This is a genomic window from Nocardioides sp. NPDC087217, from assembly GCF_044744805.1.
Lineage (GTDB): Bacteria > Actinomycetota > Actinomycetes > Propionibacteriales > Nocardioidaceae > Nocardioides.
Window position 1 is genome coordinate 35,310 of record NZ_JBIUZB010000007.1, and the last position, 55,915, is coordinate 91,224.

Sequence of the window (55,915 nt, forward strand, 5' to 3'; positions counted from 1 at the left end):
CCCCCCCCCCCCCCCCCCCCCCCCGGGGCCCCCCCCCCCCCCCCCGGGGGGGGGGGGGGGGGGGGGGGGCCCCCCCCCCCCCCGACGTACCTGACGCCTCGGCCGACGCGGGTGACGCCTCGGCGCTGGCTAGGCTTCGCTGAATGAAGCTCCGTGTCCATCAGCAGCGTGCGCTCTCCGCACTGAGCGCGGCCTGGGGTGCGGGGCGTTCGCGGGCGTGGGTGGTGCTGCCGCCCGGCGCCGGGAAGACGCTGGTCGGGCTGGAGACGGCACGCGACGCGGTCGCGGACGGGGCGAAGGTCGTCGTACTCAGCCCCAACACCGCCATCCAGGGGCAGTGGCTGCGTCAGGCCGCGGCGCTGGGTCTCTCGGCGTCCTCGTCGCGGGATCTGGACGCGCCGCTGACCTCGCTGACCTACCAGTCGGTCGCGGTCTTCGGCGATCCCGACGACGAGGCGGAGACCGGGGAGAGCCATCTGGCCAGGCTGCACGACAACGGCCGGGCGCTGGTCTCGGCGCTGCGTACGGCCGGGCCGCTGCTGCTCGTGCTGGACGAGTGCCACCACCTGCTCGAGGTCTGGGGCGAGCTGCTCGGCGAGATCCTCCTGCTGCTGCCGGAGGCGCGGGTGCTGGGGCTGACCGCGACTCCACCCGAGGCGCTGACCAAGGAGGAGTCCGCGCTGGTCGGGCTGCTGTTCGGCGAGATCGTCTTCTCGACCTCGATCCCGGCCGTGGTGCGCGAGGGCGACCTGGCACCGTTCGCGGACCTGGTCTGGCTGACCGCGCCGACGCCGGGCGAGCGAGAATGGCTGCGAGGGAGCGCGGAGCGGTTCGAGGAGCTGCTCACTGCGCTGACCTCGGCCGATCTGGGCAGCGTGCCGTTCCTGACCTGGCTGGACCGGCGGTTCGTGTCCCGGTCGGCGGGGGCTCCGTCCTGGGCCGAGCTCGCGAAGGCGATGCCCGACGTGGCCACGGCGGCGCTGCGGGCCCACCACCGCGGGCTGCTCGCGCTGCCCGACGGGGCGAACCTGACCGAGGCGCACCGTCGCGATCCCTCGGCCGAGGACTGGGTGGCGCTGATCGGCGACTGGGTACGCGGACATCTGGCCGCCTCCGAGGCGGAGGCCGACCAGGAGGCGCTGGCCGCGATCAAGCAGGCGCTGCCGGCGGTCGGCTACTCGCTGACCCGGCGTGGCATCCGGGCCGGGCGCTCGCCCGTCGACCGGGTACTGGCGCGCTCGGAGGCGAAGACGACGGCGACCGCGGCCATCGTGGACCACGAGCGTCTGGCCCACGGTGACTCGCTGCGGCTGCTGGTCGTCACCGACCACGAGCGGGCCTCGGCCACGCTGCCGGTCGACCTGCGCGGGGTGATCGCCGAGCAGTCCGGCTCCGCGCGGGCGGTGCTCGCGACGCTGTGCGGGTCGCACGACGACGTCCTGCTGGTCACCGGTGCCACCGTCGCCGGACCCGCGGCGACCCTCGCCGCGCTGGTCGAGCACATCGCCGAGACCGACCGCGCTCTGGCCGAGGCTCTGCAGGTCGAGCCGGGGGAGGCGTACGCCACGCTCGTGGGGCGCTGGGGGAGTCGGCAGTGGGTCGGGCACGTGACCCGGTTCTTCGAGGCCGGTGGCTGCCGGGTGCTGGTCGGCACGCGCGGGCTGCTCGGGGAGGGCTGGGACGCTCGGTCGGTCACCGGGATCGTGGACCTCACCGCGGCCACGACCACGACCGCGGTCGTGCAGCTGCGCGGTCGCTCGCTGCGTACGGATCCGGAGCGGCCCGACAAGGTCGCGGTCAACTGGACGGTCGTCTGCGTCGAGGAGGAGCACCCGCGCGGCGACAACGACTGGAAGCGCCTGGTCCGCAAGCACACCGGCTTCTTCGGCGCCGACGAGGACGGCTCGGTCGTAGACGGCGTCGGCCACATCGACGAGACGTTCTCCCCGTACGCCGCCCCGCCCGAGTCCGACTTCGACACCGTCAACGCCCGCATGGTCGCCCGTTCGGAGGACCGCGCGGCGATCCGGGAGCGGTGGCGGATCGGGGAGCCGTACGCCGACGTCGCCGGCCGTACCGTCAGGATCCGACTCCGCCGGGCGGGTGCGCTGCGTGCGCCGTCGGGGGTCGTGCTCACTCCACGTCCACCTGGGTTCCGGCTGCTGGAGGGCCGGGTGCCGGAATGGCGACTGCCGGCGCCGGTCGTCCTCGCCTCCGCGGTTCTGCTGAGCTTCGGGCTGGTTCTCGCGCTCGCCTTCGGTGCCGCAGGCGGGGCCGCGGCGGCCGTCGGCGGAGCGGTCGGTGGGCTGTGGGCGCTGTGGGCCATGAACGTCTATCGGGACGGCACCCGGATCGCCTCCCAGCTGCGCCGGCGCCCGAGCGTCGGCGCGGTCGGGGCGGCGGTCGCCGACGCGCTGAAGACGACCGGACAGACCTCGGCCGGCGCCGACAGCCTCGAGATCGCCGTGGACAGCGACGGCAGCTATCGCCTCCACCTCGCCGGGGTGCCCGAGGAGGAGTCGGCACTCTTCGCCGCCTCGCTCGAGGAGGCGCTGGCGCCGATCGCCGCGCCCCGCTACCTGGTCTCGCGCCCGATCACGGGCGACCTGAATGCCCTCGAGAGGCTGCGGCTGGGCGTCTCGGGCAGGCACGCCGCGAACGCCGAGGCCTGGCACGCGGTCCCCACCGCCCTCGGCCGTCGAGCCGCCGACGCGAAGTCGTTCCTCGCCGCCTGGGAACACTGGGTAGGCGGCTCCGGCCTGCTCTACACCGGCTCACCCGAAGGCGCCGGCGTCCTGGCCGCCCAACGCGGCGCCGACCCCTTCGACGTCACCGCCGTCATCCGCCGCCACTGGTCCTGAGCCGAGACGGCACCTACGTCGGCCGAGACGGCGCTCGCGTCGGCCGAGACGGCACTCGCGTCGGCCGAGACGGCACTTACGTTGGCCGAGACGTCAGCTTTGGCAATCGAGTTGTCAGTTGTGGCGACGTACCGGAGGGTTGCCTGCGTGGACTCGGACCTTCGGCACCGGCACGCCGCATCCTTCGGCGCGGCGGCGAACGCGTACGCCGCGCATCGTCCCGACTACGCGCACGAAGCGATCCGGTGGGCGCTCGAGCCAGCACCGGGGCCGCGGGTGCTCGATCTCGGCGCCGGCACCGGGAAGCTCACCGCGACCCTGGCGGCGATGGGTACGGACGTCACGGCCGTCGAGCCCGACCAGGCGATGCTGGCGGAGCTGCGAAGGAGCCTGCCCGAGGTCGCGGCGCTGTCGGGCAGCGCCGAGTCGATCCCGCTCCCGGACGCCTCCGTCGACGCGGTCCTAGCAGGTAACGCGATGCACTGGTTCGACATGGCCGTCGCCGGCCCCGAGATCGCCAGAGTGCTCGCGCCAGGCGGGGTGCTCGCCGGTCTGTGGAACACCGTCGACGACAGCGTCGACTGGGTCGCCGGGCTGGCGAGGGTCAGCGGCCCCGCGGCGATCGGACCACGCGACACCCCGGCGAGCTGGCGTACGGAGACAGCGACCCTGCACCTGCCGACGACGGACGCGCCGGTCCGCTTCCGCTCCCCGGAACAGGCCGGTTTCCAGCACGGGCAGCGCCGCACCGCCGACTCGCTCGTCGCGACGCTCGGCACCCGCGCCGGGATGCTGGTCATGCCGGACGAGGAACGGGAGGCCACCCTCGCCCGGATCCGGCGCTACCTCGCCACCAGGCCGGAGACGTCGGCCGGCGAGTTCACCCTGCCGATGGTCACCTGCGTGCTCCGCGTACGACGACTCTGACCACTCGGTCCCAGCGAGGCGTCACCCTCGTCGGCCGAGGCGTCACTCGCGCTGGCCGAGTTGGCACATCATGCCCACTCGGCCGACGCAGGTGACGCTTCGACCGACCTACCTGACGCCTCGGCCGACGTACCTGACGCCTCGGCGTCAGTTGGCCATCGGGGTCCAGGTGGGGAACTTGGCGGTGCGCCCGTCGCCGGAGGAACGGCCGGTGAGGCGGCGGTGGATCCAGGGGCCGACGAACTCGCGGTAGTAGGCCAGGCCCTTCTTACCCGCGGCGGCCTCGAAGTCGAGGTCCCACCAACCCTCGGGGACCTCGACGCCGAGCGAGTCGAGGACGCGGGCGGCGACTCGGTGGTGGCCGCGGGCGTTCATGTGGAGGCGGTCCTCGGACCAGAAGCGTCCGTCGGTGAGCGTGGTGTCGGGCCAGTTGTAGGCCCGTACGACGTCGTCGCGATGGGCGATCCGCTGCTCGACCAGGCCGACGAGCTCGTCGCCGCGACGCTGGAAGACCTTGCCGAGCGGGAGCCGGGCCGAGGGGTTGGCGCCGGAGAGCAGGATCAGCTTGATCCCGTGGGCGTCGCAGGCCTCGAGCACGGGGCGGAGGAAGTCGGCGATCGCGTTCGCGTCGGCCTTCGGGCGGAGCATGTCGTTCCCGCCGCCGTTGAAGGAGAGGTGGGTCGGCTTCAGCGCGAGCGCGGCGGGGAGCTGCTCCTCGACGATCGGGCGGATCAGGCGCCCGCGGATCGCGAGGTTGGCATATTCCACCCGCACGCCCGAAGCGGCCCAGCCCTGGGCGACCAGATCGGCCCAGCCGCGTACATGACCGTCAGGAGTCTCGTCGCCGACTCCTTCCGTGAACGAGTCACCGATCGCGACGTAGCGCACTGCCTCCACGAGCCCTCCCAAGCATCATCAAGCGGCAATATCCATCGCCAGCCTCTGGATTCTAGTCCGCCCCGGGTCTGAGGAGCACATCCGTCCCCGGGCTGACGTCGCGGCCGCCTCGGCTCCTCTACGGTGGGTGCGTGGAGGAGTTGGTACGGCCCTGGCGGCTCGGCCCGCGTGGGCGATGGTGGTTCGACGTACTGCTCGCGGGCACCCTGTTCCTGATCATCCCGTTCTACGCGGTCCAGGCGCTGCTCAGCGGCGGCGCGGCCCAGGACGTGTCCAGCGTCAACCACGTCGCCGACCTGGTGCTCGTGGTGATCCAGCTGGTGCCGTTGCTGTGGCGCCGCCGGCACCCGGTGATCGTGTACGCCATCGTCGCCGGAGCCTGCGGGCTGCAGGTGCTCCTGCTCGACTATCCGCTCGTCTCCCAGGTCTCCTTCCCGATCGCGGTCTACTCGGTGGCGCGCTACGCCCGGCCGCGCTGGGGCCTGGCCGCGCTCGCGGTGGGCCTCTTCGGGTCCGTCCTCGGCGCCTACGACTGGCTGGGCGCCGTCGATGCCGCCTCAAACGGCCCGGCCCAGGACGAGATCAACTGGAGCACCTACGTCCCGGTCGTGCTCTCGCTCGCCACCTTCCCCGTGGCCGCCTGGGCACTGGGAGCGCTGGCGCGCACAAGAACGGCGTACGTCGACTCGCTGATCCAGCGCAACGAGCAGCTGCGCCGCGAGGCCGAGCAGCGTGCCGAGCTCGGAGCGACCCAGGAGCGGGCGCGGATCGCGCGCGAGATGCACGACGTGGTCGCCCACGGGCTGAGCGTGATCGTGGTCCAGGCCGACGGCGCGCGCTATGCCGCCGAGCAGGACCCGGCCCTCGCCCCGAAGGCGCTGGAGACCGTCGCGCAGACCGCCCGAGAGGCGCTGACCGAGATGCGGCAGCTGCTCGGTCTGCTGCGCGACGGGGACACGCTGACCCGTCCGCAGCCACGGCTGGGCGACATCGCGACCCTCGTCGAGGAGACCCGGGCCGGCGGCATGGAGCTGGCCGCGAACCTTCCCGAGCCCGGTCTCGCCGTGCCCGAGGGTGTCGCGCTGACCGCCTACCGAGTGGTGCAGGAGTCGCTCAGCAACGTACGCAAGCACGCCGGTCCGGGCGCCGCGGCCAGAGTCACCGTGACCGCCGACGACGGCAGTCTCGCGATCGAGGTCACCGACAACGGCCGAGGTGCAGCCGCGGACGCCACCGCGCAGCCCGGCGGCCTCGGCCTCGTCGGGATGCGCGAGCGCATCTCCGCACACGACGGAACACTCGAGACCGGCCCCGCATCCGGCGGTGGCTTCCGTGTCTACGCAAGACTCCCGCTATGACGATCCGTGTCTTTCTCGTGGACGACCAGGAGCTCGTCCGTGCCGGCTTCCGGATGCTCATCGACTCCCAGCCCGACCTGAGCGTGGTCGGTGAGGCGGGCGACGGCCAGGAGGCCGTCGCCGCGCTGGGCCGGACCGAGGCCGACGTGGTCCTGATGGACGTACGCATGCCCCGCATGGACGGCGTCGAGGCGACCGAACTCATCGCCGGCCGCCAGGGTGCACCCCGGGTGATCGTGCTGACCACCTTCGACCTCGACGAGTACGCCTTCGCCGCCATCCGGGCGGGCGCCGCTGCGTTCCTGCTCAAGGACGCCCGCCCCGAGGACCTGCTGACCGCGATCCGCACCGTGCACGCCGGCGACTCGGTCGTCGCGCCGAGCACCACCCGGCGCCTGCTGGAGCACTTCGCCGCCACCGCGCCCGCGACCGCCGGGCCAGCGATCGAAGGGCGGCTGAAGGCGCTGACCGAGCGTGAGCGCGAGGTGCTCACGCTGGTCGGCCGCGGCCTGTCCAACACCGAGATCGCCGAGACCTTCGTGGTCGCCGAGGCGACCGTGAAGACCCACGTCGGCCGGCTGCTGGCCAAGACCGGCTCTCGTGACCGCGTACAGCTCGTGGTGCTGGCCTACGAGACCGGTCTGGTCGGCCGCTGACTCCGGAGAGTCCCTAGGCGAGGTGATGCACCGGCGCCAGGTTGTAGACCGGCGTCTCGATCCCCTCGAACCGGGCCTTGAGCTGCAGCGCGAGATAGAGCGAGTAGTGGCGCGACTGGTGCAGGTTGCCGCCGTGGAACCACAGCGCCTCCTGCTGGGTCGGCTTCCACATGTTGCGCTGCTCGCCCTCCCACGGCCCGGGGTCCTTGGTGGTGTCGGAGCCGAGACCCCAGCACTTGCCGACGCGGTCGGCGACCTCCTGGCTGATCAGGTCGGCGGCCCAGCCGTTCATGGAGCCGTAGCCGGTGGCGTACACGACCAGATCAGCCGGCAGCGACGTCCCGTCCTCGAGCACGACAGCCGACGAGGTCAGATGGGAGACCTGGCCGTGAGCGAGCTTGACCGACCCGTCGGCGACCAGCTCGGCCGAGCCCACGTCGATGTAGTAGCCCGAGCCGCGGCGCAGGTACTTCATGAACAGGCCCGAGCCGTCGTCGCCCCAGTCATGCCGGAACCCTGCCTTCTCCAGACGCTGATAGAAGTCGGCGTCGCGCTCAGCCATCTGCTCATACAAAGGGATCTGGAACTCGTGCATGATCCGGTAGGGGAGCGAGGCGAAGACCAGGTCGGCCTTCTCCGTGGTCATCCCGGAGGCGACCGCACGCTCGGAGTAGAGGTCGCCGAGCCCGATGTCCATCAGCGTGTCGCTCTTCACGATGTGGGTCGAGGACCGCTGCACCATGGTCACGTCGGCACCGTGCTCGAACAGAGCGCCGCAGATGTCGAAGGCGGAGTTGTTGGACCCGATCACCACGACCCGCTTGCCCTCGTACGCATCCGGCCCCGGGTGCTTGGAGGAGTGGTGCTGCTCGCCCTCGAAGATGTCCATGCCCGGCAGGTCCGGGATGTTCGGCTTGCCGGACATCCCGGTGGCCAGGATGAGCTGCTTCGGGTGCAGCGTGATCTCCTCGCCGCCGCGCGAGACGGTGACCGTCCACTCGCCGGCCTCCTCCGAGTAGGAGGCGCTGGTGGCCGTGGTCGAGGACCAGTACGGCACCTCCATCACCTTGACGTAGGACTCCAGCCAGTCGCCGATCTTGTCCTTGGGTGCGAAGACGGGCCAGTTGTCGGGGAACTTCAGGTAGGGCAGGTGGTCGTACCAGACCGGGTCGTGCAGGCACAGCGACTTGTAGCGGCCGCGCCACTGGTCACCGGGCCGCTCGTAGCGGTCGATGACGAGAGACGGCACCCCGAGCTGACGCAGCCGCGCGCCGAGCGCGATGCCGCCCTGCCCGCCGCCGATGACCACCGCGTACGGCTGCTCGGTCAGGCCCAGCGTCTCCGCCTCGGCCTGCCGCTTCTCCGCCCAGGTCACCCGGTCACGGTTGACGCCGTGCTCGGCACCCCTTGGGCGACGTACGCCGCGGGGCTCCTCGTGTCCCTTGAGCTCGTAGAGCGTGGTCAGGAACGTCCACGCCTTCGGGCGATCGTCCTCGACCTTGAGCCGCAGCAGCCCGCGGCCGCGACCGATCGCGGTCTCGAAGGTGAACCACGCGGTGGTCACGCCGTCCGCGGTCGCCTCCGGCTCCTCGAGCGCGAAGCCGGAGGGGTCGACGCGCTCCAGCGTGGCCGAGAGCAGGTCGGCGACCCCGGCGGGATCCTCGACGGTGGTGATGTTCCAGGAGAAGGCGACCAGGTCGCGCCAGAAGCTCTTCGTGGCGAAGAGGCCGGCGGCCCGGGGGATGTCGCGCTCCTTCAGGGCGGCCTCGAAGTCGGCGAGCCAGGTCTGCGCCGGGCCGCTCTGGACGGCCGCGGGAGTGGGTTCGAGTGTCTGGGTCATGCCCCCAGCACACCGCCGCGCGGGCGGAGGAGAAAGGGTTGCAGCCGATTGCATGTGGCGCCGGTCACAGCGAGCACCTACCCTCGGAGGCGGAGGTGGACGCCAGATGACAGTGACCGGAGCAGTCCCGGCGGGAGCAGACCTGCCGCGCCTCGCCCGTGATCTCGTACGCGTCCACGACGCCGTCCTGTCCGGCACCCGCCCACCGAGCACACCGCGGATCCTGGTCGAGCGCTCCTGGCGCCGCGTGATGAGCATGGGCCTGGAGCCCGGGAGCAGCAACGGCAGGCGTACGCCGTCGGCGGCCGAGTGCGCGGCCAGGAGAGCACGCTCGCCGCTGGCGATGGTGATCGACGACCTGAAGGCCGTGCTGACCTCGGCCGCGGATGCGGCGACGTACCTGATGGTGGTCACCGACGCCGAGGGCGTGGTGCTGTGGCGGGCGGGCTCGGCCCGGGTCCTCAAGATCGCCGACCAGCTCGGTTTCGTCGAGGGCGCGCTGTGGACCGAGCGTGCGGTCGGCACCAACGCGATCGGCACCGCGCTGGCCGAGGCGGCACCGGTCGAGCTCTTCTCCGCGGAGCACTTCGAGCAGGCCCAGCATCCCTGGTACTGCACGGCGGCCCCGATCCACGATCCCCGCACCGGAGCCCTGCTCGGCGTCGTCGACGTCAGCGGCCCGGCCCTGACCCTGCACCCGGCGATCGGCGCGCTGGTCGAGAGCGCGGTGCGCCTGGCCGAGATGAGCCTGTGGCGCCGCCACCAGGAGTGGCTCGAACGGCTGCGCCGCGAGACCGACCACGTCGTCTCCGGCGTCGAGGGTCCGCTGCTGGTCGTCGATGACGACGGCTGGGTCGCCCACCATGCCGGGATGGCCGCCCGCGACCGGATCGCGGCGCCCCGGCAGGACAAGATGCTGACCGTCCCGGGACTGGGGCTGTGCCTGCCCGAGCGGGTCGGCGAGCGCGGCTGGCTGGTCCGGCCGACCTCCTCCGGCTCCTCCGGCACCCTGACCGCCCGGCTCGACCCCGACGGCACTCTCGAGGTCGTCTCGGAGTCGGGCCGGTGGCGCACCACCCTGACCCGGCGCCATGTCGAGATCCTCACCCTCGTCGACCGGGCCGGCCCCACCGGACTCACCGCCCGCGGGCTCAGCGAGGCCGTCTTCGGAGACGCCGAGCACATCGTCACCGTGCGCGCAGAGGTCTCCCGGCTGCGCCGCTCGATCGGTGCCCTGGTCGCGACCAACCCCTACCGGCTGGCCGACGGGGTGACCCTCACCCAGGGAAGACCCTGAGCCGACCCTTGCCGATCCACCCCCGGTCGTACGCCGGGATCAGCCTCCAGCCCGATGCGGGCTGACGCGTCGCGACGAGAGGCTCGGTGGCATGACACAGACCTCTGTTCCCACGATGACGGCCGCCGCCCGAGCGGTGGGCCTGACCAAGACCTACGGCAAGGGTGCGACCGAGGTGCACGCCCTGCGCGGGGTCGACCTGGAGATCCGCAGCGGCGCCTTCACGGCGATCATGGGCCCGAGCGGCTCGGGCAAGTCGACGCTGATGCACTGCCTGGCCGGCCTCGACCGTCCCACCAGCGGCGAGGTGACGGTCGCTGGCCAACCCCTGCAGAACCTCAACGACGACCAGCTGACCATCTTTCGGCGGGAGAACATCGGCTTCGTCTTCCAGGCGTTCAACCTGCTGCCGATGCTCACCGCCGGGCAGAACATCCAGCTGCCGCTGGAGCTGGCCGGCAAGCGAGTGACCGACGAGACCCGCGCGCGGGCGCAGATGATCGCCGACACCCTCGGCATCGGGCAGCGCCTGGGCCACAAGCCCTCCGAGCTCTCCGGCGGCCAGCAGCAGCGAGTGGCCATCGCCCGTGCGCTGGTCACCCAGCCGGCGATCCTCTTCGCCGACGAGCCCACCGGAAACCTCGACTCGGAGACCTCGGCCGAGGTGCTCGACCACCTGCGCCGCAGCGTGCGCGAGCTCGGCCAGACCGTGGTCATGGTGACCCACGAGGCCTCCGCCGCGGCGTACGCCGACGAGATCGTCACCGTGAAGGACGGGCACATCGAAGGGGTGACGCGCTGATGCGGACGGTGCTGTTCGCATCCCTGCGGACATACGCACGCCGGTACGCCGCGGCAGTCGTGGCGGTCGTCGCCGCGGTCGCGCTGATCGTGGTGACCAACGCCCTCACCTCGGCGACGAAGTCGGGCCTGTTCGCGGGCATCGACGCGCCGTTCCGCAACGCGGTCGGAGCGGTCGACCTCCCGTCCGAGGAGGTCACCCAGAAGTACGTCGAGAAGGGCGGCTGGGCGCTGGCCGCCTCGACGCAGCCGGTCCGCACCGACGAGACCATGCTCGGCCAGGACATCATGGTCGGCGCGGTCTCCACCGAGAAGCGCTGGCAGTGGCAGGACCTCGAGGAGGGCCGGTTCCCGACCCGCGCCGGCGAGGCCGTGGTCGACGCCAACGCCGCCAAGACCAACAAGGTCGCCATCGGGGACACGCTGAAGGTCGGCAGCGGGAAGACCGCGGTCGAGACGACCGTCGTCGGTCTGGTCGATGCCCCGTCGATGTGGTCCTCGCCGATCTACGTCACCTGGCCCGAGATGGAGGGCTGGGAGAACCAGTACGTCCAAGCCGTCATGACCGCGGGGGCCGGTGCTGAGGCCGACAAGTGGCTGAACACCGACGACTACCTCGTCGAGCTGCAGACCCAGCTCAACAAGGAGGTCAACATCGTGGCGTACATGATCTTGATCTTCGCCTTCATCGCGCTGTTCGTCTCCGTGCTGGTCATCACCAACACCTTCTCGATCCTGTTCGCCCAGCGGATGCGGGACTTCGCGCTGCTGCGCGCGATGGGCGCGACGAAGCGTCAGGTCCTGCGATCGGTACGCCGCGAGGCGCTCGCACTCGGGCTCCTCGCCTCGCTGCTCGGCCTGGTGGTCGGTGTCGTGCTCGGCTGGGGGATCGTCGCGCTGGTACGCCAGCTCGCCGAGACCGCGCCGCTGGGTGAGGTCTCCTTCGAATGGCCGTGGCTCGTGGGCGCCTTCGTCCTCGGTGTGCTCACCACGCTGGTCGCCTCGTGGCTGCCGACGCGCCGGCTGATGCGGCTGAGCCCGCTGGCCGCGCTGCGGCCGCAGGAGGGCTTCGACGTACGCGGCGCCGGGCTGTTCCGGCTCGGCCTCGGTCTGGTCGTGGCGCTCGCCGGCATCGCGACGATCTTCGTGGCGGTGGGCTGGGACGACTCGCAGACCGGGATGCTGATCGTGCTGTTCGGCTGTGGGGTCACCTTCATCGGCGTGATGCTCCTCGGTCCCGCGCTCGTGCCGGGCCTGGTGCGGCTGGCCGGGTCGGCGCTGGCGCTGGTCGCCGGCTCCCCGGCGAAGCTCGCCGCGGCCAATGCCGGACGCAACCCGAAGCGCACCGCCGCCACCGCGGCGTCGCTGCTGGTCGGCGTCACCCTCACCACCGGCGTGCTGACCGGGATGGCGACCATCCGCGGTGCCACCCTGGACGAGATGGCGAAGCAGCACCCGATCGACATCGCGCTCCAGTCCGAGTCGAAGCCTCTGGACGACTCGGTCCTCGGCGATGCGAAGTCGGTGCCGGGGGTCGCGGACGCGGTCGCCGTACCGGGAGCCATGGCGTCGGTGAAGGCCGCCGGCAAGCCGGTGTCGCTGCCGGTCGTGGCACCCCCGGCGGGCGACGTCGCGCTCAGGGACCTCACCGTGAAGCCCGGCACCATGGTGGTCTCGCCGGCGGCCGCCTCGGCCTTCGTGAAGGACGAGTTCGAGGCTTCGGGGGAGAAGGTCACGCTGGCCGTCGGCGACCGGACCGCGACGGTGACCCTGGACGTACGCGAGATCGACGGCGCCCCGCAGATCTCCGCGGCGACGCTGCGAACCCTGGTCGATGACCCGCAGACGTACGCCGTCTGGGTCCGTGCCGATGCCGGTGCCGACCCGGAGGACCTGGCCGGTGCGCTGGGTGCGATCGCTTCGGACGCCGAGCTCACCAACGGCAAGAGCCAGCGCGCCTGGGTCGAGCTTCAGCTGGACGTGTTCACCTGGGCGGTGATCGGGCTGCTGGCGGTCTCGGTGCTGATCGCGCTGGCCGGTATCGCCAACACCCTGGGCCTCTCGGTGCTCGAGCGCGGACGTGAGCACGCGCTGCTGCGGGCGCTGGGCCTGACCCGGCGTCAGCTGCGGCGGACGCTGGCCGCCGAGGCGGTGCTGCTCTCGGCCGTGGCGGCTCTCGTCGGCACCGCGCTGGGCGTCTTCTTCGCCTGGGGCGGCAGCGAGATCCTGGTCGGCGACACGCTCCCCGATGCCACCTTCGAGCTGCCGGTGCTGCAGCTGGTGGCGGTCGTCGTGGCCGCCGGCCTGGCCGGCCTGGTCTCCTGCGTGGCGCCGTCCAAGCGGGCCACCAAGGTCAGCCCGGCGGAGGGACTCGCGCTGGACTGATCGCGGGTGGGACTGGCTCGACCGGCGGGGTGCCCCGTCGGTCGAGCCGCCGTAGCCGCTAGGCGGAGGCGTGTCGAGACCAACACGGTCGCCTACGCGTTCGTCTCCTCCAGTGCCTCGGTCTCCTCCTCCGGAGAAATGGAGCGCGCGGAGGCGATCAGGCTGGTGGTGACGGTGACGGCGAGGATGCCGACGATGATCACCAGGGAGAGCCAGGTCGGGACGACGGGGACGCTGTCCCAGAGTCCGTGGGCCCAGTGCAGGCCGAGCTTGACGCCGATGAAGGCCAAGATCGCGGCCAGACCGTAGGAGAGGTGGACCAGCTTGGACAGGGCACCCTCGAGCACGAAGTAGAGGGCCCGCAGGCCGAGCAGGGCGAACGCGTTGGTGGCGAAGACCAGGTAGGGGTCGCCGGTGATGCCATAGACCGCCGGCACCGAGTCGACGGCGAAGACGATGTCGGTGGCGAAGATGGCGAGCACCACGATGGCCATCGGCTTCAGGCCGATCTTGCGGCCGATGCGTACGGCCAGCATCTCCTCGGGGTCGACCTTCTGGTCGTGGCCACGGAGCGCCTCGGTGAAGATCTTCGCGGCGGTGATCAGCAGGATCACGCCGAAGATCAGGAAGACGATGTCCCACTGGGAGAGCGCGGCGGCGCCCAGCGCGATGAAGATGCCGCGCAGCACGAGCGCCCCGACGATGCCGAAGAGCAGCACCTTCTGCTGCAGGTGCCGTGGCACCGCGAAGGCGGCGAGCAGCAGCATGAACACGAACAGGTTGTCGACGCTGAGCGACTTCTCGACGATGTAGCCGGTGTAGTACTCGAAGCCGGTCTGGCTTCCGTGGGCGTTCCAGACCCAGACACCGAAGGCGAGCGGAAGCGCGATGTAGAAGGCCGACCAGCCGATGGCCTCCTTCATGGAGACGTCGTGGGGTTTGCGGGTCAGCACGAAGTCGAGGGCGATCAGCACCACGACGGCGGCGATGGTCACGGCCCACAGAGTGGGCGTGGCGATGGTATCGAGCATGCGGGTTCCTCAGGCGTGTCGATGAACGTCTGAGGTCTCCCTCACCCCGAGATCGAGGTGTCATTCCGGGACGGTGTCGGCACCGACGTACTGACCGGAATGAGCTTGGTGAGGTACTCCCCTCGAGGGAAAGCGTATCGGTAACGTTGAAGGGGTTGGCAATTGGCCGCCAGAGGAGTCGGCCAGGCGAGAGGATGTCAGGATGACGACGGAGTCACAGCTTTCCCTGGTCGATGATCTCGCCGCGGGCGTCTCCGAGGTGGTGACCGACGAGATCTCGCTGCTGGCGGCCTCGACCGACCGGTCCGGATCGGTCGCCGCCGGCCTGCCGCTGGCGGTGGTGAGGGCTCACAGCATCGCGGACGTCCAGGCGGCCATGCGGGTCGCCTCGAAGCACCGGGTGCCGGTGGTCCCGCGGGGTGCGGGCACCGGGCTGGCCGGCGGAGCGGTGGCCGGCACCGGCCACCTCGTCGTCGACCTGTCCGCGATGGACCGGATCCTCGAGCTCGACCCGGTCGACGAGATCGCGGTCGTCGAGCCCGGCGTGCTCAACGCGCGGCTGGACGCGGCGGCGGCCGAGGTGGGGCTGAGGTACGCGCCCGACCCGGCCTCGGCGGCGATCTGCTCGATCGGCGGCAACGTCGCGACCAACGCCGGCGGGCTGCGGTGCGTGAAGTACGGGGTCACCCGGGAGGCGGTCCTCGGCCTCGACGTCGTCCTCGCCGACGGCACCCTGATCCACACCGGCCGCCGCACCATGAAGGGTGTCGCGGGCCTCGACCTCACCGCGCTCTTCGTCGGCTCCGAGGGCACCCTGGGCGTCGTGGTCGGCGCGACCCTGCGCCTCAAGCCACGGCCGGTGCTCACGCTGACCGCGTCGGCGGCGTACGCCTCGGTGGCCGCGGCCGCGCGGGCCTGCGCCGAGATCGCCGCCGCCCGGCGGCTGCCGTCGATGCTGGAGTTCCTCGACCGCAGCTGCCTCGAGGCGGTCGACCGGTTCGCCGGGACCTCCTATGCCGAGCGCGGGGACGCGCTGGTGATCGCCCAGGCCGACGGGCCCGCTGCGGCGACGGAGATCGAGGCCATCGCGGCGATCCTCGGCAAGGAGGCGACCTGGATCGAGCAGGGCGTCGACGAGGAGTCCTCCGACCGGCTGGTCGAGACGCGTCGCCAGGTCCTGCCCGCGATCGAGGCGGAGGGGTCCTGGTTCATCGAGGACATCTGCGTGCCCCGGTCCCGGCTCGCCGAGGCGGTGGACCGGATCTCCGAGATCTCGGAGCGGCACGGCGTACGCACCTACACGCTCGCCCACGCCGGCGACGGCAACCTCCACCCGGTCATCGGCTGGGACCCGTCGCCGGACGACGTCCCCGGGGTGATGCCGCCGGCCGAGACCGCCGCGGGCGACGAGATCTTCGCCCTCGCCATCGAGCTCGGGGGCACCACGACCGGCGAGCACGGTGTCGGCCGGCTCAAGCAGAAGTGGCTCGAGCCGGAGATCGGCGCCGACTCCATCGACCTGCAGCACCGGATCAAGGCGGCCCTGGACCCGCTCGGGATTCTCAATCCGGGTGTCGGGTTCTGACCACGGTCATGACACCCTTGCTCCGTGCGTGTCGGAATTGCTGCTGTCGTCCTGACCCTCGGCCTCGCGATCACCTTGATCGCCTGCGGTGGCGAACCGGAGGCGGCCGACCCCACCTCGACTCCGAGCACAGCGACGGTCGTGACCGCCATCAAGGGCGCCGACGGCACCTCCGCGACCGCGGGCGGCTACACGCTCGGTGACGTCAGCCTGCCCGCCGAGGCGGGCACGCCGGGGAAGGTGAGCTTCACGATCACCAAGGATGGCGACCCGGTCACCGACTACATCGAGGAGCAGACCAAGGACCTCCACCTCTACGTCGTCCGTGACGACCTGGAGGTCTTCCGCCACCTGCACCCGACCCAAGGTGAGCCCGGGGAGTGGTCGGGCGACCTGACGCTGCCCGCGGGCGGCACCTACCGGGTGGTCGTCGAGTTCGCCGCCCGGACCCCCGACGGCAAGGGGGAGCAGGCGATGCTCGGCACGACGGCGAAGGTCGCGGGTGCATCCGAGGTGGACGTACCCGGCTCCGACGACGGCACCGTGATCGCTGCCCTGGAGGAGACCCCGAAGCCCGGGATCGACCAGGAGATCGGCGTCCTGATCTCCGACCCGGCCGGCAAGCCGGTCAATCTCGGCACCTACCTCGGGGTCTACGCGCACGTGACCGCGTTCAGCCGTGAGACGGGCGAGGTGATCCACCTGCACCCCCTCGGCGGCCCCGAGAACGGCGAGGACGGCACCCGCCTCGGCATCCACGTGAAGCCGCCGAAGGCGGGTGACTACGTCTTCTTCGTGCAGGTACGTGTCGACGGGATGATCCACACGCTCCGGCTCCCGGTCACCGTCTGAGAGTCATTGCCTGACGGAGAACTTCACCAGTCCCAGCGGGCTCTCGAACTCGCCCAGACGCAGCCCGACCGTCGCCTCCCAGATGCCGCCCTTGGGCAGTACGACGTCCGCCTCCCAGGTGCCGGCAGCGACCGTCTTCAGGGTCAGGCTGCCCAGGTCGACATCGCCTGACCTCAGCTTGGCGGTCGGGACCGCCGCCGCCTCGACGGGCTCGCCGGCCGCGTCCTGGATCTGCAGCCGGAGCACGTTCGGGCCCGGCCCGGACGGGGTCAGTGTCGCGTAGACCCGGTGGTCGTCGCCCAGCTCCGCGGCCTGGGTGTTGGTCTGTGCGACCGTGGCCGATCCGGTCCCGGGCGAGCCGGCCCCGGCCTGCGGCGGCTGGTCGACCAGGAAGCCGGTGACGCCGAGGACGACGACGAGCACGCCGGCCTCCATCAGCACGGCCCGGCGCAGCATGGAGCCGGCCTCGACGGTGTCGTCGTGGCCGGCCGCCTGACGGACGCGAGGGAGGACCAGCAGCCGGTTGCCGGCCGCCATCACCGCCACCGCGACGACCAGGGCGATCTTGGTCATCAGCAGGGTGCCGTACGTGCTGTTGAGCAGGTTGTCCCACGAGCCGAGGATCCGCCAGCCCATCAGCACGCCCGAGACCGCCAGGGCGGCCAGGGACGCGGCGGCGAGGGTGGAGAAGCGGGTGACGATCTCGGCCGCGACCGTACCGCGCCGGGTGATCAGCGGGAGGGTCAGCGCGAGCCCGACGAGGCCGCCGAGCCAGAGCGCCCCGGCGACGAGGTGGATGACGTCGGTGACGGTGACCAGCCAGGCGGGTACGACCGCCCGGGAGTGGCCGACCAGCGCCGGGGAGCAGATCGCGACCAGCCCCGCGACCGCGGCGAGGCGGGGGCGTTCGCGCAGCGCGAGCGCGGCCGCGATGCCCACGATCCCCACCAGCGCGCTGAGCCACTCCTTGCCGACCGAGGCCGGCGACCAGGCGTCGAAGGTGAGGATCGCCCCGGGTCCGCTCTCGCTCTGCAGCGCACCGCTGGCCGGGGCCAGCGCGACCAGCGCGACCACGGCGACCATGCCGGCGAGGACCTCGACCCGTTGGACCCGCGGGGTGGCGCGGTCCGGGGTGCGGTGCTCACCGACGATCACTGCCCGGAACCAGACCAGTCCCACGACCAGCAGCAGCGCGGCGTACTGGAGGAACTGGAGCACCCCGTGGATCACCGCCGTCGCCCTGGACGGCTCCGTGGACGGAGGCGGGGCGACGCTGAGGCTCGGGGCGCCGACCGCGAAGGTCAGCGAGCCCGAGATCGGGTGACCGTCGGCCGAGACCGCGCGCCAGGCGACGACGTAGGTGCCGTCGCCGAGGCTGCTCGCCTCCGCGAGCGCGACCTGCATCTCGGTGCCGCTCGCGGTCGCCTCGGAGGTGACCTCCTCGCCCTTCGCGTCGTAGACCGTCACGCCCGCCGGGGGCAACGTCACCGCCTCGTCGAAGGTGAAGGTGATCGTCTCCGGCGCCTGGTCCAGCACCGCCCCCTCCTCGGGGTCGGTGCCGATCAGCGTCGCGTGCGCCTGGGCCGGGGAGGTGCTGAGCAGGACGGCGTACGCAGCGGCAGCGAGCACCACCAGCAGCCGCCCCAGGGCGCGCCGGCCCGACCGGTCGAGGCCGGGCCGGCGCGTCAGGGGAGCACTCACGCCTTACGACGCCCCAGCGCGAGGGCGGTCGTGCCCGCGATCAGGCCGAGGATGCCGGCACCGGCACCGATAGCACCCCACAGGTTGCCGTCGTCGCCGTCCTCGATCTCCGCAGCGGCCGGCTCAGCCTTCTCGGCCGACTCCTCGGCGCCGTGGCCGTGACCGTCCTCGGACTCGGCCGCGGTGACCTCGAAGGACGGAGCCGGGTTCTCCGGCTCCTCGGTGGCGCCCTCGGGAGCCTCCTCCACCCAGGCGGTCTCGCCCTTCACGCAGGTCTGGATGACCGGGAAGGCGAGCGTGCCCTCCTCCTCGGGCAGCTGCAGGGAGACCTCGAAGGCGTCGCGCTGACCGTCGGGCAGCGGCGTCTTGGCGGTGTAGACGACGGTGGCGTCGCGCTCGGTGAGCTTGTTGCCATGGGCGTCCTCGATCGGCTCGGCGAGCTTCTCGGAGACGACCTTGACGTCGTAGAACGGCTGCCGCGTCGGCGTCACGTCGTTGATCCCCTCCGGGACCTGGATCGTGACCTGCTTGGTGGGCGAGCCTTCGCAGCCGTGGCCGTTGCTGAAGGTCAGCACGGTGTAGGCGCCGGCCGCCGTCTCGGTGGGGGTGACCGTGACGTGCGCGGAGGCCGGAGCGGCGACGAGGAAAGTGACGGCCGCGGCAGCGGCGGCGGGCGCACCGAGGCGCGCGAGGGTACGTCGAGACATGGTTGTTGCTTTCTGTGGAGTGTCTGCTGTTGGGCGGTGCCCAGTTGTCGGGGTCGGGTCCTCAGACGAGGACCGGCGGACCCCGGCCGGCAGCGACGTACGTCCACAGCCCGGTGCGCGGCACGACCGGCTGCGCCTGGACCGGCAGGCGGAACGGGATCGGGTTCGGCGGCGTGGTGAGCGCCCGGGAGATGACCTGCCAGGCCCGGCGGTGCAGGAGCCACACGGCGACGGTCAGCACCGCCGCCGCGGTGTGCGCGACCAGCATCGAGGTGTCGCCCGAGCCACTGCTGTGCATATGTGCGGCCGGAGTCGCGTACGCCTCGAATGCCTCGTGCATCCCCAGCTGTGCCGCGCCGGCCAGCGCTGCCCCCAGGACGATCCCGACTCGGCGTTGCAGCACCACGATCCCGGCGCCGAAGGCGGCGAACCCGGTCGCCACCAGCCACAACGCGTCCGGCAGCTCCCCGCCGCCGGCCAGGTGGGCCAGGCTGGACCCGGTGGTGATCTCCACCGCCGCGAGCAGCGCCAGCCACACGCTCCCGCGCGTCGGCCGCACCACCCTCAGATCCACGCCGGACATTGTCGCAGACCCGCCGAGCCGTCACCTACGTCGGCCGAGAAGTCACCCCAACCCGCCGAGTCGGCCGGTCCTGACACGAAATCACGCCGAGTCGGCTCGTTAGGACGAGCCGACTCGGTGTCGGGTGTGGTCAGGATGCGCCGACTCGGCGGTCAGCGGAGGATCGGCGGCTCGGTCTTCTCCTCGACCTCACCGAGCGTGACGCCCGGGGCGAGCTCGACGAGACGCAGGCCCTCGGGAGTGATGTCGAGGACGCAGAGGTCGGTGATGATGCGCTGGACGACGCCGAGGCCGGTGTAGGGCAGCGAGCACTCGTTGACGATCTTGTAGGAGCCGTCGCGGGCGACGTGCTCCATGAGTACGACGACCTTCTTGGCGCCGTGGACGAGGTCCATCGCGCCGCCCATGCCCTTGACCATCTTGCCGGGGATCATCCAGTTCGCCAGGTCACCGGCCGCGGAGACCTGCATCGCGCCGAGGATGGCGGCGTCGATCTTGCCGGAGCGGATCATCCCGAAGCTGGTGGCGGAGTCGAAGAAGCTCGCCCCCTTGCGTACGGTGACCGTCTCCTTGCCGGCGTTGATCAGGTCAGGGTCGACGGCGTCCTCGGTCGGGTAGGCGCCGGTGCCGAGGATGCCGTTCTCGCTCTGCAGCACCAGCTCGACGTCGTCGGGGACGTAGTTGGGCACCAGCGTCGGCAGTCCGATGCCGAGGTTGACGTAGTCGCCGTCGGACAGCTCCGCGGCGGCGCGGGCGGCCATCTCTTCACGTGTCCATGCCATGTCAGCGGACCGTCCTCTTCTCGATGCGCTTGTCGGCGGCCTGTTCGGGGGTCAGGGGGACCACGCGGTGGACGTAGACCCCGGGGAGGTGGACGTCGTTCGGCGGGATCTCGCCGGGCTCGACGAGCTCCTCGACCTCCGCGATCGTGATCTGTCCGGCCATCGCGGCCAGCGGGTTGAAGTTGCGGGCGGAGTCCTTGAAGACGAGGTTGCCGTGACGGTCGCCCTTCCACGCGCGGACGATGCCGAAGTCGGCGACGATCGCCTCCTCCAGGACGAACTCCTTCTCGCCGTCGGGCGTCTCGAAGGTCATCACGGGCTTCTCGGGCGAGGTCTTGATGACGTTGCCGGCGTCGTCGTACTTCCACGGCAGCCCACCCTGCGCCACCTGCGTGCCGACACCGGTGCGGGTGTAGAACGCGGCGATGCCGGAGCCGCCGGCGCGCATCCGCTCGGCCAGCGTGCCCTGCGGGGTCAGCTCGACCTCGAGGTCGCCGGAGAGGTACTGCCGCGCGAACTCCTTGTTCTCACCGACGTACGAGGCGACGACCCGCCGCAGGCGCCCGGCACCGAGCAGCAGGCCCAGGCCCCAGTCGTCGACGCCGGCGTTGTTGGAGACCACCTCGAGGTCGGTGACGCCGGCCTCGAGCAGAGCATTGATGAGCACCGACGGGATGCCGCACAGCCCGAAGCCGCCGACCGTGAGGGTCGCTCCGTTCGGGATGTCAGCAACCGCCTCGGCAGCTGAGGAGATGACCTTGTCCATGATGATCAGTCAAGGATGGGTCGGCCGTCCGGTCAATAGATGAGCGCGAGTTCACGCTCGATCTCTCGTTGAACGACCCCGCTGCCGCAGATGCGTCCACTGAGTGGACGTCGCCTATCGTACGTCCCATGGAACCCGGTCCCAGCGTCATCCGTCGCAGCGCGCACCTGCTGCGCCTGCTCGCCGCACGCGAGCCGGAGGGCGCGACGACCACCCACCTGGCGACGACCGCCGCCATCCCGCGCCCGACCGCCCACCGGCTGCTCAGCGCGCTCCAGGAGGAGGGGCTGGTCGAGCGCGACAACGACACCGGCACCTGGCACCTGGGCCCGGAGTGCTTCCTGCTCGGCGCCGCCGCGACCACCCGCCACGACATCACCCCGGCAGCCCGTGCCGCGGTGCTGCGCATCGCCCGGGAGACGGGGGAGAGCGCCTTCTTCTCGATCCGGCGCGGTGACGAGACGGTCTGCGTCCTGCGCGAGGACGGCAGCTTCCCGATCCGCTCGCACGTGCTCCACGAAGGCATCCGGTTCCCGCTCGGCGTCGCCTCGGCAGGCCTGGCGATCCTCGCCTTCCTCCCGGAGTCGCGCCGCGACGCCTACCTGGCCCGCACCGACCTCGTCGGCGCCTACGGCGAGCAGCACTCCGCCGACGCCCTGCGCGAGCGCGTCGCCGCGACCCGCGAGCTCGGCTACGCGGTCAACCCGGGCCTGATCGTGGTCGGCAGCTGGGGCCTCGGCGCCGCCGTCTTCGACGCCCACGGGCAGCCGTACGGAGCGCTCAGCATCACCGGCATCGAGGCCCGCCTGGCACCTCCACGGCAGGCCGAGCTCGGCCGTCTCCTCCTGGAGACCGCCCACACCCTGACCACTAGCTCCGGCTCGTAGTCCCGGTCATGATCCCGGCGAGCGCGGCGTCGGAGGCGAGCTGGGCATCGCGGTCATAGGTCGAGGTGAAGGCGAGGAGCTCGTCGGCCCCGGTGGCCTCGGCCAGCCGGTCGAGACGACGGCGGACGGTCTCGGCAGATCCGGCGGTCGTACGCGCCAGATGCGCCTCGACCCGTTCGCGCACCTGGTTCGACCAGGTCTGGTCCCGGATCGCCGCGACCGGCTCGAGCGGACCGAACTCGCCGGTCTGCCGCGACCTGGCCATCGCCCACGCCTCCGGCAGAGCGAGCTCGGCGGCCTCGGCGTCGGTGTCGGTGACGAGCACGTCGACGGAGACGGTCACCGACGGCTCGGCCGCCCGTGCGGAGGGCCGGAAGTCGTTGCGGTACGCCCCGAGGACCTCGTCCAGCCGCGGGCTGTACAGCACCGGACCGCCCACGACGACCGGCAGCCCGAGCTTCGCGGCGAGAGCGATGCCCTTCCCCGTCGCCAGCACGAACATCGGGATCTGATGGGCGGCGGCCGGCCGGGCGGTGACGGCCGCGGTGCGGTCGAGATAGTCGCGGAGCTCCTCGATGTCCTCGGCGAACGTGTCCGGGTCGTCGAGATCCTGCCGCAGGGCGCGGCGTACGGGTGCGGTGAAGCCCAACGTACGGCCCAGGCCGAGGTCGATCCGGCCGGGATAGAGCGCGTCGAGCATGAGGAACTGCTCGGCGACGACGAGCGGCTGGTGGTGCGGCAGCATCACCCCGCCCGACCCTAGCCGGATCGTGGACGTGTGCGCGCCGAGCGCACCGAGGAGCACCGGCGGCGACCCCGACGCGATCCCCGGCACCGCGTGGTGCTCGGCGACCCAGAACCGGTGGTAGCCGAGCCGCTCGGCAGCCACCGCCCGCTCGATCGTGTGGGTCAGCGCAGCGCCCTCGGCGTACCCCACCCGCGTGCGGGACCGGTCCAGCATGGAGAGCTTCACGGCAGACATAACCACGCCGGCGCCTGGACGCTTCCCAACCGCGGGCGACGTTCAGGTCGGCGTCTCGCCGCTGAGCAACCACGCGGTCGTGTTGGGTGGCAGCTGATGGCCGTCGATCGGTGTGCTGGCGAAGAGGATGGTTCCTTCGGGCAGGGGCACTGGCTGCGATCCGAAGTTGGTGATGCAGTGCCAGCCCTCGGGTCGAACGAAATGGAGCACCTCAGCTCGGGGCTCGTTGTGCCATGCGAAGCCGCGACTTCGTAGCTTCGTCCGCAGTGCCAGCGCACGGCGGTACATCTCGAGCGTGGAATGTGGGTCGGCCTCCTCGGTGGCGACGGAGTAGTCGGCGAACCACTGGGGTTGGGGGAGATGCGGAGTCCCGCTCGAGAAACCGAACGCCGGCCGATCGCCGGTCCACGGGATCGGCACCCGGCAGCCGTCTCGACCCTTCCGTGCACCACCGGATCTGCGGAACTCGGGGTCGTGGATGAGCTCTGCGGGGAGATCTCCGACCTCGTGCAGGCCGAGCTCTTCGCCTTGGTACAGGTAGACCGAACCGGGCAGCGCCAACGTGAGCAGGGTTGCGGCTCTGGCACGTCGAAGCCCGAGGTCACGATCGAGCGGTGGCTCGGTGCCGTTGCTGAGCAGCCATGCCGCTGCCGTCTCCCGTGGACTGTCTTCGGCCCCGGGCAGCCCGTAACGGGTGGCATGGCGTACGACATCATGGTTGGACAGCACCCAGGTCGCAGAGGTCTCGGCGCTCTCGGTGATCTGTCGGTCGATGCGGGCGCGGAACTCCTCTGCGTCCCAGGCAGCCTCGAGGAGGTCGAAGTTGAAAGCCTGGTGGAGCCCGTCGGCGCCTACGTACCGGTGCCGGCGCTGTGGCGCCACACAGGCCTCGGCGACCGCCATGCGTGGCGGGTCGTAGGCATCGAAGACGTGGCGCCACTCAGCGTAGATGTCGTGTACCTCGTCACGGTCCCACAGCGGGTGGGCGCCGTCGGCGTCGGCCAGGTCGGGTAGTTGCGCCGTGGGTGTGAACGGCTCGGTCAGGTCTTTCGCCATTCCGTGAGCCACGTCGATACGGAAGCCGTCGACGCCACGGTCGGCCCAGAACCGCAGCGTGGCGAGAAAGTCGGCGCGCACCTCGGGGTTGTCCCAGTTCAGGTCGGGCTGCTCGGGCGCGAACATGTGCAGATACCACTGCCCGTCGGGAACCCGTGCCCAGGCGGACCCGCCGAAGATGGACTGCCAGTCCGACGGTGGGTTCGCTCCGTCCGGGCCGGTGCCGTCACGGAAGACGTAGCGGTCACGAGCCGGCGATCCCTTGGGCGCGGCGAGGGCCTCGGTGAACCAGGCATGCCGGTTGGAGGTGTGGTTGGGGACGATGTCGATGATCACCTTGATGCCGACGCGGTGGAGTGCGGTCACCATCTCGTCGAAGTCGTCCAGGGTGCCCAGTCGCGGATCCACGGAGCGGTAGTCGTCGACGTCATAGCCGCCGTCGGCCAGTGCCGAGGGGTAGAACGGGCTCAGCCACACCGCATCGATGCCGAGCAGAGCGAGGTAGGGGACGCGGGAGGTGACGCCGCGGAGGTCGCCCAGGCCGTCGTCGCCGGAGTCGGCGAAGCTTCGTGGATAGATCTGGTAAACGGCGGCATCGGCCCACCAGTCGGAGTTCATGGCAGCGGTCCTTGTCTGGTCGGGACTTGTGAGGTCGAGGTGAAGGGCGGTCATCCCTTGGTGGCTCCTTGGAGGAGGGCCTTGGTGAACTGACCCTGGAGCAGCAGGAACACGATGATCGTGGGCGCCATGAGGAGCAGCGCGCCCGCATTGAGCAGCACGATGTCGGTGCTGTATCTCGACTGGAACGCCTGCAGGGCGCCGGCCATCGTGCGTTTGTTGGGGTCGTTGACCAGGACGAGGGCGAGCAGGAAGGTGTTCCAGGTCGACAGAAACATCAGCAGAACCAAGGAGGTCACCGCCGGAGTGGCCAGTGGCAGGTGGACGTGTCGAAGTGCTTTCCAGGGTCCGGCACCGTCGAGCGAGGCGGCCTCGGTCAGCTCTGCGGGAGAGTTCACGAAGTGTGCTCGCATCCAGAACACGGCGAACGGCATGTTCAGGCCGATCAGCGGCAGGATGAGCCCGAGCTGACTGTCGAGCAGGCCGAGCTGGTTGACCTGTTGGTAGAGCGGCACGATCACGATCTCGTACGGGAGCGTGAGCGTGAGCAGCAGGAGGAGATAGAAAGCCCGGCCCAGCGGGATCCTGAGGACGGTGATGGCGTAGGCCGCCATGGTCGCGATGAGTACGGAGACCGGCACCACACCGAGCACGATGAGAACGCTGGACTTCAGCAGCGTGGTGACGTTGGCGACGGTCCAGGCGTCGACGAAGTTGTGCCACTGTGGATCGGTCGGCCAGGACAGGCCGTCAGGGATCGTCCCCTGTGGTGCCAGCGCCGCTGACAGCATGCTGACCAGCGGGACTATGGAGTACAAGCCCGCGACGAGGATCAGGGCGATGCCGGGACCCCGGCGGCGCAATGAGCCCGCGCGAAGGATGGACGGTGAGATGGCGGCCACGGTCAGTCCTCTCGGAAGAGCCGTTGAAGCGGCAGGATGATGGCGACGATGAGCAGAGCCAGGACCACGGCGAGAGCGGATGCGTCGCCGAGCCGGCTCTCACTGAAGGCGAGGTCGTAGACCTTGACCCCTGGGACCATGGTGGCGCCGCCCGGGCCGCCGTGGGTGGCCAGGTAGACCACGTCGAAACTGGCGAGCGCACTGATGATCGTCACCGTCGTGCACACGCCGATCTCGTGCTTGAGGCCGGGGACCGTGATGCTACGGAACCGTGCGATCGCTCCGGCGCCGTCCAGACGCGCCGCCTCGTAGAGCTCGGGCCCGATCTTGCCAACGCCCGACATCAGCAGCAGGGTGCAGAACCCGGTCGACAGCCAGGTGCCGATGAATCCGACAGCCACCAGCGCCCAGTCGAAGTCGCCCAGCCAGGCACGGGTGAATCCGCCGAGACCGATCAGACGAAGGACCTGGTTGACGACGCCGTTGTCGGCGTACATCCACGTCCAGGCCACTCCGGCCGCAGCCCCGGGGATGATCTGGGGGAGGAACAGCACGGTGCGCGCCAGCGCCCCGGTGAGCCGCCCCTGGATCGACTGCATCGTCGCGGCCGCCACCAGACCGAAGCACACGGGCAAGATGGTGAAGAACAGGATCAGGACGAGCGCATGGAGCAACGGTGCCAGCAGCTCGGGGTCGGTGAGGATCGCGACGTAGTTGTCCAGCCCGACCCAGGTGGATGGCCCGATGCCGTTCCAGTCGTAGAGGGAGTACCAGACCGACTGGATGATCGCGCGGAGGTTGAAGAACCCGTAGAAGGCCAGGGCGGGCAGCGCGAAGAGCCAGCCGCTCCAGCGCCTCGCCGTCGAACGGCGCCGTCGGCGGGGGAGGGCTCGCCGGCCCAGCTCGGTGATCCTCGGCGGTGTGGTGGGAGCGGAGGTGGTGACGTCGGTCATGATCAGTCCCGCAGGCCGCTCTCGTAGGACCCCTGTAGGTGCTCGACCACGTCCTCGGGCTCGGCCTTGCCGCTGACCAAAAGCTGCAGCTGCGCCGGCAGATCCGTGTTCACCGCAGGGACGGAGTTCTGGATCCAGGTGAAGAACCCGTCGGAGGCGGCGACGGCGGCGTACCCGGCCTGAATCTGGCTCTCGACGTCGGCGTCCAGGGTCAACGTGGTCTTGGCGGTCGCGCTTGCCGCCGGATACCCGTTTTCGGTGGCGACCTCGGCGGCCTCAGGAGAGGTGAGGAAGTCCAGGAACAGGGCTGAGCTGTCCTTGTGGTCCGATCGCGCCGCGATGGAGAACGCCAACGTGTTGGCGGTCATGCTGATGGGCGGCCCCCCAGCCTCGACGGGCGGGATCGGAAACACGCCGTACTTGCCGTCGAAGGATGTCGGCAGCGACTGGGTCATCCAGGTGCCCTGGACCATGAACAAGCCCTCACCCGCGGCGAACCGGCCGTAGGACGCATCCTGGTTGATCGCGTTCGCGTCCGTGTTGAAGTATCCGGCGTCGGCCCACTTCTGCAGGCGGGCAGTGGCCTCGGTCGCCTCCGCGGTCTCGAGAGAGGCGCCGGGCTTGCGCCATGCCACGTCCAGTACGGACTGCGCCCCCATGTAGTCGCCCAACAGCAGGTTGTACAGATGCCCGATGAGGCCGTCGGCGTTGGACGCGACGATGGGCGTGATCCCCATCGACTTGGCCTTCGCCATCACCGCCTCCCACTCATCGAGGGTCCGCGGGACGTCCGTCATCCCCACCTTCTTGGCCAGGTCCCGGTTGTAGAACACCCCAGCCAGCGGGCCGGCTGCACCACCACCTACGTAGAGGGAGCCGGTGCCGATCTCGCCGTCCTGGACCCGTCCGGCATCGAGGACGCTGGCCGGCACCTTCCGACTCCAGCCGTACGCATCGTCATAGGCATCCAGGTTGGTGACGAGTCCGTCACGGACCGCGCCGCTCAGGTCTCCGACGAGCGCGAGGTCGGGCGGACTGTCCGAGGCGAGCAGCCGCGGGAGCACGGTGTTGTAGTTGTTGTCGGCCTCGACCTGGAGCTCGACAGTGATGGCCGGATACTTCTTCATGAAGGCATCGGCCAGTGCCTGCTGGTAGTCCTTGAGCCCGGCCGCGGTGAAGAGCGTGATCGTCGCCTGCTGCGCACCGATGTCGGTCCGTACGCTCGTCGGACTCGCATCCGTAGCGGGCGCCTCGCCGCCGGGTCCGGCGCACGCCGACACCGACGCCATTGCGAGCATCGCGGCCGTCACCCCCAGGGCCCTAAGTGTGCGCATCAGCCTCATGTCCACTCCTGTTCAAACCGTACTGGAATCGTTTCCAGTCACAACTGTGATTCAGGTCACGCGGCCTTGTCAAGGCCCGGGATCTCAGTCCAGACAGGAGTGCACTAACTGATGGAATCGTTCCCAACGGATCGCGTACCATGCTCGACATGGACGCTGAGCAACCACGCGAGCTGACCTTGGCCGACATCGCTCGGATGGCGGGGGTGGGGCTGGGGACCGCCTCGCGAGCGCTCAGCGGAATGCCGAATGTCTCTCCAGCGACGCGGAAGAAGGTGCTGGACGTCGCGAAGAAGCACGCCTATGTCGTTTCTCCCGACGCCTCGAGGCTCAAGAAGGGCTCGACGGGTCGAGTTGCGGTCGTGGCTCCGCACCTTTCACGCTGGTTCTTCGGTGCGATCCTCGAAGGCATCGAGTCGGTGCTGCGCGAGTCCCAGTTCGACGTGCTGCTCTACCACGTCGGCAACCTGGAGGACCGCACCTCCTTCTTCGAACGCCTGCCCGCCCGGCGGAAGGTCGATGCCGTCATCGTCGTCGGATTCCCCGTCGAGGAGGCTGAGCGGCGCAGCCTGGAGTTGATGCTCGGCGTCCAGGTCATCGCCGCTGGCGGCCAGCACGAGGTATACCCACACGTCTGCATCGACGACCTCAGGGCCGGCAGGCAGGCGATGGGCCACCTGCTCGGGCTGGGCCATGAGCGGATCGCGATGATCGAGGCGATAGACCCCGACCAGCCGCGCCAGCCCTCTGGGCGTAGTCGCGCCTACCACGTCGCTCTGAACGACTCAGGGATCAAGCCCGATCCGGCGCTCGTGGTCACCACCGCCTGGGGTGGCGAGCAGGGCGCTGCGGCGATGGCCCAGCTGCTCTCGGTCCCCGAGCTCCCGACCGCCGTCTACGCTCACTCGGATGAAGTCGCGTTCGGTGCCATGCGCACCATCCGGGATGCCGGCCTGCGGATTCCCGAGGACATCTCCATCATCGGCATCGACGACCATCCACACGCCAGCCTCCTGCACCTGACCACCATCAAGCAGGACGCTCGCCTCCAGGGCGTCCTCGCTGCCCAGATGCTCCTCGGCATCCTGCGCCACGAGGAGGACACTGCGGTGTCCGTCACGGTCGACACACAGCTGGTGATCCGTCGGACCACCGCAGCGCCGCGGCCGGCATGACCGCCGAGCCATGTGTCGGTGTGGCGAAGAACGCACTCGACAGGGGTGCGATGCGGGCCACACCTCCGCTGTCGAAGCCCCGGATCTGGCTAGGCTGATGTCTTCGGTAAAAGGATGACAGGAGCGGCTGGGTAATGGATCAAGACGTGCTTCGGCACGCACCGCTTTTCAGCGAGCTGGACGACGAGTCGATGACGGCGATGCTCGCGATGATGGGTCAGACACGCCTCCGGCGCGGTGAGGTGTTGTTCCACGAGGGCGACGCCGCCGACCGGCTCTACGCGGTCGTGGACGGCAAGGTGAAGCTGAGCCGTGCCGCGGCCAACGGGCAGGACAGCCTGCTCGCGATTCTGGGGCCGGGCCAGGTGTTCGGCGAGCTGTCGCTCTTCGACCCCGGTCGGCGCTCCTCCACGGTCACGGCCGTCACCGACCAGGTCGAGCTCGCCTCGCTGTCGCACGACGACCTGCTGCGCCTGCTCGACGGGCGCCCGAGCGTGACCCGTGGGCTGCTCGCCCTGCTGTCGGGCCGCCTGCGCCGGGCCAACGACGTGATCGGCGACCTGGTCTTCGCGGACGCGCCCCGCCGGGTGGCGAAGGCTCTGCTCGACCTCGCCGAGAGGTTCGGCGAGACCACCGACGAAGGTGTGCACGTACGCCATGACCTGACCCAGGAGGAGCTCGCGCAGCTCGTGGGCGCGGCTCGGGAGACGGTCAACAAGGCGCTCGCCGACTTCGCGGCCAAGGGCTGGGTCAGGCTGGAGTCGCGCTCGGTGGTCATCACCGACATGGAACGGATCGTGCGCCGCGCGGGTTGATTCCGCTGGTCAGAGGCTGACCCGCACCAGCTGGCGTAGCCGGCGAAGGCCCTCGGTGCTCGGTCGTTCGGCCGGGGCGAGGGCGTCGGCGAGGCGCTGCCGGACCGGGTCGGTCTCGAGCTCCAGGCCGATGGCGACGAGCTCGCTCGCCGTGTTGGGTGTCCGCGTCGCGGCGACGTGGGCGCTGCGTCCGACCAGGTTCACGTGGTAGCTGCGCGGCCCCTGGCCGGTCGCGACGGCGACGGTCCCCTTGACCCGGTACGCCGTCGCCGGCGGCTCCTCGAGCAGGTCGACCAGTCGACCCGGCTCGATGGTGCCCGGCGTCGTCACTGTGACCGCCCGGGCATGCTGATGGGCCTCGTGCGAAGCGGCCACCTCGCGCAGCAGCGCGGCGATCGGCAGCTCGTCGGGCGGGTCCTCGGGCACGGCGGCGTCGTAGACGAGCCGCGGGTCGATGCGGCCACCCACGGCGTACGCGATGTGGACCTCGGGGTTGTGCTCCCGAACGCGCCGCTCGATGCGCGCCAGGACCTCGTCCCGCTCGGCAGCCGGAACCAGGTCGGTCTTGTTGATCACGACCAGCGAGGCGGCCGCGAACCGGACCGGCGCCGGGCCACGCCCGTCGTCGAGGGTGTCGAAGTAAGCCGAGGCGTCGACGACCTCGATGAGCCCACCGCGGCGTACGCGTTCGACACCGCTGAACCGGACCAGCTTGGCCAGCGTGCCGGGCTCGGCGATCCCGCTGGCCTCGACGATGACGACGTCGAGCGCGAGCCGCGGGTGGGTCAGCTTCTCCAGCGCGTCGTCGAGGCCGCCGGCGTCGGGCAGGCAGCACAGGCAGCCGCCGGCGATCGAGGCCGGCTCGTCGATCTGGCCGGTGACGAGTCCGGCGTCGACGTTGATGTCGCCGAAGTCGTTGACGACCACGCCCACCCGGGCCCCGGGCTGGCGCAGCAGATGGTTGAGCAGCGTGGTCTTGCCCGACCCGAGATGACCGGTGAGGATGACCACGGGAACCCGGGTGCTGGCGGCGGTCGGTGGCATCGGGCCATCGTAGGTCGTCATCTTGACGGCTGAGATGGCCACACCTAGGTTTGCCGCACAACTTCACATCCGCCACTTGAATCGCAGCGGGAGAGTCCTTGCCCATCCGGGGTGAGGCGCCGAAGGAGCAAACCTCCCCAGAATCTCTCAGGCCCCATGACCGCTGTGGTGAGGCGACCTCTGGAAAGACAGGATCCGATGGATCCTGCACCCACGGTGCAAATCGCCCCCATCGGGCGGTGAAGCTCTCAGGTAGCGATGACAGAGCGGGGAGGTCACCCGTCCACGGGTGCCGCTGTCGGCACCCACCACCAGGGAGCCTCCCGCACACATGACCTCACCCGTCCCTACCCCTCTGCACGCGATCCACCAGGCGCTCGGCGCCTCGTTCACCGACTTCGCCGGCTGGAGCATGCCCGTCCGCTACGGCTCGGAGACCGCCGAGCACAACGCCGTACGCACCACCGCGGGCCTCTTCGACCTGTCGCACATGGGTGAGATCGAGGTGACCGGCCCCGAGGCCGGACGCGCCCTCGACCACGCCCTGGTCGGCAGGCCCTCGGCGATCGGCATCGGCCGCGCCCGCTACTCGATGATCTGCGCCGAGGACGGCGGCATCATCGACGACCTGGTCGTCTACCGGCTCGAGCAGGAGCGCTACCTGGTCGTCGCCAACGCGAGCAACGTCGGTGTTGTCGCTCCGGCTCTGGTCGAGCGGGCCGAGGGGTACGACGCCGTGGTCCGCGACGCCTCGGCGGAGTGGGCGCTGATCGCGGTCCAGGGCCCCGCCTCGGCGGCGATCCTGGCCGCTGTGACGGACCTGGACGTCTCGTCCCTGAAGTACTACGCCATCGACGCCGGCACGGTCGCCGGGGTCGAGGTCCTGCTCGCTCGCACCGGCTACACCGGCGAGGACGGTTTCGAGATCTACTGCGCGCCGTCGTCGGCCGCTGCCGTCTGGGAGGCGCTCACCGAGGCAGGTGCGCCGCACGGCCTGCAGCCCGCCGGACTCGCCTGCCGCGACACCCTCCGGCTCGAGGCCGGCATGCCGCTCTACGGTCACGAGCTGAACCGCGAGACGACGCCCTTCGAGGCCGGGCTCGGCCGAGTGGTCTCCTTCGACAAGCCCGACGGCTTCGTCGGCGACGCCGCCCTGGCCGTACGCCGCGACGAAGGCCCACGCAGCGTGCTCGTCGGCCTCTTGGCTGCCGGTCGCCGCTCGCCGCGGGCGGGCTACGCGATCGTGGACCCGGCCACCGGCGACGAGATCGGCGTCGTGACCAGCGGCTCACCCTCGCCGACCCTCGGACGTCCCATCGCGATGGCGTACGTCCGGCCTGACCGCGCCGCCGCCGGCACCAAGGTCCACGTCGACGTGCGCGGCAGCCGTGAGGACGCCGAGATCGTCGACCTTCCCTTCTACTCCAAGAAATGAGCCGAGAGATGAGCGCAGCCATGAGCAACCCGACCCACCTGTCCTACACCGCCGAGCACGAGTGGATCGAGACCCGCGGCGACGTCGCGCGCGTCGGCGTCACCGCCTTCGCCACCGAGGCGCTGGGCGACATCGTCTTCGTCGAGCTTCCCGAGGTCGGCACCAAGATCACCGGGGGAGAGAGCTGCGGCGAGCTGGAGTCGACCAAGTCGGTCAGCGACCTCTTCGCGCCCGCCGACGGCGAGATCCTCGAGATCAACGCGGCCGTCGTCGCCGACCCCGCGCTGATCAACAGCGACCCGTTCGGCGCCGGCTGGCTCTTCGAGATGCGTGTCTCCGGCGCTCCCGACCTGCTCGATGCTGCGGCCTACGACGCTCTGATCGAGGAGTGAACTGTCGTGACCGCTGCTGCTGAAGCGGAGCCCGAAGCGATGGGTGTTGTCAGCGGCGTCGCGACCCCCGTCGTGGCGATGACCTTGAGCACCTTCGACCTGTACTCGATCGGGATCGGGCCTTCCTCGTCCCACACCGTCGGACCGATGCGGGCCGCGAAGATCTTCGTCGACGGCCTCGTCACGGACGGTCTCGTGGACGCGGTCACGCGGGTGAAGGCCGAGCTGTTCGGGTCGCTCGGCGCCACTGGTCACGGTCACGGTTCGGAGGGCGCGGTCCTGCTCGGCCTCGAGGGTGAGGAGCCGGCGACCGTCGACACCCGGGCCTCGTCCGGTCGGGTGGCGGCCATCAGGGAGCGCCGGGAGCTGTCGCTGGGCGGCGCCACCCCGATCCGCTTCTACGCCGACACCGACCTGGTGATGCATCGCCGCAAGAGCCTGCCGGGTCACCCCAACGGCATGGTGTTCACCGCCTACGACGCCTCCGGAGAGGTACGCCGGGAGCGCACCTACTACTCCGTCGGCGGCGGCTTCGTGGTCGACGAGCACGCCTCGGGCGCCGCCCGCGTCGTGCCGGACCACTCACCGGTCCGCTTCCCCTTCACCACCGGAGCCGAGCTGCTCAGCACCTGCGAGCGCGAGGGCTTCCGAGTCTCCGACCTCATGCGCGCCAACGAGCTCACCTGGCGTACGGACGAGGAGATCCGCGCCGGCCTGCTCGAGATCTGGCGGGTGATGGCGGACTGCGTGCAGGCCGGCTGCGACCGTGACCCGGTCACCGATGGCGTACTTCCTGGTGGCCTGCGGGTCCCGCGCCGGGCGCCGCTGCTCTACCGCGACCTGTCCTCCGGAGCCGGTGCCCAGGACCCCTTCCGGGTCATGGACTGGGTCAACCTGTTCGCGCTGGCGGTCAACGAGGAGAACGCCTCGGGCGGCCGGGTCGTCACCGCCCCCACCAACGGCGCGGCCGGCATCGTGCCCGCCGTCCTGCACTACTGGGTACGTTTCGTGGCGCCCCAGGCCGGGCTCGACGAGGCCGCGATCGAGGACGGCATCGTCCGGTTCCTCCTCACCGCGGCCGCCATCGGGATCCTGTGCAAGACGAACGCGTCGATCTCCGGCGCCGAGGTCGGCTGCCAGGGCGAGGTCGGCTCGGCCTGCGCGATGGCCGCCGGGGCGCTGTGCGAGGTGCTGGGCGGCAGCCCGGAGCAGGTCGAGAACGCCGCCGAGGTCGGCATCGAGCACAACCTCGGCCTCACCTGCGACCCGGTCGGCGGGCTCGTGCAGATCCCGTGCATCGAGCGCAACGCCATCGCCAGCGTGAAGGCCATCAATGCCGCCCGCCTCGCCCTCAACGGCGACGGCTCGCACAAGGTCAGCCTCGACAAGGCGCTCAAGACGATGCGCGAGACCGGCGCCGACATGAAGATCAAGTACAAGGAGACCTCCCGCGGCGGCCTCGCGGTCAACGTCATCGAGTGCTGAGTCGAGGCGGCCACGAGGTCCGTTCGGTCCGGGATCAGTCCGTGTCGGTGAGGATCTCCAGGGCCGTCGCCGCGTCGATCCTGTGCTGGGCGGTCAGTACGGTCCAGGAGATGTCGTCTGGGGTGAGCCGGATGCGTAGGGTCTGGAGCCGTGACCGGTCGGAGCCGGTGAAGCCCTCGCGCTCGGCGAACGGGTCCTCGATACAGGCAAGCAGGATCACGGCGTCGCGCAGATGCCGGTCACGGTCGCGGGAGTCGGTCCTGTAGGCGGCGGCCTTCAAGATGAGAGCGCCGAACGCGCCGGGTACCGAGACTGTGGTGATTGTGCCGGGCTCGATCTCCAGACGCGCGTTGATGGTGCGCCGCAGTGCCTGGGTGCCGCCCTCGATGCGGACCATGTCGCGTCCAGCGAGCCGCTCGGTGACCTTCGGAGCGTGGTGGTCGGAGACCAAAACGTCGACTACCTCCTCCGGCTCCTCATCGTGACGGCCGGCGACCAGATCGATCTTGCTGCTGCCGCGATAGAAGCGGTGGGCGGTGTTGTCACGCGGATCGACGGCCGAACGCAGGTCGTAGCCGAGGGAGCGCAGCGCGGTCGCGGTCTCGGAGACGACGCCGCGGGAGGTCTCGATGTGCAGCACGATGTCGACATCGTTCGTCGGGGGCAGGATGCCCAGGCCGTGGTGGATGGAGTGCAACTGGGTCATCAGGCCTCCGACCAAGGTCCACTTGTCGGTCGGCAGCACTGCGGCGATCTCGGCGACGTTCGGCCACGGGTCGGGCCAGCCGCCGACGGCGGTGGCGATGTCGACGGTCGGGCGCTCGATGCCCAGATGCTTACGGCCTGACATTCTCGCGGAACAACTCCAACCGGCGGATCAGAACTTGCTCTCCTACGCCGCGTTCACGGGGGTCGAGGGAGGTGGCGGCATCGACGGCGGCGAGCGTCCTGTTGGAGGCTGACAAGTACTTGATGAAGTCGATGTCCATGTGGGTGTAGCGCAGGGTGATGGACCCGGTGCTGTCCTCGCCCAGGTGGCAGCGGCGCACGAGGTCTGCGATCAGTTCTGCATGGATGTAGCCGTCGACGACGGTGTCGTCCTCGACGAGCCCGAGCCGTTGGCGGCCGGGGATGACCAGCTCCTTGCGAACGCGCTCGATGACGGAGCGGTGGCCCGACCAGGTGGTGACGGTCGCGCGGTCGCGCAACCGGATGGCCAGTTCGGCCGGGTCGGTGATCTCGCGCAGAGTGGCGCGGAGCCGGTACATCTGGACATCGCCGAGGCCCAACGGAGCCGCGCCCGAGAGCATTGCGATCGCTCCCCAGGCGGTGTGCTCGGCCCAGGTCCGGGTCCGCCCCGAGCCGCGCTCGGCGCGATAGCGCTCTACCGATGTGCGGTCGAAGATGCCGCGGGCGACGCGGGTGATGGAGCCCGTCTCGGCGAGGACGCGGACTTGGCGCGCCTCGACGCCCAAGAGGTTGGATACTTCTTGGGTGGTCAGGAAGTCGTCCCTGATTGCCATAACAGAATACTGCCTCTTCCGGTTGTTATCTGTAAACCGGCAGTGCGGTCGGCGGTCGTTGGCTCACACATTGTCGCGAACCAGTGGCGTTCATCAGCCGCCTCCTAGATGGAACCGTGGCTCGGTGAGCGCTCCGAGCGCCGCCACGGCAATGCGCCATTGAGTTCGACTTCGAGTGAGAGGCTCAGGAACGTGCGTACGACGACGATGAGGCCCAGCGCCATGGCACTCCGCAGCGTCGTGTCCACGGTGATCGTGAGGACGATGTCAGCGATGATCAGCAGTTCCAGCCCGAGGAGAATGGCTCGCCCGACGCCCCGACGGACACGTTCGTAGGCCACGGTCGTTCCGACATGCCTGGCTACCACCAGCGCGGACACGAAGGCGGCCATCGCTCCTACCACTAGGACGAGCACGCCGGCCACCTCAAACCCGTGAACCACAAGTTCCATGAGCGGGTCGAAGTCCGTGTCTGTCATGGGTCGCTACTTCCGGGCAGGTTCGCGCTTGCCAGTGACGGATTCGACCGCCTCCAGGATCGTCTCCGTTACGGCGACAGGTTGGGAGATCATCACCGCGTGCGATGCGGCGACTGTGCCGAGGGTGGCACCAGCGCGGTTCGCCATCCAATGCTGACCCGCGGGCGGGATGGCGTTGTCCTGCTCCGCGACCAATGCCCAACAGGGCGTGTCGTGCCAGGCAGGACGCGCGTCTGCGGCAGCGGTGAGCGCGCTCACGGACAGAGGGCGCTGCATCAGCGCCATAAGACGGCTGCGGTCCTGGGGCAGGTCGGCGGCGAACACCTCGGAGAAGCGCGGCACCGCGATGTAGAGGTCGGTGTCCGTCCCACCCGGGGCGCTCGGGTTGCCGAACGGCCGCTCGACGAGCGTGTCTGGCCCGAGCAAGCTGCCGGGAAACCGAACCGGATCCAGGACCGTGGCGATGCTCTCACCCTCGTCGAGGATGTAGGCAGCGACGAAGACGAGTGCCGCGACGTTGTCCGCGCGGCGTGCTGCCTCACCGATCACGGCCCCACCATAGGAGTGGCCAACCAGGACCACCGGGCCCTGGATCGTTGCCAGGACGCTGCGTACGTGGTCGGCGTCCGGGGCCAGCCCACGGAGCTGGTTCGAGATGGCGATGACCGGCAAGCCTGCTGCGTCCAGGGCCGAGATCGTCGCTGACCAGCCGCCGGAGTCGGCGAAGGCGCCGTGGACGAAGGCAATCGTGGGTGTGGTCGGCATCTAGGTCTCCTCAGTGGTGGATCGGCCTTGCGGCGCGTGTCATCCGAAGATCTCTCGCGGGCCGCCGCGTCCGCTTCAGCACGATGACCGAACCGCTGACTGGTCGCGGACGCCCGAGGTGGCTGCGGTGAGATGCCCGGGAGTGGACGAAACGCACTATCGAGGGGATGCTCAAGGGGTGACTGCGGTCGAGGATCAACCGCTGTTCGGCCGGGCGGACATGCTTCGAAACTTGCTCGACGATCTGGACGACGTCGAGTCAGGAGGCTTTGCGATCGGGCTCAGCGGCGAGCCCGGGGTGGGAAAGAGCGCAGTCCTGACCAGCGTCATGAGGCACGCCGCAACTGCCGGCTTCACGGTCCTGAGTGCGCGCGGCAGCGAGTCGGAGTCGCACCTGCCCTATGCCAGCCTGCACCAACTGCTGCGGCCGGTGCTCGCCCGCGTCAGCCGGTTGCCAGCTCAGCAGGCCCAGTCACTGCTCGCCTGCTTCGGCATGGTCGACCACGTGGAAGCGAATCGATTCTTCACCTCGCTCGCCGTCCTCGACCTGCTGGCGGAGTCGGCAGGCGAGGCGCCGGTCTTGGTGTGTCTCGACGACCTGCACTGGATGGACCGCCCTTCCGTCGACGCGCTCGCGTTCGTGGCTCGCCGTATCGCCGCGGAACGGATCGTGCTCCTGTCCACATCGCGACGCTCCGACCAGTTCCTCGGCGACGAGCAGGTCGTCCGGTGGATCGAGCTGCCGGCCCTGTCGGTGGACGCCGCGCACGAGCTGTTGCGCGCACGGGCCCCGGATCTCAGCCCGGCGCTGCACAACCGCGTGATCGCGCAGGCCAGCGGCAGTCCCCTCGCACTCGTGGAGTTCGCGAGCGCGCTGAGCGACAAGAGCTATGGGTGGCCCGAGTTCGACGACGAGCTGCCGATGACGCTCCGCCTTGAGCGGGCATTCGCCGCGCGGGCCGACGGGCTGGGCCCGGCGGCCCGCGCGATCATAGACGTGGCTTCCATCAACGATGGTGATGACGTCGACGAGGTCCTGAGGGCGGCGGCCATTGTGTGCGGAGCTGCCGTCGACCTTGGCGATGCACGGCCCGCGGTCGATCTCGGACTGCTCGCCGTCACTGGCGCCGCCCCATATGCCTTCACACATCCGCTGATTAGGTCGGCGGTCAGGCACGCGATGCCGCAGGAGCGGCGCGAGCTGGTGCACTCCGCGCTGGCAACGGTCCTTTCCGTTCACTCTGAGCGCGCCGTCTGGCACCGGGCCAGCTCGTTGTCGGGTCGCGACGAGCTTGTCGCGGCGGACCTGGAATCAGCTGCCGGCGATGCTCGGCGGCGTGGCGCGTACCCAACTGCCCTCTCCTGGCTCGAGCGAGCAGCCCTCATCAGCCCGGACCCGCTCGACCAGGCTGCGCGACTGCTCCGTGCTGCCGAGGTCGGCTACGAGCTCGGCAGGTTCACCGAGGTTGAGCAGATCACGGACCAGGTCACCCGGATGACCCTCCGGCCTCGTGACCGGTCACGGCTCACGTGGTTGACGGGCGCATTCCACGATGGTTCCGCGAGTGACCCCTCGGACGTCCGTCACCTAGTGGATCTGGCCCGGGAAGCGACCGCTGACTCGGACGTCGAACTCGCAATGCAACTGCTGTTCGGTGCGGCACGCCGCGTGTGGTGGCGCGACCCTGGTGAGACGGTCAGGCGAGAGATCGTCAGTGCCACGCGCGCGGTCCCGTTGCCTGGAGCGGATCCTAGGGTGCTGGCCGTCCTCGGCCTCGCCGAGTCCCTTGAGTTGAGCGGCCCCGTCATGAAGCAGTTGGATCGCGTGGAGATCGACGGTGGCGGAGCAGCCGACGTCGCGGCGCTGCTGGGCATCGCGGCGTTCTGCGCGGGCGACTTCGTCCGTGCCGAGTCGTCCCTCTCCACTGCGATCGTCGGCCTGCGCGCTGAAGGTCGATTGAGCCTCCTTGCAGAGGCGCTCGCGATCCGCGCCTGGGCGGAGATCAACCTCGGTGTGTTCGACCCGGCTCGCTCGGCGGACGAGGGCATGCGCCTGGCCGAGGAGACCGGTCAGCGGGTGTGGGCCGGCACGGCGCAGCTCGCGGTGGCGCTCATCGACGCGGTCGGCGGGGGTTGGGACTCGCATCACCGCCTGCTCGCCCAGGCCGAGAGGACAGCGCTCCAACTGCCGAACGCAAGCTCGTCGCTGCTGGCGGGAGCGCAGATGGTACGCGGCATCGGCGAGCTCGGTGCGGACCGGCCCGACCAGGCGTACGGCGAGATGCTCCGGGTCTTTGATCCAACCGATCCCGCCTTCCAACGGGTGCAGCAGGTGTGGACGATCAGCTACCTCGCCGAGGCTGCGGTGCGTACCGGCCGTCGGGAGGACGCTAGGGCATTGGCCGCCTCGGTCGCGGAGATGACGAACGGGTTCGCCGCGGTCGGCACGGAGGTCGCGCTGGACTATTCGCGCGCTGTGCTGGCAGACGACGCCGACGCCGAGGATCTCTTCCGCGAAGCGCTCGACGGTGCGGGCCGACGCTTTCCGTGGCACCGAGCGCGCGCCCAGCTGGCCTACGGTGCGTGGTTGCGCCGCCAGCGACGAGTCACTGAGTCCCGCGATCCTCTCCGGGCGGCTCGTACGGCGTTCGAGGCAGTGGGCGCCAAGCCGTGGGCACTTCGTGCCGATCACGAACTGCGGGCGACCGGCGAGCGCGGGTGGCAGCCTTCGGCGGACGGCCGGGCACAACTGTCTCCCCAGGAGGCCCAGATCGCCGCGCTGGCAGCACAAGGCCTGTCCAACCGGGACATCGGCCAACGACTCTTCCTTTCACACCGCACCGTCGGCTCACACCTCTACCGCATCTTCCCCAAACTCGGCGTCACCAGCCGCCAGCAGCTCGCCGATGCGCTGAAGCAGGGGCAGTCATCCGACTGAAGCCGAGGGGATCCGCCTCGTCCTAGTCTCCGAGAAACGTCCTGGTGCGACCAGCAGCCGGGACCGGACAAGGAGGCGAACGTGACTACTCCAGTGCTCTTCATCCACGGGCTGTGGCTACATGGCAGCTCGTGGGAGCCGTGGCTGCAACGGTTCCGCGACGAAGGCTACGACCCGTACGCACCGGGGTGGCCCGGCGACAGGGAGACGGTGACGTCCTCCCGGCAGGACGAGAGTGCGATCGGTGGCCACGGCATCGACGACGTGACGGCCCACTTCGCAGCGTTGATCGAGAAGCTGCCCGAGCCGCCGATCATCATCGGGCACTCATTCGGGGGGATGATCGCCCAGAAACTGCTCGGGCAGGACTATGCCAAGGCCGCCATCGCCATCGATGCCGCCCAGATCAAGGGCGTGCTCCCCGTCCCACTCTCGGCGTTGCGCGCAACGCTGCCGGTGTTCAAGAACCCCGCCAACAAGAACCGAACTGTCTCGTTGACCGCTAAGCAGTTCCGTTTCGCCTTCGGCAACGCCGTCTCGGCGGAGGAGTCCGACGAGCTTTTCGAGCGATGGACCATCCCCGCACCGGGCAAGCCGCTGTTCGAGGCCGCGACGGCCAACTTCAATCCGCACTCGCCGGCCAAGGTCAACACCAACAACCAGAACCGCGGCCCACTCCTGCTGATCGCCAGCGGGAAGGACCACACCGTTCCTGAGTCCGTGACGCGATCGACGCTGAAGCAGTACCGGCACTCTGAGGCCGTCACCGACCTGATGACCTTCCCTGATCGCGGGCACTCCCTGACGATCGACTCGGGTTGGTCCGAGGTCGCCGACAACTGCCTGGGCTGGTTGCGGAAGCAGTCGCTGTGAAACTCGACCTCGCCGGCCGGACGGCTGTGGTTACCGGCGCAAGCAAAGGCATCGGCCTCGCCGTGACTCGGGCTTTGGTCGATGAGGGAGCCAACGTGACGGCCGGCGCGCTCACCGGCTCGGACGAGCTGACCGCGCTGGCCGAAGAAGGCGTGGCCACCTTGCTCGGCGACCTCACGACCGAATCGGGATGCCAGGCGCTCGTCGACCTCGCCGTGGACCGCTTCGGCGACATCGACATCCTCGTGAACAACGTCGGTGGGGTGCGGCCGCGCACCGATGGCTTCCTCCATGTCACCGATGCCGACTGGTACTGGGCGTTCGAGCTGAATCTGCTATCCGCCGTACGCGCGACGCGCGCGGCGCTACCGCACCTGCTCGTGGCGGTGCCGTCGTCGATCGTGACGGTCTGCTCCGTCAACGCCTCACTGCCAGATCCGGGGGTGATGGACTACAGCGCTGCCAAGGCGGCCCTGAGGAGCTTCTGTAAATCGCTGTCCAAGGAGGTCGGACCCTCCGGCGTACGGGTCAACACGGTGAGTCCCGGACCGGTGGAGACGGCGCTGTGGCTCGGACGGGATGGTGTCGCTGACACAGTCGGCCGAGCCCGCGGCCTCGACCCCGCCGCTGTCCGTGAGGCGGCCGTCTCAGACACCGCCACCCGACGGTTCACCCGAACCGACGAGGTGGCCCAACTCGTGCTGGTCCTCGCCTCCGAGACGGTCGGCAACGTAACCGGCAGCGACTTCCTGATCGACGGCGGCATGGTCACCACGGTGTGACCACCCTGCCAACCACCCTGCGAACCACCCACGAAAGGTAGAAGCCCATGCCGCCAACCCTGCACTCTCGAGGACGTCACCACGTCCGGGGCAAGCTCTGGACGAGGCTGGCCATCGCCCTCGTCGCCGCGATGACCCTGTCCATCGGCCCCGCCGCCTTAGCGACGCCAGCCGACACCCGGCAGCAACCCGCCAGCGCGAGCGCCACGAAGCCCACCATCGTCTTCGTACACGGCGCCTTCGCGGACGCCAGCGGATGGGGCCAAGAGGTCATCGCGCTCCAAGGCCTCGGCTACGACGTCATCGCTCCGGCCAACCCGCTGCGCGGCCTCACCCACGACTCCGACCACATCCGATCGGTCCTTGCGACCATTCCAGGACCCGTGGTTCTCGTCGGCCACTCATACGGCGGCGCGGTCATCACGAACGCCGCTCGAGGCGCGGACAACGTCGAGGCGCTCGTCTACGTCGGCGCGTTCATCCCCGACGCCGGCCAGTCGATCCTCACCTCGTACGACCCGACACGGTATCCCGGCTCGCTGCTCGGGCCAGACACGGTCGTCGTGCGACCGGTCTCCAACCCGGCGGCCCCGGGAGGCCACGACGCGGACGTCTACATCGCCCCGGCTTCCTTCCGCAGCGTGTTCGCCGCCGACCAGAGCCGAGCCGTCGCTGAGATGATGGCGGCCACCCAGCGCCCGCTCAGCAACTTCGCCCAGACCGAAGCGTCCGGTGAGCCTGCCTGGAGGACGATCCCAAGCTGGGCGCTGGTCACCTTGAACGACCGGGCGATCTCGCCAGGCGGCCAGCGTTTCATGGCCCAGCGCGCCGGCTCCCACATCTACGAGGTGCACTCGGCGCACGACGTGATGGTGTCCCACCCCGACGCCGTGGTGAAGCTCATCCTGCGTGCCGTCCGAGCGGCCGGGTGAGTGCGCGATGACCACCGAAACGACACTGGGGACGGCACCCGCGGACTTCCAGGAGTTCCTGGACGATCTGCACCAGCGGCACGAGGGCCACGCCACGCGCAGCGAGACGGAAGCCTTCCTCCAGCTCTGGTCGCACGCCCCAGACGCATCGATCATGGCGGCAGTGGGCGGCCATCACGTCGGGTACGACCAAGTGGCGCACGTGCTGACCTGGGTCTCGGAGCGAGTGACGTTCGAGTCTGTCCAACAGCACGTGCTCATCCTCCAGGTGCACGGAGACCTCGCCTTCAGCGTCGCGCTCGAGGACTACACCAACACCATCCGGGAGCCCCACGCAGCGACGCTGCGGGCCACGCAGGTGTACCGCCGCGAGGACGGTGCCTGGCGACTCCTCCACCGGCACGCCGAGGCACTGACCCCAGTGGCGCAGCTCTAGACGGTTTCCGACGGTCGGAAGTCGGAGCCGCGCGACGGAAGGAAGGTCGATGACCACTCATCAGAATGCCGAAGGCCCAGCGACGCTCACGATCCGTCGTACGGTGCATCCCGGCAGGGAACGTGAGTTCGAGACAGAGTTCGCCGAGGTCCTCGCCGCGGCGGCAGCGATGCCTGGCTGGGTCGGGGGCAGCGTGCTCGCCGTCGGCACCGGCCCCGCCGAGTACGACGCGCGCCTGCACTTCGCCAGCCAGGACGCGCTCGACGAGTGGGTTCGGTCCGACACGCGACGCGCCTGGCTCGAGCGTCTCGAGGTGCTCTCGGACCAAGCGACCGTCGCGCGACTCGGTGCCCAGGACGCCTGGCTCGTGCCTCCGCACATCGTTCCCATCCGCCCTCCGCCCAGGTACAAGGTCGCCATGCTCACCTGGCTGGGCATCTACCCGCTGATCACGGCAATCCTCGCGATCGCCGGCCCCCACATCGCACACCTGCCTGTCTTCGTGAGGTCCCTGATCCTCACCGCAACCGTGATCCCGCTGATGACCTGGTGGGTCATGCCCCTCCTGACCAGGGTCACGTCAACCTGGCTGCACGGGCAAGACGCCGACCCGATCCGCCGCGACCGTCAGCCCGGGCTGACCGAGGGCTGACCTGGTCCCGCAGAGGCCTCGCGGGCAACGTCATCCGTCACGCAGGCCGAAGCACTCGCGCGACGAACGAGTCGAGGTTGCCGAGCAGCCGGTCGATCTTCTGCTCGACGCTGAGGGTCTCGTGGATGACCGGACTGTCGAGCTTGCGCTTGCCGCGGGCCTTGAGGGAGCAGTCGAGGTCGGCGCAGATGTAGGTGCCGACGGAGTTGCCGTCCTGCCCCGCACGACCGGCGCGGGAGGCGACCAGCAGCGCGACGTCACCGACCGTGGTGCACAGCGCGCACATGGTCTTGCGCGGCCCGCGCGACTCGCGGGATGCCCGCAGGGCGACGCCGCAGAGCCGCCCGTCGTGCTCGGTGACGAGGTAGTGGTTCTGTGGCGCCTTGGGGTCCTGCCAGCCGAGGTAGTCGAGGTCCTCCCACGGCCGTTCGGCCAGGTCAGCGGGGAGGTTGAGGCGCTTGGTCGCACCCTTGGTGAGGTTGACGAAGCAGGAGCGTACGTCGGTCTCGGTCAGCGGCTTCATGCCAACGATGCTAGGTTTCCTACAACTCGTAGGCAACTCGTTATCGGGAGGAATCCGATGGGTCGACCTGGACTGAACCGGAGCGACGTGATCGCGGCCGCCGCCGACCTGGCCGACGAGCTGGGCTTCGACGCCGTCACGGTCTCGGTCCTGGCTCGGCGCCTCGGCGTCAGGTCGCCGACCCTCTACTCCCACATCTCCAGCGGCACCGACCTCCGCACGGCCGTCACCGCGTACGTCCTCGACGAGCTCGCCGACGCCACGACCCAGGCGATGACCGCGGGGGAGGGCCGCGAGCTCCTCGTCGCTTACGCCAACGCCATCCGTGACTTCGCCCGCCGCTCACCCGGCCGCTACGACGCCACCACTCGCCAGCGGGTCCCGCCCGTTCCTGCGGGGGAGTCCCGGCTCGACTCCGTGGATGAGGCGATCACCGCCGGCCGCCGCAACGCCGACCTCGCCCTCGCCGTCGTCCGCAGCTACGGAGTGACCGAGGCCAACGAGACGTACGCCGTCCGGCTGATGTCCAGCCTCATCCATGGCTACATCACCCTCGAGCTCGCCGGCAGCTTCGCCCACAGCGAGCCCCACAGCGAGGCCACCTGGCCCGAGGCCCTCGACGACCTGGACCGCAGCCTCGGGCGGATGGCACTCGGCCGGGGCCACTGATCAGTCGGCGAGCCGGAAGGTCGTCCGGTAGGTCGTGGGAGTCACGCCGAGGGTGCGGTGGAAGTGACGGCGCAGCGTGGCCGCCGTGCCCATCCCGCAGCTGCCCGCGATCTGATCGATCGAGGCGTCGGTACGCTCGAGGAGCTCCTGGGCACGCGAGATGCGCTGGTGGTGCAGCCAGTCCAGAGGCCCGGTCTGCAGCTCGGCCTGCATCCGTCGGGCGAGTTGGCGGGTGCTGAGGCCGGCGTGGTCAGCCAGCTCGCGGACCGTCAGGGGCTGGTCGAGTCGGGCGCGCGCCCACTCCAGCGTGGGCGCGAGGCCGTCGGGAACACGGGGCTGCGCGGGTGGGGTGATGAACTGCGCCTGTCCGCCGGTGCGGTGGGCAGGGACGACCAGGTTGCGGGCGATCCCGTTGGCCGCGGCGGCGCCGAGGTCGCTGCGTACGAGGTGGACGCAGAGGTCGAGCGCAGCGGTCTTGCCGGCCGAGGTGAGCACGTCGCCCTCGTCGACGTAGAGCACGTCCGGGCGGACGTCGACCTGCGGATAACGCCGGGCGAGCTCGTCGGCGTGCAGCCAATGCGTCGTCGCGACCCGGCCGTCGAGCAGCCCGGCTGCGGCCAGCACGAACGAACCGGTGCACAGGGACGCGATCCGCGCGCCGCGCTCATGGGCGCCGCGGAGCGCCTCGAGGAGCGCGAGGTCGGGGTTGTCGTCGAGATCGACCGAGGACGGGACGACGACGGTGTCGACCTCGGCGATCGCGTCGTAGGAGGCCGTCGGCAGGCCGGCCAGCCAGGGATGCGGTGCGCCGTCGGGAGTGCAGACGACGAGGTCGTACCACTCACCGCCGGGAGCGAGGTCGGAGTGGTCGCCGCCGAAGATCTCGGAGGCGATCGCGACCTCGTAGAGCATCGAGGAGCCGTGCAGGACGAGGGCGAGCCGAGGCATGTCGCAAAGTGTACGTAGTACGTCGTTTCAGACACTCGTTCGGCTGGTTTCGCGGCCCGAGGATGGAGCCATGAACACAGATGAGCGAGTCCTGGTCTATGGCGCCACCGGTCACACCGGGCGTTTCGTTGTCGATGAGCTGGTACGCCGCGGGCTGACCCCGGTGCTCGCCGGCCGCAGCGCGGAGCGTCTCGCCGACGTCGAGCCTCGCCATGCCTCCCTGGAGAGCCGAGTCGTCGGCCTCGACGACCCCGAGCGACTGCGGCAAGCGATCGCGGGCGTTGCCGCGGTCATCAACTGCGCCGGGCCCTTCCTCGACACCGCGCTCCCACTGGCCCGGGCCGCGGTCGAGTCCGGTGCCCACTATCTCGACGTCACCGCCGAGCAGCCGGTCGTACAGTCGCTCTATCGCGAGCTGGACGCCCCAGCCCGAGACATGGACGTCTCCGTGGTCCCGGCGATGGCGTTCTACGGTGGCCTCGCCGACCTGCTCGTGACCACCGTCCTCGGCGGCTCGTCGGCCGACAAGGTCGAGGTCGCCATCGGTCTGGACCGCTGGTGGCCGACCCCCGGCACCCGGATCACCGGAGCCCGCAACACCGCGACTCGTCTGGTCATCCGCGAGGGCTCCCTGGTCCCGTTGCCCAGCCCCGCGCCGACCGGCGCTTGGTCCTACCCGGAGCCGCTGGGCGAGCAGTCAGTGGTGGAGCTGCCGTTCTCCGAGGTGATCACCATCAACAACCACCTCGACGTCGGTACGCTCCGCTCCTACCTCAACAGCGCTCCGCTCGCCGAGCTCCGCGACGAGGCGACACCCGAGCCGGCCGCGAGCGACGAGTCAGGACGCTCGGCACAGCGGTTCGCCGTGGACGTCCGCGTACGTCAGGGGGCCGACGTCAAGCGCATCACCGCGACCGGCCGCGACATCTACGCCGTCACCGCACCGATCGTGGTCGAGGGCGCCGTCCGGCTCCTCGACGGCCGCCGCCGTCGCTCTGGTGCCGGGGCACCGGGGGAGATCTTCGACGCCGCCGATGTGCTCAACGCGCTCGAGCGCGACGGTCAGGCCATCACCGTCGAGATGTTTGACAGTCGGCTCCCGGCCATGGTCGCGCGTCTCCGCGGTTGACAACTCGTGACCGCCAGTCCGATGAGCGGCGAGCGCAACGCTTCACCGTGGACGCGTCAGGTATTTGCTGAGCACCAGGCCTGGCACGAGGTACGTGTGCTGGCAACAGCCGCCCTGATCACGCTTGCGTGATCAGGGCGTCGTCCGCAAGCGACGATGTGACGCGGGTGTGAGAAGCGAGCAGATTGCTGGGGCGGAGCGGAGTCGCATCTGGCAGGATCCACCTCCATTGCCAGACCGAGGAGATTGGGACGAAGGCTTTCATGGGCGCGAAGCGGGTTGCGGAGTTTCGGGAACGGCTTGATCGTGACGGGCAGATCGCAGTTCGGTTCAGGTGGGCCAAGGTGGTCGCCGGGTCTCTCCTGTGGGTCGCGTTTCCGTTGTTGACGTGCGTGGCTGGAACCCTGATGATCCGCGACGGTGAGGATGCCGGGTTGGGTGTTGCACTTTTCGGCTTCGCGTGTGGGGTGTTCACCTGGATCCGCTACGCGGAGACCTTCTTCGGGCGCGGCCCAGCCTTGCGAATCGCTAGGGACGGATTGACGATTCGTCGGTGGCGGACGCCTATGACGGTGCCGTGGTCTGACGTCGAGGGACCAGCGCGGGTTACTGAGGTCGGATCTCAGGGCGACGCTTTCGTGATGCGTCTGTCTGCTCAGGCTTACGAGGGTTACCTGGAGAGCCTTCCCCGGATCATCAGGCGGGGCGTTAGCGGACAGGACCGGGGCGGCGTTCGGCTTCCCCGCGTCTTTGAACTCTCCTTGTCAGACTTCGAGGCACTTCTCGACCGCAACACCATTCAGTCGATGGTGACGTGTGCCTCGCCGTACAGTCTCGAGGTCGGCTGGGGCGTAGACGACGAGGGCGGATCAGTGTTGCGGACGAACGCAGGGTGGTACGTCAACGAGGATGAGCTTCCGATCTCGACCTCGATGCGCACGGAACTGGCGAAATGGCGGGATCGCACATTGCCGATCAGCAGAGAGTCTGCCAAAGATGAAGGCGACTGGCGCGAGGTCGAAGCCATGGTCGAAGAAGTCCAGTCCGACGGCGAGCGGCTCGCTCGCCAACTGCAGACTGAGCTGGGGAGCGGTTCCAAGGTCACCTATTGACGACTTCACGCTGGCCTCGTCTCTGTGGTTGAGCGATGTGACCTGCGCAAACACCGGCCGGATCACAAATCTTCGATCACATGGCAGGAGTCCGGTCACGCGGATGGCCACGGCGCAGCCTCACTGATCGCGATGTTGAGCGCCGCCGACCTACGCTGGACTCAGGGGCACAACAGATCCCAGCCAGAATCGAGGCGATTCACATGTCAGCGATCTCAGGCATCCACGGTGACGAACGGGTGGAAGACGAGGTTTCCGAAAGCCGCGTCCACAGCGAAGCGCCCGCCGAGGGCGATCTTGAATTCGCCGAAACCGAGATCCGGGCACATTCCATGGACCCGGCGGAGGGAGCCAGCGAAGACTGAGTCAATTGCGGCGTAGGTCTCTGGCGCCTGCCAGGCTGCGCAAGGCCGCGTTGAGGATCGGTCGGTGACCGTGGCAGGGACGCGCCTCGGGCGAGAACCAGGACCGCCAGTAGGACATACAACGCAGCACTCCAGAGTGCTCCGGGTCTACCTCAACGCTGCCGCTGCACTGCGGGCACTGGTCCATAGCGGAACCCCCTACGGCTTGACGTCGAACTCGCCGACCTAGGCACCGGTCAGGAAGTCTGTCCACTCATCCGTCGTGAACTCGACGGTCTTGCCGGTCGTGGAGTTGCGGACCGCCACCGTGCCGGGACGGTTGGTCGCGACCTCCACGCACCGAGGGTCGTTGTTGTCGTACGAGCACGCGGTGGACGTGCGGAACATGAACTCGGGGAGTGCGGTCATGCGCGTACCCTTCGTGGGTTCTGCTCCGGGGAGACGGTCCCCGCACCGCTTTGCCACTGCCTACGGCCTCGTCGACGGGCCTGTAGGAACCCAATGCTGCAAGCCTCCTGCGCTCCTCGACGACCTAGACCACACGCTGGCTCTGCTGACTGCCCCACGCCGATAGCGCAACGAGGTCGGACCGGAGCGCCGCTGCACGGTCAATCGCCTCGTCGGCCTCCGCCTGGGTGCAGCCGCACAGGTGTAGGGAGCCCGCTGCGATCTCTTTGGCATGGTCGCTATCGACTTCGTTTCCCTCGGCCCGCTGCGTGATCACGCCCTCCACCTGCTGGATCAGCATCGAACCGAGTGCTGGGGGAGAGGTGGTCACTCCGTGTTGGGCGGCAACGCGGGATCCGAGATCGGCGTACGCCTCGACGAGTTCGCCATGGGCCTGGCGGAAGCTGGCGTAGTCGAGGTTGGTCGCGGACACGACGTCAGGCAGTCGGTACAGAACGCCGACGTTGTTCGGCACCCGCGCGAGCGTGTCGATGTCGACCAGCGCGAGTAGGCAGAGGGCGGTCTCGACACGCTCTGGTGGGACCAGTCCGACGATCTCCTCGACCACCATCTGCGTCGGCCTCACGGTCGTGGCCAGCAGCGCTGCGAGGATCTCGTCCTTGCCCGCGAAGTGGTAGTAGAGCGATGCCTGGCGGATTCCGACCGCCTCGGCGATCTCACGTGTCGAGGTCGCGGCGAAGCCCTTGCTCGTGAACAAGCGTGCGGCTGCCTCCAAGACTTGCTCGCGCGGTGTGCCCACGCCGATGTCCGGGATGAGTCGTGGTCTGCCTGGGCGGACCCTGCTGAGCGATGACATCCGAGTCTCTCTGTCGCTTCGGCTTGGCTGGAGTCCGGGCGGAAGGTGGCTTCGAGGGCCATCGGTCCGCCCGGATGAGTCGAGTCTTGACTCGGGCCGGGCCAAAAGACCCTGCTCTCTGCGGAACCTTCCGCAGAAACTTCCGGGCGATGGAAGATCTGCTCTCCGTGACTTCCGGGGCCGTCCGCGGGAGCTGGTCCCGGGTAGCCTCCATCCAGGTGCAATGGACGAAGTGTTGGCCGGCCAGCGCTCGGGAGGTGGACATGGCTGCGCGAAGTGCGAAGGCGTCACGGGATCAGGTACGTGACGAGTTGCTCGCCGCCGGACTCTCAGTGCCAGCGGTGGCCGCTGGGATGGCAGACCGGTTTGGGCTGCGGCCGCGCCTCGCGTGGCGCTACGCGCTGGACTGGCCGCAATGGCGTCTTGCCCAGGAGTTCCGCGTCGCCAACCCCGGCCTCGCGGTCACCGAGAGCCGAATCTCCGAATGGGAGAACTGGCCCTATGGCGGCACCAAGCCCACACCTGAGGCGCTCGCCGGTCTCGCGGTCGCCTTCGGTCACGGCTGTGTTCCTGCGGACCTGGTCGACGCGTTGGACCTCGCACACCTGTCCCGCGCCGAGCAGGCTCTCTTCTCTCGACCCGCGGCGTCGGCTACGGCGCCTGCCTTGGTCGGGCACGCCGCGAACAGCCTCGACTTCCACCCCGACTGGTCCTTGAGCTTGGGAGAGGCGATGACAATGTGGCAGCAAGACGTGAACCGTCGTGACTTCCTCCTAGGCGCAGGCTTCAGTGCCTCGGCGTACACGATCCCAGCCTTCAGATGGCTCACCGCGCCGCCAACCGCGGACGCCGTCGGCACAGGCGCACGAGTCGTCGGCACACCGGATGTCGAGCTCGTGTACCAGATGCTGCGCGCCTTCCGCGAGGTGGATAACAGGTTCGGTGGCGGCCAGGTCCGTGATGCCGTCGTACGCTTCCTCAGCACCGACATCGCTGCCTTGCTCCAAGGACGCTATGACCGCGCGGTGGGCAGTCGCCTCCTCTCGGTCGCAGCCCAAGTAACACAGCTGGCGGCGTGGACCTCCTACGACATCGGCCGGCACGCGACGGCACAGCGCTATCTCACCCAGGCGCTTCGGATGGCGGCCGCCGCAGACGATCGTCCGCTTGGTGCGGAGATCCTCGCTGCCATGAGCCATCAGGCGGCCTACCTCCGCCAAGGGATGGAGGCGGTCGATCTTGCCCGTGCTGCCGAACGCGCTGCCACCGACTCGGGAATCGGAGCCCTCGCAGCAGAGGCCGCAGTGCTGGAAGCACAGGGACATGCCGCACTCGGTGACGAGGCGGCCAGCGCCGTCGCTCTTGATCGCGCCGAGCGTGCCTTCGACAAGGCCGAGAACACCGCCACTCCCCAGTGGCTGGGCTACTTCGACCAGTCGTACCTGGCGGCGAAGTTCGGTCAGTGCTTCACAGCGCTCGGCCGCGGGGACCTGGCGCTACCGTTCGCGCAACGTTCCTTGGACATGGACGGCTCATACGCCAGGGGCCACCAGTTCAACCTGGCGCTCGTGGCCCGCGCTCACCATCAAGGGGGCGAGGTTGAGCAAGCCGCCGAGATCGCCGTCGACGCCGCGAAGGCAGCGGTCGAGCTGAAGTCAGAGCGGTCGCGTGACTACCTGCGCGACCTGGCCAGCAGGCTCGCACCTCACGCGGGACTGCCAGCAGTGCAGGAGTTCATGTCTCTCCTGTCGCCTGCTCAGGCCTCCTGAACCCGAAGCCTGCCCTCGGCGCGAGCCAGCAGCAGCTTGTACAACGGCGCGACCGAGCCCGCCCCGATGATCTTGCCTTCGGCGATCAAGCCCTCGATCTCGTCCAGGGGGATCCAGCGGACCGTGTCGGTCTCGTTGACGTCGGGAGCTGCACCGGTGTCCGTGGCCCCTCGCGCGAGGTAGATGATGTTCGGCTGGTCCACGGTGCCGACCAACGGCTGGAACTCCAGGAACTTCTCGATCGTGCGTGGCCTCCAGCCGGTCTCTTCCTCGGCCTCACGCAGAGCAGCGACGTGCAACTCTTCGCCATCATCGAGGTAACCACCCGGCAGTTCCCACACCCATTTGTCCTGGATGAACCGATGCCGCCACATCATCAGCACGCGCTCGGAGTCATCGACCATCAGCACCAGGACTGCCGCGGGAATCCGCATCACCCACTGATCGAACAGTGTCCCATCCGGAAGCTCCACGCTCGCTCGACTGAGCACCATCTTCAGCTTGTCGTCAACGATCTTCTCGTCATGGATGATCCACTGGGTCGCGCTGCGCTCGGCCATGGGGATCAACTTAGCGGCCGTCCGGTCCACTTTCGTTGAGGGCTGCGATCCACTTAGGAAGCTCGGCGAGTGAGGAGATCCGGAGCGTCGCGATCTCGTCTGCCGCCGGATCGTGTTCCTGGATCATGCCCCACGGCCCTCGTCGGATCAGCGCTGTCGCCAGCCCAGACTCAGCGGCCGGCCGGATGTCGTTGTCGAGCCGATCACCGACGTAGAGGATCTCCTCCTCCGCGTACGGAACGGCCTCGATGACGTGCTCGAAGAACCCCAGATCCGGCTTGCTCACACCCCAGTCGTCGGAGGTCGCGACCATGTCCACCGGAAAGTCCAGCTCCCGAAGGATCCGCCCCGCGCTCAGCGTCTGGTTCCCGGCCAACCCCAACCACAACCCGTCCTCGCGCAGCGCCTTCAAAGCAGGACGTACGTCGGGGTAGACGTCATCCTCCCCAAACCGCTCCGCCTGCCCGGCCTCTTCCCGCTTCCGCCGTTCCTCGGTCAGATCGAACCCCGGCTGGAACACCTGGAACGCCTCGCGGTAGTCCATCCCGCGAGCGATCACCGCCCCGAACACCGCCGAGAACGTGTGCCGCGGCACCCCCAGCCAGTCCGCCCAAGTCCCGTACTCGCGGGTCTCGTCAACCAGGCACTCGCCGACATCGAACACCACCGCCCGAATCATGGGTTGGGATCCTTCCACACCACCTCTGTCATAGGCGGCGAAGTGACGCATTTCAGTTGGGTGAGCTGCTGGTTCAGATGGTCGAGGTGATGGCCCGATTCGCTCCTGCGGTGACGGGGTCGGCCACGGTCGGCACATGCGATCGCTGATACCGGATGAACTGCTCCGCTACGGAGGTCGTCGATGTCACGAAGCCCGTCTTTGCCTGTTCGCGCGGACCCTGCCGACTTATTGCGCAACGGCCCGCACACGGGATCGCCTCGCCGACCGCGACTCAGCCGCCGGGCCGGATCGAACTGGGTGGTTTTTCCACAATGTCGTGTCGACCTCATCTTGCAATGATTGAATGACGCGCGTTTGGTTGCCCGAGATGCGGGCTCCGTCGTGTTGGGGGTTGACACCGTGCCACGTCTGCTTGCACAAGGTTCCGTTTGGCGCAGATGGGAACCTCACGTCCACCTGCCGGGAACGCTGCTCAATGACAACTTCGGGCGGACCACAACGGCCGAGGCACTCGACGCGCTCGCCGCGTGTAATCCAGCGATCGAAGTCGTAGGCGTGACCGACTACTTCTCGACGGCGTCGTTTCGCCGAGCAACCGACGCGTACGCGGCGGGGGCGGGCGCAAACCTCACCTACTTGTTCCCGAACGTTGAGATGCGCCTGAACGATGCAACCGCCCGGGGAAACGGCGTCAACATCCATGTCCTCGCAGCTGCAGACGACGTCGATGTCCTCGACGATCTCTTGGGGCGGCTAAACTTCTCGTTCCAAGATAGGGACTATAATGCGAGTGACTCCGGGCTGATCTCCCTCGGACGTGCATACCTCGGTAGTGATGTGGTTGAGACGGCCGCGCGCAAAGAGGGCGCGAACCAGTTCAAGGTCGCTTTCGACCAACTTCGTGGGCTGTTTCAACGGGATTTTCGGCTCAGGGAGCGGTGCCTCGTCTTCGTGGCAGCCGGTCAAGACGGCACGTCGGGCCTGCGCTCAGACGACGGCGGTTTTGCCGCTTACCGGCAGGGACTCGAACGGTTCGCACACGGCATATTCAGCGGCAACCCAAACGACCGCGAGTTTTGGGCCGGAAGGAAGCCTCGGTCGGTTGAGGAGATCGAGGCGGACTACGGCTGCCTCAAGGCCTGCCTTCACGGTAGCGACGCGCATCAACCTGACAAGCTCGGCGTTCCCGACCTCGACCGCTTTACCTGGCTGAAGGGCGACCCCGCCTTCGAGACACTTCGGCAGGCTTGCCTATCTCCCGAACGCCGAACATGGGTCGGGTCGACAACCCCGGGGGTCGGCCAACACGGTCGCATCGACTCGGTATCGGTCAACGACCAAGACTGGTTCATCGACGGGACTGTTCCGGTGAACACGGGTCTGGTCGCGATAATCGGCCCGCGAGGCTCCGGTAAGACGGCCCTGGCGGACATCATCGCTGTCGGGGCTGGCTCACATGACCCATTCGAGAACGACGCGGCGTTCGTCTGCAGGGCCGGCAGACTGCTGGACGGCTCGATGTCAACGACTGGATGGCACGATGAAGAATCCACTTCGCACTCCCTCGGACAGTTGCCCGATCCTGCCGAACCGCAGCGCCGCATCCGTTACCTGAGTCAGCAATTCGTTGAACGGCTTTGCTCGTCCGACGGCGTGCGTCCAGAGCTGTTGCACGAGATCGAGAGAGTAATCTTCGAGACTTGGCCGGTCGAGCAGCGACAAGGTGCCACATCCTTCCGGGAACTGCTCGACATTCGGCTCGCCTCGGCCCGCGCGGCACAGACCGACGAACTGAGCGAGATTACTCGACTCAGCGCAGCGATCACGGAGCAACGAGTTGTGCAGACCGATCTGGCCGGTAAGCAGCGCAGGCGTGCAACTCTGTCGACGAGCATCAGCTCACTTGAGAGTCAAGTCCGCGAACTGACCGGACGAGCTGACGCTGCCAGCAGCGAACGGCACGGACTGATCAGCTCGGCCCTCGCGACGCGACAGCGCGAGCTTCAGGCCACTGATCGGCGCCTCACCGATCTCAGGGGCCTCTTGGCCGCAGTGACAACCACACGCACCGTCAACTTTCCGGCGCTTGTGCAAAGGCTGCAGAACACCCACCAGCACGCCGGACTTACGTCAGACCAGTGGTCCTCGTTCGAGCCCATCTTCAGCGTCGACGTGGACACAATCCTGGGCGAAGCCATCGCAACGACGACGACGCAACTGTCATCCGTTGCTGGTACTCCACCCGACTCCTCGCGGGCGACACAAATCCAAGATGTCCAGCCACCAGATTTCGCCCAATTGACGGTCGCGGAGCTCACTGCCGAACAAACGCGGCTACAGAACCTTGTCGGGCTCGATCGGCAGCGAACGAGACAGCTCACGGCCTTACAGGCGCAGTTGACGTCCTCGCGAGGCGCGCTGGTCAGACTTGACGAGGAGATCGCGCACGCGCAGGGTGCAGCATCGCGAATTGACCAACTCACAGAGCAACGCTCCAGCCACTACGCCGCATACTTCGACCACTTACTGAATGAGGAGCAGGAGCTGCGACTGCTCTACGCACCGTTGGAGCAGATACTTCAGGGATTCGGCGAAACCGTCGCGAAACTCAAGCTCTCTGTGAAGCGGAAGGTCGACCTTGACGCTTGGGTGACCCGCGGCGAGGCACTTATCGACTTGAGGACCGCTGGACCCTTTCGTGGAAGCGGGGGCCTGAAGCCGATCGCTGAGCAAGAACTCCTAACATTCTGGGAAACGAGCGATGGCGACGCGGCTGCTCGGGCGATCCAAGAGTTCTCGGCTAAGTACAGCGCATCGTTGCGAGAGCACGCGCCGGCAGCGCGGTCCAAGGAGGCCGCCTACCGCGAATGGGAGCGAGGCATCGCGCATTGGCTGTACAGCGTGAACCACATTAGCGTCGTGTACAGTTTGGAGTACGACGGGTTGAATGTTGAGCGCCTGTCGCCGGGCTCCCGCGGGATCGTTTTGCTGCTCCTCTATCTCGCGATCGACCAAGGCGAGACGGATCCGCTGATCATCGACCAGCCCGAGGAGAACCTCGATCCCAAGTCGGTTTACAGCGAGTTGGTCGAATTGTTCCAGTCAGCGAGCGAACGACGACAGATCATCATGGTGACGCACAACGCGAACCTCGTGGTGAACACCGACGTGGATCAAGTCATTGTGGCGTCCTGCGAAGGGCTGGAGGAGGGCAAGTTGCCCAGGCTTTCCTATGAAGCAGGCGGCCTTGAGAATCCACAGATCCGTCAAGCCGTCTGTGAGGTCCTCGAAGGCGGCGCCGACGCTTTCCGGCAACGTGCGCGAAGGCTCCACATCGACGCTCCAGCCACGCCGAGACTTGACCCGTAGCTGGGCATGCGGCGACGTTGACCTCGGGC

The 55,915-nt window shown here is 69.1% G+C and carries 51 protein-coding genes and 1 riboswitch; of the genes, 27 read left to right on the forward strand and 24 right to left on the reverse strand.

The annotated features are described in order from the left end of the window. Positions 1 to 143 precede the first annotated feature (143 nt). Both ACIO3S_RS25000 and ACIO3S_RS25005 read left to right on the forward strand, forming a co-directional pair. Positions 144 to 2,861, forward strand: a complete 2,718-nt coding sequence (locus ACIO3S_RS25000; RefSeq protein WP_400468528.1) for a DEAD/DEAH box helicase family protein — start codon at positions 144 to 146, stop codon at positions 2,859 to 2,861. Between the two features lie 147 nt (positions 2,862 to 3,008). After that, positions 3,009 to 3,788 carry a class I SAM-dependent methyltransferase gene (locus ACIO3S_RS25005; RefSeq protein ID WP_400468530.1) on the forward strand — a complete coding sequence of 260 codons (780 nt, stop codon included), beginning with the start codon at positions 3,009 to 3,011 and terminating at the stop codon, positions 3,786 to 3,788. Positions 3,789 to 3,935: 147 nt separating this feature from the next. Here the strand turns inward: ACIO3S_RS25005 and ACIO3S_RS25010 are convergent, their stop codons facing one another. After that, positions 3,936 to 4,685, reverse strand: coding sequence for an SGNH/GDSL hydrolase family protein (locus ACIO3S_RS25010; RefSeq protein ID WP_400468531.1), 750 nt, complete (start codon positions 4,683 to 4,685; stop codon positions 3,936 to 3,938). A gap of 131 nt (positions 4,686 to 4,816) precedes the next feature. On the opposite strand from ACIO3S_RS25010, the gene ACIO3S_RS25015 reads away from it, so the two are divergent. Together ACIO3S_RS25015 and ACIO3S_RS25020 are read left to right on the forward strand one after the other, a co-directional pair. Next, positions 4,817 to 6,043 carry a sensor histidine kinase gene (locus tag ACIO3S_RS25015; protein ID WP_400468533.1) on the forward strand — a complete coding sequence of 409 codons (1,227 nt, stop codon included), beginning with the start codon at positions 4,817 to 4,819 and terminating at the stop codon, positions 6,041 to 6,043. Then, complete coding sequence (locus tag ACIO3S_RS25020; RefSeq protein WP_400468535.1) at positions 6,040 to 6,699, forward strand: response regulator transcription factor; 660 nt, start codon at positions 6,040 to 6,042, stop codon at positions 6,697 to 6,699. Before ACIO3S_RS25015 ends, ACIO3S_RS25020 begins: the two co-directional genes overlap by 4 nt. Positions 6,700 to 6,712: 13 nt before the next feature. On the opposite strand, the gene ACIO3S_RS25025 is transcribed toward ACIO3S_RS25020, so the two are convergent. Next, complete coding sequence (locus ACIO3S_RS25025) at positions 6,713 to 8,539, reverse strand: flavin-containing monooxygenase (protein ID WP_400468536.1); 1,827 nt, start codon at positions 8,537 to 8,539, stop codon at positions 6,713 to 6,715. A 106-nt stretch (positions 8,540 to 8,645) separates the two neighbouring features. Here ACIO3S_RS25025 and ACIO3S_RS25030 point away from each other — a divergent pair, with 106 nt between their 5' ends. The 3 genes from ACIO3S_RS25030 (at position 8,646) to ACIO3S_RS25040 (ending at position 13,022) form a co-directional block, all read left to right on the forward strand. Beyond that, positions 8,646 to 9,836 (forward strand): GAF domain-containing protein, encoded by a 1,191-nt coding sequence (locus ACIO3S_RS25030; protein WP_400468538.1) that lies wholly within the window; start codon positions 8,646 to 8,648, stop codon positions 9,834 to 9,836. Between the two features lie 91 nt (positions 9,837 to 9,927). Then, positions 9,928 to 10,638: an ABC transporter ATP-binding protein gene (locus tag ACIO3S_RS25035; RefSeq protein ID WP_400468539.1), complete on the forward strand. Its 711-nt coding sequence runs from the start codon at positions 9,928 to 9,930 to the stop codon at positions 10,636 to 10,638. Beyond that, positions 10,638 to 13,022: an FtsX-like permease family protein gene (locus ACIO3S_RS25040; protein ID WP_400468541.1), complete on the forward strand. Its 2,385-nt coding sequence runs from the start codon at positions 10,638 to 10,640 to the stop codon at positions 13,020 to 13,022. Before ACIO3S_RS25035 ends, ACIO3S_RS25040 begins: the two co-directional genes overlap by 1 nt. 92 nt (positions 13,023 to 13,114) lie before the next feature. Here ACIO3S_RS25040 and ACIO3S_RS25045 read toward each other — a convergent pair whose 3' ends face one another. Next, positions 13,115 to 14,053 carry a TerC family protein gene (locus tag ACIO3S_RS25045; RefSeq protein ID WP_400468543.1) on the reverse strand — a complete coding sequence of 313 codons (939 nt, stop codon included), beginning with the start codon at positions 14,051 to 14,053 and terminating at the stop codon, positions 13,115 to 13,117. Between the two features lie 202 nt (positions 14,054 to 14,255). Here ACIO3S_RS25045 and ACIO3S_RS25050 point away from each other — a divergent pair, with 202 nt between their 5' ends. Both ACIO3S_RS25050 and ACIO3S_RS25055 read left to right on the forward strand, forming a co-directional pair. Continuing rightward, a complete protein-coding gene (locus ACIO3S_RS25050) occupies positions 14,256 to 15,638 on the forward strand; it encodes an FAD-binding oxidoreductase (RefSeq protein ID WP_400468545.1) in 1,383 nt (460 codons plus the stop codon). 24 nt (positions 15,639 to 15,662) lie between these two features. After that, the gene (locus tag ACIO3S_RS25055) at positions 15,663 to 16,490 is read left to right on the forward strand and encodes a hypothetical protein (RefSeq protein ID WP_400468547.1); all 828 of its coding nucleotides are present in this window, start codon (positions 15,663 to 15,665) and stop codon (positions 16,488 to 16,490) included. A 3-nt stretch (positions 16,491 to 16,493) separates the two neighbouring features. Here ACIO3S_RS25055 and ACIO3S_RS25060 read toward each other — a convergent pair whose 3' ends face one another. The 5 genes from ACIO3S_RS25060 to ACIO3S_RS25080 form a co-directional block, all read right to left on the reverse strand. Next, positions 16,494 to 18,191 carry a copper resistance CopC/CopD family protein gene (locus ACIO3S_RS25060; RefSeq protein ID WP_400468549.1) on the reverse strand — a complete coding sequence of 566 codons (1,698 nt, stop codon included), beginning with the start codon at positions 18,189 to 18,191 and terminating at the stop codon, positions 16,494 to 16,496. After that, the gene (locus ACIO3S_RS25065) at positions 18,188 to 18,898 is read right to left on the reverse strand and encodes a YcnI family protein (RefSeq protein WP_400468551.1); all 711 of its coding nucleotides are present in this window, start codon (positions 18,896 to 18,898) and stop codon (positions 18,188 to 18,190) included. Before ACIO3S_RS25065 ends, ACIO3S_RS25060 begins: the two co-directional genes overlap by 4 nt. Before the next feature lie 61 nt (positions 18,899 to 18,959). Then, the gene (locus tag ACIO3S_RS25070; RefSeq protein ID WP_400468553.1) at positions 18,960 to 19,481 is read right to left on the reverse strand and encodes a cell division protein FtsQ; all 522 of its coding nucleotides are present in this window, start codon (positions 19,479 to 19,481) and stop codon (positions 18,960 to 18,962) included. Between the two features lie 152 nt (positions 19,482 to 19,633). Beyond that, positions 19,634 to 20,263: a 3-oxoacid CoA-transferase subunit B gene (locus tag ACIO3S_RS25075; protein WP_160021993.1), complete on the reverse strand. Its 630-nt coding sequence runs from the start codon at positions 20,261 to 20,263 to the stop codon at positions 19,634 to 19,636. Between the two features lies 1 nt (position 20,264). After that, a complete protein-coding gene (locus tag ACIO3S_RS25080) occupies positions 20,265 to 21,029 on the reverse strand; it encodes a CoA transferase subunit A (RefSeq protein WP_350719973.1) in 765 nt (254 codons plus the stop codon). Between the two features lie 128 nt (positions 21,030 to 21,157). Between ACIO3S_RS25080 and ACIO3S_RS25085 the strand changes: the two genes are divergently transcribed. Continuing rightward, the gene (locus ACIO3S_RS25085) at positions 21,158 to 21,916 is read left to right on the forward strand and encodes an IclR family transcriptional regulator (protein ID WP_400468555.1); all 759 of its coding nucleotides are present in this window, start codon (positions 21,158 to 21,160) and stop codon (positions 21,914 to 21,916) included. On the opposite strand, the gene ACIO3S_RS25090 is transcribed toward ACIO3S_RS25085, so the two are convergent. Genes ACIO3S_RS25090 through ACIO3S_RS25110 form a run of 5 tightly spaced genes read right to left on the reverse strand, consistent with a single transcriptional unit; the run spans position 21,900 to position 27,761 of the window. Then, positions 21,900 to 22,898, reverse strand: coding sequence for an LLM class flavin-dependent oxidoreductase (locus ACIO3S_RS25090; RefSeq protein WP_400468557.1), 999 nt, complete (start codon positions 22,896 to 22,898; stop codon positions 21,900 to 21,902). The genes ACIO3S_RS25085 and ACIO3S_RS25090 overlap by 17 nt on opposite strands. A 42-nt stretch (positions 22,899 to 22,940) precedes the next feature. After that, on the reverse strand, positions 22,941 to 24,572 hold the full coding sequence (locus ACIO3S_RS25095) for a glycoside hydrolase family 13 protein (protein WP_400468559.1): 1,632 nt from the start codon (positions 24,570 to 24,572) through the stop codon (positions 22,941 to 22,943). A 50-nt stretch (positions 24,573 to 24,622) separates the two neighbouring features. After that, positions 24,623 to 25,474 carry a carbohydrate ABC transporter permease gene (locus ACIO3S_RS25100; RefSeq protein ID WP_350842500.1) on the reverse strand — a complete coding sequence of 284 codons (852 nt, stop codon included), beginning with the start codon at positions 25,472 to 25,474 and terminating at the stop codon, positions 24,623 to 24,625. Between the two features lie 2 nt (positions 25,475 to 25,476). Continuing rightward, positions 25,477 to 26,427 carry a carbohydrate ABC transporter permease gene (locus ACIO3S_RS25105; protein ID WP_400468561.1) on the reverse strand — a complete coding sequence of 317 codons (951 nt, stop codon included), beginning with the start codon at positions 26,425 to 26,427 and terminating at the stop codon, positions 25,477 to 25,479. Between the two features lie 2 nt (positions 26,428 to 26,429). Beyond that, entirely contained in the window at positions 26,430 to 27,761 is a 1,332-nt protein-coding gene (locus ACIO3S_RS25110) for an ABC transporter substrate-binding protein (RefSeq protein ID WP_400468563.1), read from the reverse strand. A 158-nt stretch (positions 27,762 to 27,919) separates the two neighbouring features. Between ACIO3S_RS25110 and ACIO3S_RS25115 the strand changes: the two genes are divergently transcribed. Continuing rightward, the gene (locus ACIO3S_RS25115; protein WP_400468565.1) at positions 27,920 to 28,945 is read left to right on the forward strand and encodes a LacI family DNA-binding transcriptional regulator; all 1,026 of its coding nucleotides are present in this window, start codon (positions 27,920 to 27,922) and stop codon (positions 28,943 to 28,945) included. Between the two features lie 134 nt (positions 28,946 to 29,079). Next, entirely contained in the window at positions 29,080 to 29,760 is a 681-nt protein-coding gene (locus ACIO3S_RS25120; RefSeq protein ID WP_400468567.1) for a Crp/Fnr family transcriptional regulator, read from the forward strand. A gap of 9 nt (positions 29,761 to 29,769) precedes the next feature. Here ACIO3S_RS25120 and ACIO3S_RS25125 read toward each other — a convergent pair whose 3' ends face one another. Then, positions 29,770 to 30,804: a CobW family GTP-binding protein gene (locus tag ACIO3S_RS25125; RefSeq protein WP_400468569.1), complete on the reverse strand. Its 1,035-nt coding sequence runs from the start codon at positions 30,802 to 30,804 to the stop codon at positions 29,770 to 29,772. Between the two features lie 77 nt (positions 30,805 to 30,881). Beyond that, a riboswitch (glycine riboswitch) is annotated at positions 30,882 to 30,977 on the forward strand. Positions 30,978 to 31,135: 158 nt separating this feature from the next. Between ACIO3S_RS25125 and gcvT the strand changes: the two genes are divergently transcribed. From gcvT to ACIO3S_RS25140, 3 genes are all read left to right on the forward strand, one after another. Next, the gene (gene gcvT, locus ACIO3S_RS25130; RefSeq protein ID WP_400468570.1) at positions 31,136 to 32,239 is read left to right on the forward strand and encodes a glycine cleavage system aminomethyltransferase GcvT; all 1,104 of its coding nucleotides are present in this window, start codon (positions 31,136 to 31,138) and stop codon (positions 32,237 to 32,239) included. A 20-nt stretch (positions 32,240 to 32,259) separates the two neighbouring features. Continuing rightward, positions 32,260 to 32,631, forward strand: coding sequence for a glycine cleavage system protein GcvH (gene gcvH / locus ACIO3S_RS25135; RefSeq protein WP_400468857.1), 372 nt, complete (start codon positions 32,260 to 32,262; stop codon positions 32,629 to 32,631). A gap of 78 nt (positions 32,632 to 32,709) precedes the next feature. Further along, entirely contained in the window at positions 32,710 to 34,116 is a 1,407-nt protein-coding gene (locus ACIO3S_RS25140; protein WP_400468859.1) for an L-serine ammonia-lyase, read from the forward strand. Positions 34,117 to 34,150: 34 nt separating this feature from the next. On the opposite strand, the gene ACIO3S_RS25145 is transcribed toward ACIO3S_RS25140, so the two are convergent. The 4 genes from ACIO3S_RS25145 to ACIO3S_RS25160 form a co-directional block, all read right to left on the reverse strand. Further along, entirely contained in the window at positions 34,151 to 34,966 is an 816-nt protein-coding gene (locus ACIO3S_RS25145; RefSeq protein ID WP_400468572.1) for a hypothetical protein, read from the reverse strand. Continuing rightward, entirely contained in the window at positions 34,953 to 35,591 is a 639-nt protein-coding gene (locus tag ACIO3S_RS25150) for a hypothetical protein (protein ID WP_400468574.1), read from the reverse strand. The genes ACIO3S_RS25145 and ACIO3S_RS25150 overlap by 14 nt, the downstream gene beginning before the upstream one ends. A 152-nt stretch (positions 35,592 to 35,743) precedes the next feature. Next, entirely contained in the window at positions 35,744 to 36,118 is a 375-nt protein-coding gene (locus tag ACIO3S_RS25155; RefSeq protein WP_400468576.1) for a DUF1622 domain-containing protein, read from the reverse strand. Between the two features lie 6 nt (positions 36,119 to 36,124). Continuing rightward, entirely contained in the window at positions 36,125 to 36,883 is a 759-nt protein-coding gene (locus ACIO3S_RS25160; protein WP_400468578.1) for an alpha/beta fold hydrolase, read from the reverse strand. Between the two features lie 178 nt (positions 36,884 to 37,061). Between ACIO3S_RS25160 and ACIO3S_RS25165 the strand changes: the two genes are divergently transcribed. From ACIO3S_RS25165 to ACIO3S_RS25190, 6 genes are all read left to right on the forward strand, one after another. Further along, on the forward strand, positions 37,062 to 39,821 hold the full coding sequence (locus ACIO3S_RS25165) for an AAA family ATPase (protein ID WP_400468580.1): 2,760 nt from the start codon (positions 37,062 to 37,064) through the stop codon (positions 39,819 to 39,821). A gap of 81 nt (positions 39,822 to 39,902) precedes the next feature. Further along, a complete protein-coding gene (locus ACIO3S_RS25170) occupies positions 39,903 to 40,694 on the forward strand; it encodes an alpha/beta hydrolase (protein WP_400468582.1) in 792 nt (263 codons plus the stop codon). Between the two features lie 26 nt (positions 40,695 to 40,720). Continuing rightward, the gene (locus tag ACIO3S_RS25175) at positions 40,721 to 41,476 is read left to right on the forward strand and encodes an SDR family NAD(P)-dependent oxidoreductase (protein ID WP_400468861.1); all 756 of its coding nucleotides are present in this window, start codon (positions 40,721 to 40,723) and stop codon (positions 41,474 to 41,476) included. A gap of 47 nt (positions 41,477 to 41,523) precedes the next feature. Further along, positions 41,524 to 42,408, forward strand: coding sequence for an alpha/beta fold hydrolase (locus tag ACIO3S_RS25180; RefSeq protein ID WP_400468584.1), 885 nt, complete (start codon positions 41,524 to 41,526; stop codon positions 42,406 to 42,408). 7 nt (positions 42,409 to 42,415) lie between these two features. Next, the gene (locus ACIO3S_RS25185; protein WP_400468585.1) at positions 42,416 to 42,844 is read left to right on the forward strand and encodes a YybH family protein; all 429 of its coding nucleotides are present in this window, start codon (positions 42,416 to 42,418) and stop codon (positions 42,842 to 42,844) included. Positions 42,845 to 42,893: 49 nt separating this feature from the next. Further along, on the forward strand, positions 42,894 to 43,496 hold the full coding sequence (locus ACIO3S_RS25190; RefSeq protein ID WP_400468587.1) for an antibiotic biosynthesis monooxygenase: 603 nt from the start codon (positions 42,894 to 42,896) through the stop codon (positions 43,494 to 43,496). 37 nt (positions 43,497 to 43,533) lie between these two features. On the opposite strand, the gene ACIO3S_RS25195 is transcribed toward ACIO3S_RS25190, so the two are convergent. Next, the gene (locus tag ACIO3S_RS25195) at positions 43,534 to 44,019 is read right to left on the reverse strand and encodes an FBP domain-containing protein (RefSeq protein ID WP_400468589.1); all 486 of its coding nucleotides are present in this window, start codon (positions 44,017 to 44,019) and stop codon (positions 43,534 to 43,536) included. Between the two features lie 57 nt (positions 44,020 to 44,076). Here ACIO3S_RS25195 and ACIO3S_RS25200 point away from each other — a divergent pair, with 57 nt between their 5' ends. Then, a complete protein-coding gene (locus ACIO3S_RS25200) occupies positions 44,077 to 44,688 on the forward strand; it encodes a WHG domain-containing protein (protein WP_400468590.1) in 612 nt (203 codons plus the stop codon). Here ACIO3S_RS25200 and ACIO3S_RS25205 read toward each other — a convergent pair whose 3' ends face one another. Continuing rightward, a complete protein-coding gene (locus ACIO3S_RS25205; RefSeq protein WP_400468592.1) occupies positions 44,689 to 45,636 on the reverse strand; it encodes a GlxA family transcriptional regulator in 948 nt (315 codons plus the stop codon). A gap of 70 nt (positions 45,637 to 45,706) precedes the next feature. On the opposite strand from ACIO3S_RS25205, the gene ACIO3S_RS25210 reads away from it, so the two are divergent. The 3 genes from ACIO3S_RS25210 to ACIO3S_RS25220 all read left to right on the forward strand — a co-directional run bounded on the left by ACIO3S_RS25210 (position 45,707) and on the right by ACIO3S_RS25220 (position 48,242). Next, entirely contained in the window at positions 45,707 to 46,765 is a 1,059-nt protein-coding gene (locus ACIO3S_RS25210; protein ID WP_400468594.1) for a saccharopine dehydrogenase family protein, read from the forward strand. Between the two features lie 263 nt (positions 46,766 to 47,028). After that, on the forward strand, positions 47,029 to 47,877 hold the full coding sequence (locus ACIO3S_RS25215) for a hypothetical protein (RefSeq protein WP_400468596.1): 849 nt from the start codon (positions 47,029 to 47,031) through the stop codon (positions 47,875 to 47,877). A gap of 203 nt (positions 47,878 to 48,080) precedes the next feature. Next, positions 48,081 to 48,242 (forward strand): hypothetical protein, encoded by a 162-nt coding sequence (locus ACIO3S_RS25220; RefSeq protein WP_400468598.1) that lies wholly within the window; start codon positions 48,081 to 48,083, stop codon positions 48,240 to 48,242. A gap of 225 nt (positions 48,243 to 48,467) precedes the next feature. Here the strand turns inward: ACIO3S_RS25220 and ACIO3S_RS25225 are convergent, their stop codons facing one another. Both ACIO3S_RS25225 and ACIO3S_RS25230 read right to left on the reverse strand, forming a co-directional pair. Further along, complete coding sequence (locus tag ACIO3S_RS25225; protein ID WP_400468600.1) at positions 48,468 to 48,650, reverse strand: DUF397 domain-containing protein; 183 nt, start codon at positions 48,648 to 48,650, stop codon at positions 48,468 to 48,470. Between the two features lie 124 nt (positions 48,651 to 48,774). After that, complete coding sequence (locus ACIO3S_RS25230; RefSeq protein WP_400468601.1) at positions 48,775 to 49,449, reverse strand: TetR/AcrR family transcriptional regulator; 675 nt, start codon at positions 49,447 to 49,449, stop codon at positions 48,775 to 48,777. 410 nt (positions 49,450 to 49,859) lie between these two features. Here ACIO3S_RS25230 and ACIO3S_RS25235 point away from each other — a divergent pair, with 410 nt between their 5' ends. Continuing rightward, positions 49,860 to 51,275, forward strand: a complete 1,416-nt coding sequence (locus ACIO3S_RS25235) for a hypothetical protein (RefSeq protein WP_400468602.1) — start codon at positions 49,860 to 49,862, stop codon at positions 51,273 to 51,275. Here ACIO3S_RS25235 and ACIO3S_RS25240 read toward each other — a convergent pair. Next, entirely contained in the window at positions 51,263 to 51,865 is a 603-nt protein-coding gene (locus tag ACIO3S_RS25240; RefSeq protein WP_400468604.1) for an NUDIX hydrolase, read from the reverse strand. The two genes, ACIO3S_RS25235 and ACIO3S_RS25240, sit on opposite strands and share 13 nt — an antisense overlap. Beyond that, positions 51,846 to 52,514 (reverse strand): HAD family hydrolase, encoded by a 669-nt coding sequence (locus ACIO3S_RS25245; RefSeq protein WP_400468606.1) that lies wholly within the window; start codon positions 52,512 to 52,514, stop codon positions 51,846 to 51,848. The genes ACIO3S_RS25240 and ACIO3S_RS25245 overlap by 20 nt, the downstream gene beginning before the upstream one ends. A gap of 402 nt (positions 52,515 to 52,916) precedes the next feature. Here ACIO3S_RS25245 and ACIO3S_RS25250 point away from each other — a divergent pair, with 402 nt between their 5' ends. Then, on the forward strand, positions 52,917 to 55,886 hold the full coding sequence (locus tag ACIO3S_RS25250) for a TrlF family AAA-like ATPase (RefSeq protein WP_400468608.1): 2,970 nt from the start codon (positions 52,917 to 52,919) through the stop codon (positions 55,884 to 55,886). Positions 55,887 to 55,915 lie beyond the last annotated feature (29 nt).

Excerpts from the sequence above, each read along its gene's own strand:
- ACIO3S_RS25090 (WP_400468557.1), bottom strand. The coding sequence starts at position 22,898 with ATGTCTGCCGTGAAGCTCTCCATGCTGGACCGGTCCCGCACGCGGGTG.
- ACIO3S_RS25035 (WP_400468539.1), top strand. The coding sequence starts at position 9,928 with ATGACACAGACCTCTGTTCCCACGATGACGGCCGCCGCCCGAGCGGTG.
- ACIO3S_RS25040 (WP_400468541.1), top strand. The coding sequence starts at position 10,638 with ATGCGGACGGTGCTGTTCGCATCCCTGCGGACATACGCACGCCGGTAC.
- ACIO3S_RS25155 (WP_400468576.1), bottom strand. The coding sequence starts at position 36,118 with ATGACAGACACGGACTTCGACCCGCTCATGGAACTTGTGGTTCACGGG.
- ACIO3S_RS25050 (WP_400468545.1), top strand. The coding sequence starts at position 14,256 with ATGACGACGGAGTCACAGCTTTCCCTGGTCGATGATCTCGCCGCGGGC.
- ACIO3S_RS25000 (WP_400468528.1), top strand. The coding sequence starts at position 144 with ATGAAGCTCCGTGTCCATCAGCAGCGTGCGCTCTCCGCACTGAGCGCG.
- ACIO3S_RS25185 (WP_400468585.1), top strand. The coding sequence starts at position 42,416 with ATGACCACCGAAACGACACTGGGGACGGCACCCGCGGACTTCCAGGAG.
- ACIO3S_RS25065 (WP_400468551.1), bottom strand. The coding sequence starts at position 18,898 with ATGTCTCGACGTACCCTCGCGCGCCTCGGTGCGCCCGCCGCCGCTGCC.
- ACIO3S_RS25190 (WP_400468587.1), top strand. The coding sequence starts at position 42,894 with ATGACCACTCATCAGAATGCCGAAGGCCCAGCGACGCTCACGATCCGT.
- ACIO3S_RS25140 (WP_400468859.1), top strand. The coding sequence starts at position 32,710 with ATGACCTTGAGCACCTTCGACCTGTACTCGATCGGGATCGGGCCTTCC.
- ACIO3S_RS25200 (WP_400468590.1), top strand. The coding sequence starts at position 44,077 with ATGGGTCGACCTGGACTGAACCGGAGCGACGTGATCGCGGCCGCCGCC.
- ACIO3S_RS25075 (WP_160021993.1), bottom strand. The coding sequence starts at position 20,263 with ATGGCATGGACACGTGAAGAGATGGCCGCCCGCGCCGCCGCGGAGCTG.
- gcvT (WP_400468570.1), top strand. The coding sequence starts at position 31,136 with ATGACCTCACCCGTCCCTACCCCTCTGCACGCGATCCACCAGGCGCTC.
- ACIO3S_RS25205 (WP_400468592.1), bottom strand. The coding sequence starts at position 45,636 with ATGCCTCGGCTCGCCCTCGTCCTGCACGGCTCCTCGATGCTCTACGAG.
- ACIO3S_RS25030 (WP_400468538.1), top strand. The coding sequence starts at position 8,646 with ATGACAGTGACCGGAGCAGTCCCGGCGGGAGCAGACCTGCCGCGCCTC.
- ACIO3S_RS25210 (WP_400468594.1), top strand. The coding sequence starts at position 45,707 with ATGAACACAGATGAGCGAGTCCTGGTCTATGGCGCCACCGGTCACACC.
- ACIO3S_RS25020 (WP_400468535.1), top strand. The coding sequence starts at position 6,040 with ATGACGATCCGTGTCTTTCTCGTGGACGACCAGGAGCTCGTCCGTGCC.
- ACIO3S_RS25160 (WP_400468578.1), bottom strand. The coding sequence starts at position 36,883 with ATGCCGACCACACCCACGATTGCCTTCGTCCACGGCGCCTTCGCCGAC.
- ACIO3S_RS25180 (WP_400468584.1), top strand. The coding sequence starts at position 41,524 with ATGCCGCCAACCCTGCACTCTCGAGGACGTCACCACGTCCGGGGCAAG.
- ACIO3S_RS25085 (WP_400468555.1), top strand. The coding sequence starts at position 21,158 with ATGGAACCCGGTCCCAGCGTCATCCGTCGCAGCGCGCACCTGCTGCGC.
- ACIO3S_RS25070 (WP_400468553.1), bottom strand. The coding sequence starts at position 19,481 with ATGTCCGGCGTGGATCTGAGGGTGGTGCGGCCGACGCGCGGGAGCGTG.
- ACIO3S_RS25220 (WP_400468598.1), top strand. The coding sequence starts at position 48,081 with ATGTCAGCGATCTCAGGCATCCACGGTGACGAACGGGTGGAAGACGAG.
- ACIO3S_RS25105 (WP_400468561.1), bottom strand. The coding sequence starts at position 26,427 with ATGACCGACGTCACCACCTCCGCTCCCACCACACCGCCGAGGATCACC.
- ACIO3S_RS25225 (WP_400468600.1), bottom strand. The coding sequence starts at position 48,650 with ATGACCGCACTCCCCGAGTTCATGTTCCGCACGTCCACCGCGTGCTCG.
- ACIO3S_RS25095 (WP_400468559.1), bottom strand. The coding sequence starts at position 24,572 with ATGAACTCCGACTGGTGGGCCGATGCCGCCGTTTACCAGATCTATCCA.
- ACIO3S_RS25120 (WP_400468567.1), top strand. The coding sequence starts at position 29,080 with ATGGATCAAGACGTGCTTCGGCACGCACCGCTTTTCAGCGAGCTGGAC.
- ACIO3S_RS25045 (WP_400468543.1), bottom strand. The coding sequence starts at position 14,053 with ATGCTCGATACCATCGCCACGCCCACTCTGTGGGCCGTGACCATCGCC.
- ACIO3S_RS25125 (WP_400468569.1), bottom strand. The coding sequence starts at position 30,804 with ATGCCACCGACCGCCGCCAGCACCCGGGTTCCCGTGGTCATCCTCACC.
- ACIO3S_RS25215 (WP_400468596.1), top strand. The coding sequence starts at position 47,029 with ATGGGCGCGAAGCGGGTTGCGGAGTTTCGGGAACGGCTTGATCGTGAC.
- gcvH (WP_400468857.1), top strand. The coding sequence starts at position 32,260 with ATGAGCAACCCGACCCACCTGTCCTACACCGCCGAGCACGAGTGGATC.
- ACIO3S_RS25245 (WP_400468606.1), bottom strand. The coding sequence starts at position 52,514 with ATGATTCGGGCGGTGGTGTTCGATGTCGGCGAGTGCCTGGTTGACGAG.
- ACIO3S_RS25080 (WP_350719973.1), bottom strand. The coding sequence starts at position 21,029 with ATGGACAAGGTCATCTCCTCAGCTGCCGAGGCGGTTGCTGACATCCCG.
- ACIO3S_RS25110 (WP_400468563.1), bottom strand. The coding sequence starts at position 27,761 with ATGCGCACACTTAGGGCCCTGGGGGTGACGGCCGCGATGCTCGCAATG.
- ACIO3S_RS25025 (WP_400468536.1), bottom strand. The coding sequence starts at position 8,539 with ATGACCCAGACACTCGAACCCACTCCCGCGGCCGTCCAGAGCGGCCCG.
- ACIO3S_RS25145 (WP_400468572.1), bottom strand. The coding sequence starts at position 34,966 with ATGTCAGGCCGTAAGCATCTGGGCATCGAGCGCCCGACCGTCGACATC.
- ACIO3S_RS25115 (WP_400468565.1), top strand. The coding sequence starts at position 27,920 with ATGGACGCTGAGCAACCACGCGAGCTGACCTTGGCCGACATCGCTCGG.
- ACIO3S_RS25195 (WP_400468589.1), bottom strand. The coding sequence starts at position 44,019 with ATGAAGCCGCTGACCGAGACCGACGTACGCTCCTGCTTCGTCAACCTC.
- ACIO3S_RS25235 (WP_400468602.1), top strand. The coding sequence starts at position 49,860 with ATGGCAGACCGGTTTGGGCTGCGGCCGCGCCTCGCGTGGCGCTACGCG.